Source organism: Yoonia sp. 72 (genome assembly GCF_034652275.1).
Taxonomy (GTDB): Bacteria; Pseudomonadota; Alphaproteobacteria; order Rhodobacterales; family Rhodobacteraceae; genus Yoonia.
In genome coordinates, this window is the sequence record NZ_JAXIWG010000003.1 from 499,627 (window position 1) to 545,538 (window position 45,912).

Below are 45,912 nucleotides of genomic sequence, written 5' to 3' on the forward strand. Positions count from 1 at the left end.
GGCAGCACGCTGATTGTCGGGCCTCTGGCGCTGGACACGGTTGCCCGCAGCGTCAGCTTGCATGGCGCGCCTCTGATCCTTGGCCGCCGCGAGACCGGCGTTCTGGAACAGCTGATGCGCGCGGCCGGTCGGGTCGTGTCGCGCCAGATGCTTGAAGAGGCGATCTATGGCTTCGACGACGAGGTCGGCCCCAATGCGCTGGAAGCCGCGGTTTCACGCCTGCGCCGCGCGCTGGAGGCAGCGGATTGTCCCGTGCCGGTGGTCACGATCCGGGGTCTGGGCTGGATGCTGCCGCGCGAGGGGGCAGTATGACCGCGATGCGCCGCCCGCTGGCGCAGACCCTGACGCGACGGCTTGCGCTGATTGCGGCGGGTGTTGTCGCACTGAACGTCGTGGTCGTGGGCATCTACTATGGCACCGACCGCCCTACGCTCGAGGCCGAGGCGGTGGCGGATATGACCGAACGGCTGGGGGCATCGCTGGAGGGGACGATCCTGCCGGGCGATGCGCCGGTGCGTGCGGTCTTTGCCGATCATCCTGACGCCTATGCCTTTGCACTGGTCGACCGGACGGGCGCGGTGATTGACGCGATGAACGCCGACCTGATCCCGCCCTGTGCCGCGGACCTTTATGCCGATGACTGGATCACACGCATCGACCTACCCGACATGCGGCGCGTGATCGCGGGGCATGAATTCACGGACCGGACCGATGGCCTGCGCATGATCTTCGTGATGAATGCCGATCCGGCGGGGCTGTTGCATCGCGCCTATTTCAGCGAATTGCGCCAGCATGTCTGGGTGCCGGTCCTGCCGATGGCGATAGTGCTGATCTTGGCCAGCGTCCTGCTGATCCGGCGCGAACTGGCACCTGTGGCGCGTGCGGCGGCTTGGGCGCGCGCGATCCGGCCCGGCGCACTGACACCACCCCCCGAGGGTGACCTGCCCGCCGAGGTGGCCGACCTGATCGAGGCGACCGAACGCGCCTTGAGCCGCCTTGCCACTGCGCTCGCCGCCGAAACGCGCCACGCCGCCGAAGCCGCCCATGCGCTGCGCACCCCTGTCGCCGTGCTGGTCGCGCGGCTGGACGCCTTGCCGCAGGGCGAGACGACCGAACGGCTGCGCGCTGATCTGGCGGCCTTGTCGCGCACGGTGCAGCAGGTGCTTGCGGCCTCGCGGACAGATGTCCTTTCGGTGCCGGATGAAGTGGCGCTCGATTTGCGGGGCGCGGCGGAGGCCGTCACCGCGGCCCTAGCACCTTTCGCCTATGGCAAGGGGGTGGAACTGGCGCTGTCCTTGCCCGACGCCCCCGTACTGGCCCGCGCCAACCGCGAAGGGGTGGAACTGGCCCTGTCGAACCTGATCGAGAATGCGGTGCTGCACGGCGGCCCCGGCCTTGTCGAGATCGCCGTCGGACCCGGTACTGTCATCACGGTGCGCGATCACGGGCCGGGCCTGCCTGCCGCTGCGGGGTCACAGCTGTTCAAGGCCTTCTGGCGGGGTCCTGCGGCTGTTCCGGGCGGCACGGGGCTGGGGCTGGCGATTGTCGAGCGTCTGCAAACGGCGCAATCCGGCACGGTCACTGCACAGAATGCCGAAGGCGGCGGATGTCAGATCGTGCTGACCTATCAACCCGCGTAATTTTTTTCGCCATCCGTGCGCATTTTGTATCCCGTCAGGCAGGCGTCAGACACGCTGGCTAGAACACTCCCATCAGATCGACAGACGATCCCCTTGAAGGAGTGAACCATGACCGAGATGCAGACAACCACCGAAGCCCCGACCACACAGACCGAGGGCGCACCCCACAAGCTCGACCTGCGCAGCCTGCGCAAATGGCTGTCGGGCGAGATCGACATCCGCGTGCCGCGCGGCTGGCTGGTCGCAGGCGCGGCAGCTTTTGCCGTGCTGCTGATCGTCGCCTTTGACTCACACCCAACCGACACATTGAAAGGAAAAACATGAAACTCTTCACAATCGCCGCCCTTTGCGCCGCCCTGACCGCCCCCGCTGCCTTTGCCAGCACCCCCACGACACCTATCGCCGATGTGCAGCGCGGCACGATGGTCACGGTCGCGGGCACGGTCGAGCGGATCACGGACGAGGACGAATTCCGCCTGACCGACGCCAGCGGCAGCATCCAGATCTATGTCGGCCCCAACTGGGTGCCTGCCGAAGTCGGCGAAAGCGTGGTCATCAACGGCTTTGTGGACGATGATCTTGTCTTCCCGCGCGAGATCTACGCCCGCAGCCTGACCCGCGCGGATGGCACGGTCATCACATTTGACCTGCGCTACGACTAACGCAGTATCGGCGGCAGGCCGCGACCGGCCTGCCGTTCTGCCCTAGCCCATCCGTTCAGAGGCGTAGGACCCCGGCGAGGCCGGAAACACCACTGTCTTGTTGCCATTCAGCATAACGCGGCGGTGGATATGCGCGTGGATCGCGCGGGCCAGAACTTGGCTTTCGACATCGCGGCCAAGGCTGACGTAATCGGCTGGCGACTGCGCATGGGTGACGCGCGCGATGTCCTGTTCGATGATCGGGCCTTCATCCAGATCGGCGGTGACGTAATGCGATGTCGCCCCGATCAGTTTCACACCGCGTTCATAGGCCTGTTTGTAGGGGTTCGCCCCCTTGAAGCTGGGCAGGAACGAATGGTGGATATTGATGATCTTGCCCGACATCTGCTGGCACATCCGGTCCGACAGCACTTGCATGTAACGGGCCAGCACGATCAGGTCCGCGCCCGTCGCATCGACCACATCCATAATGCGGGCCTCGGCCTCGGGCTTGTTTTCCTTGGTGACGGGGATGCAGTGGAACGGGATGTCGTGGTTCACCACGACCTTCTGGTAATCCATATGGTTCGAGATCACGGCCACGATGTCGATGGGCAGCGCCCCGATCCGCCAACGGTACAGCAGGTCGTTCAGGCAGTGCCCGAACCGGGACACCATGATGATGACCTTCATGCGCACCGCTTCGTCGTGAAAGGCGTAGTCCATGCCGAAACGCGTGCCGATGGCGCCAAAGCTTTCGGCTATCGCGTCCAGCGTCGCACCCGTTTCGCTGGTGAAACTGACCCGCATGAAGAACTTGCCGGTCTCGGTGTCGTCGAACTGGGAACTGTCGGTAATATTGCAGCCGTGGTCAGCCAGAAATCCGGCGATGGCGGCGACGATCCCGCGGGCGCTGTCGCAGGTGACGGTCAGGGCGAATTTGGTCATGGGATACTTTCCGGGATTTGACATAGTGTTGGCGGCTGTGGCCCCCAGCATTTCATACCCTTGCCGCGCTGCACAAGAGGATGAGGATGCGCGAAAGCCCGTGGTCGTCGCTGTTGAAGATCATCCTTTCGCGCGCTGCGCCATAGCGATCACGACGATAAACGCGGCTTTGGCGACGCGCGGCATCAGCACACGCGGCAAAATGCGATCAACCGTTGCCGCGTGAGGCCGAATATGGCATCAAACGAGAAAGCAACTAAACGAAAGAGTTTAGATTTTGACCGACTACACAGCCCGCCGCACGATGATGGTCGACACGCAGGTGCGCCCGTCCGATGTTACCCGCTTCCCGATCATCGACGCGATGCTCAGCATCCCGCGCGAGGAATTCGTACCCGACCATCTGCGAGAGGCGGCCTATGTGGGCGAGAACCTCGACATCGGCAACGGCCGGATCATGCTGGAGCCGCGCACGCTTGCGAAGATGCTGGAACTGGCCGATGTGCAGCCCGGTCATGTGGCGCTCGATATCGGCTGCGGGCTTGGCTATTCCACCGCGATCCTTGCCAGCTTGTGCGATTTCGTCGTGGCCGTTGAAGATAATGAGACGCGTGCCGAAGAAGCCCAAAGCCTTCTGTCGGGGCATGGCATCGACAACGCTGCTGTCATGGCCGGACCGCTGACGGCGGGGTCGGCGAAATCGGGGCCCTATGATCTGATCATGGTGCAAGGCGCTGTCGAACATCTGCCCGAGGACCTGCTGGCCCAACTGCGCGAAGGCGGGCGGATCGTCTGTGTGTTCGCCGAAGGCGCGCTGGGCGTCGTGCGGGTTGGCCACAAGATGGACGGCACGGTCAACTGGCGATTCGGTTTCAACGCCGGCGCGCCGGTGCTGGACGGTTTCCGGCGGCCCGCAGCCTTTGCACTTTGACTGAAACGACCTGGCCCTGATCGGGTCGGACACCAGGTGACACGATAGGGACCAAGATGATCAAACGCAGTGCAATTGCCGGTTTGGCGATGATGATGACCTTGGTCGCAGCACCCGCTGTCCGCGCCGAGACACTGGCCGATGCGCTGGTGGCGGCCTATACCACCTCGGGCCTGCTGGACCAGAACCGCGCCCTGTTGCGTGCCGCCGATGAAAACGTCGCGCAATCGGTCGCCGCCACCCTGCCTGTCATCAACTGGGCGATTTCCACCAGCCGCACCTATAACGCGGCAACGCCGTCCCCTGCACCAAACCGCACGTCATCGACGACCGCCCGTATCGCCGGATCGCTGACGCTGTATGACGGGGGCGCGAACCGCCTTGCGATCGAATCGCAAAAGGAAATCGTGCTGGCCACGCGCCAGTCGCTGCGCGGGGTCGAGCAGAATGTCCTGCTGCGGGCGGTGCAGGCCTATATGAACGTGCGTCGCGAACGCGAATTCGTGCAGCTGCGCCAAAATAACCTGCGGCTGATCACGCAGGAATTGCAGGCCGCGCGCGACCGTTTCGAAGTCGGCGAAGTGACACGCACCGATGTCTCGCTGGCCGAGGCGCGCCTTGCCGGATCACAAAGCCTGCTTGCCGCCGCACAGGGCAACCTTGCCCAGTCGATCGAGGAATACCGCGCCGCCGTGGGTGAGTTGCCCAGTGCATCCGGCACCGCAACACCCGCACCTGTGCCGCCATCTGTGGAAGAGGCGAAGGCCTTTGCCGTGCGCAACCATCCTGATGTCCTCGAGGCGCAGCATTCGGTTGCGGCTGCCGAGCTTAGCATCCAGCGCGCCGAGGCGGCCCAAGGGCCTAGCCTGTCGGCAGATACCTTTATCGCTGTCGACGAGGACTGGAACGAGAGCGCGCAGATCGGTCTGACCTTCGGCGGCCCCATCTACAGCGGCGGTGCCTTGTCCAGTCAGATCCGGCAGTTGCAGGCGAACCGTGATGCCAGCCGTGCGGGTCTGCATCTGGCGCGGATCGGCGTCGAACAGCAGGTCGGCAACGCCTATGCGGCGTTGCAGGTCGCGCGCGCCTCTGCGCAGGCGTCCAACCAGCAGATCAGCGCGGCGCGGATTGCCTTCGACGGCGTACGCGAAGAAGCATCTCTTGGGTCGCGGACCACGCTTGACGTGCTGAACGCCGAACAGGAATTGCTGGATGCCTCGGCCAACGGGATAGCTGCACAGGTGGACGAGGTCATCGCCTCTTATGCCGTGCTGGCGGCAATGGGCCTGCTGACCGCGGACCATCTGCAACTGGCCGTGCAGCAGTATGACGTCACTGCCTATTACAACCTTGTCAAAGGTGCGCCGACCGCCAGTTCCCCGCAGGGCGAGGCGCTTGACCGGGTGCTCGAGGCGCTTAGCCGCGACTAACCTGCCTGTTGTTTTGTGAATGCCCTTCCGCTAGGCTTTGTCGGTCGGGTGGCAGACAGGGAATTACGATGTCGAACATGGCGCGGTCAGACGAAATCGACGAGCTGGTGTCCTCGGTCCGCAATCTTGTGGCCTACAAGGACGCGCCGACGGCGCCAAAAATGCCGACCCATGACCGTCTGATCCTGACACCCGCCTTGCGTATCGACATGCCGGAACCCGTGCCTCAAGCCCCTGAAGTCAAACGGGAAGCAGCAGAAGAACAGGTTCTGGTCCTCCAAGATGCTGTCGCGTCCGAGAAGCAATCGTTGGGTGACACTGTCGCCGAACTTGAGGCTGCAGTCACAGCGCAGGCAGAAGACTGGGAAGCCGACGGCGGCGAAAGTTTCGATAAAGAAGCTTGGGCTGCAAGCGCGTTTGAACCACCGCAGGATGATTCGACGACCCCTGCCACACCCGAACCCGAAGAGGTGCCTGTCGCAACTCTGCCACAGCCAGAGCCGGAAGACAGCAGCGCAGATATCTCCGATCTGGAAGCGCGGATTGCGAACGATATCGTCGAACAGCATTTTGCCGATCAGATCGACGAGGGTGCCCTGCGCGCCGCCGTCGTGCGTATCCTGCGCGAGGAATTGGCAGGCGACATGGGCGAACGGATCACGCGCAACGTGCGCAAACTGGTCCGCCGCGAGATCAACCGCGTGCTGGTGTCGCGCGATCTGGACTGACCACAGGTCCGGCCAGCGCCAAAAGCGCGTCGATATCCATATGCTGTTCCAGATGATCGGCCAGCGCATCCAGCGTGGCCTCGACCTGCGCGTCGTAGCCATAGGACGCCACAGGCTTGCCCAACTGCGCAAAGAACGCGGACCGGAACGCATCGGCACTGAACAGCCCGTGCAGATAGCAGCCCATGACCCGCCCGTTTGCTGATGTCGCCCCTTCGCCGCGCCCGTCCAGCGACAGCCATGCGCGCGCGCAATCAGGGCCGGTCGTGTCGCCCATGTGGATTTCATAGCCGCTGACGGTGTCACCCGTCGCGCGATAGACCGCCTGCGACAGCGCCAGCCGCTTTTGCGGCTGCATCACCGTCGCCACGTCCAGATGCCCAAGACCCGCCACGCTGCGCGCGGGGCCTTCGATGCCGTCGGGGTCGGCGATGGTCTGCCCCAGCATCTGATAGCCGCCGCAGATGCCCAGCACATGGCCCCCGCGCCGGATATGGGCGGCAAGGTCGATATCCCAGCCCTGCGCGCGGAAATGCGCAAGATCCGCGATGGTCGATTTCGACCCCGGCAGGATCACCAGATCGGCATCGGCGGGCAGGGGGCGGCCCGCCTCGACGATATCGACGCTGACGCCGGGGGTGCCCGACAGCGGATCAAGATCGTCGAAATTCGCGATCCGGTTCAGGCGCGGCACGACGATGCGGATATCGCCACCCGTGCGGCTGCGAATATCCATCACATCCTCGGCAGGCAGTTTCCACGCATCAGCAAACCACGGGATGATCCCCAGCGGGGTCCAGCCGGTGCGGGCGGTGATGATGTCCATGCCATCGACAAAGAGGGTGGGATCACCTCGGAATTTGTTGATCGCATATCCTTTGATAAAGGCCAGATCGTCATCGGGCAGCACGGCATGGGTGCCGACCATCTGCGCGATCACACCGCCGCGGTCTATATCGCCAATCAGCACGACTGGCACGCCCGCCGCAGCGGCAAAGCCCATATTGGCGATGTCGCCTGCACGCAGGTTGACCTCGGCGGGGCTGCCCGCGCCTTCGACGATAATCAGGTCGCGGCCTTGTGCCAGCCTGTGAAAACTGTCCAGCACGGCGGGGAGCAGGGTCGCCTTGTGCTTGCCATAGTCGCGCGCCTTGAGCGTCGCGACACGCTGCCCCTGCACGATCACTTGCGCGCCGATATCGGTTTCGGGCTTCAGCAGCACAGGGTTCATGTCGATCATCGGGACCAGCCCGCAAGCCAGCGCCTGCAACGCCTGCGCGCGCCCGATCTCGCCGCCATCGGCGGTGACGGCGGCATTGTTGGACATGTTCTGCGGCTTGAACGGGGCCACCGACAGGCCACGCCGCACGCAGGCGCGCGCGATGCCCGCCACCAACATGGATTTGCCCACATTGGACCCTGCACCCTGAATCATGATCGCCTTGGTCATTGTTCGCCCCCTGTCGGTGCTTGATACGCATCAGGCAACCCGCCGCAAACGAAAAACGCGGCCCCAAGGGACCGCGCTTTTCAAGCCGTCACGGATGCGGCGCCACTCAGGCGGCGCGCGCTTCCTGCTCGGCTGCGTTGCGACGTTCACTTTCCTCGCGCGACAGGGCGACCGACGTGCGGATGCCTTTGCCCACGAATTCCATCAGGCCATTGACCACACGTTCGTTGGGGTCGATACCGGCACAGGACAACACCTCACGGCCATCGCGCGAACGGGCCCAGCGGGCGATCTGTTCGGGACCATTGCCGTATTTCTTGTCATCAGCGATCGCGTCATCAAGCGCAGCAAGCACGACGGCAGCAAAAAGCTTGCGGGCACGGTTGCCCTGCTCGTTGTTGAAGGCTGTTCCGTCGACGAAATCTCTCATTTTGCTTCCTTTTTTTAGTCTTGCGGTTCCGCGTGCTCGCCCTTATGCACCGTTGCAGGCGATTCGGGGGTTCTGTTTTGGCATATCAGCCATGCGCCCAACGCATAGCTTAGAGTGGCCAATCCTCGAGATAGAGTGATCTTGCCAGCTAGCCCTTGCGCATATATAGGCGGGGTCGTCCGCCAAACAAGCTTTGGCCCCCATTCTGTCATGAAGTGACCCATGCCCAAAATCAACGGTAACGAAATCCGCCCCGGCAATGTGCTGGAACATGAAGGTTCCTTGTGGGGCGCTGTCAAAGTCGACCACGTCAAGCCCGGCAAAGGCGGCGCATTCGCGCAGGTCGAGCTGAAGAACCTGCGCGACGGTCGCAAGCTGAACGAACGTTTCCGGTCCGCCGACAAGGTCGAACGCGTGCGTCTGGACCAGAAGGACCAGCAGTTCCTGTATGAAACCGACGGCATGCTGACCTTTATGGACAGCGAGACCTATGAGCAGATCGCCTTGCCCGTCGATATTCTGGGCGACCGCCGTCCGTTCCTGCAGGACGGCATGGTCGTGCATATCGAATATTACGGCGAAGAGGCGTTGAACGTCACCCTGCCGCAGCGCGTGGTCTGCAAGGTCGTCGAAACAGAACCCGTGGTCAAAGGCCAGACAGCGGCGAACAGCTTCAAGCCCGCGATCCTTGATAACGGTGTGCGGGTCATGATCCCGCCTTTCGTCGGCACGGACGAGGATATCGTCGTGAACACCGAATTGTTCGAATACGTCGAACGCGCCTAGTTGGCCAAATTCACAGTCGCGCCGCCTGCCTGCATTGGGCCGGTGGCGCGGTCGAACCGCAGATAGGCGATGGCCTGATCACCGCTGATCGTGTGCAGCACGCCCGCTTCTTTGCCATCTGCCGTGATCGTGTCGCCGGGCTGGGCCGTTCCGTTTACTTGGACCCGTGCCAGCCCTTTGCGCAATTCGGTCTTGTGCTTCATCCGCGCAACAATTTCCTGCCCGACATAGCAGCCCTTCTTGAAATCGACGCCATGCAGTGCCTCGAACGCTGTTTCCAGCACATAGGTTTCCGGCGTCAGTTCGATCCCCGTCTCGGGGATCAGATGCGCGACGCGGATCGCGTCCCAATCGGTCTGGTCGCTGATATCCGCATCGCCGTAATGCCGCCAGCCCAATGCTGAATGGCGCGGATCGGCTAGCGCGCCCGCTGGCGCAGGCCCTGTCCCGCGTGAGACAATCAGGTCGGTTTGCGTGATCTGCACGGCGGCACGCAGGCGGTACATGGTCAGGCGTTGCAGCAAGGTCGCGGCATGGCTTTGTGCCACATCGACCAGCAGGCGGTCGTCCTGTCCCACCACGAAGAAATCGGCGATGTATTTGCCTTGGGGTGTCAGCAAGGCCGCATAGACAATGCCGCCTGCCGCGCGGGTGACGTCATTGGTGACCAGCCCTTGCAGGAAATCCACGCGGTCGGCACCCGTGATCGACAGGACTATGCGGTCAGACATCGGTGTTTTCCTCTTGTTGCGAAAATTGCAGACGGTTCAGGTCGGCGTAGATGCCGCCGCGCGCGATCAGTTCGTCATGAGTGCCCTGATCGACGACGCGGCCCTGATCCATCACGACGATCTTGTCCGCATTCACGATGGTGGACAAGCGGTGCGCGATCACAAGTGTGGTGCGCCCTGCCGAAAGGCGCTCCAGCGCCGCCTGCACGATGCTTTCGGATTTGGTGTCGAGCGCGCTGGTCGCTTCGTCGAGCAGCAGGATCGGCGTGTTGCGGATCAGCGCGCGCGCGATGGCCACGCGCTGGCGCTGTCCGCCCGACAGGTTCGATCCGCGCGGCCCTGCAGGGCTGTCCAGCCCGTCGGACAGCATCGGCAGAAAATCGGTGACATGCGCGGCATCAAGGGCCGCCTGCAACTGATCTTTGCTAATGTCGGTGCGCCCCAGCAGGATATTGTCGCGCAGGGTTTCATCAAACAGTGCCGCATCCTGCGACACAACCGAGAAAAGGCCGCGCAAGTCCCCCAGATCAAGGCTGTTGATCGGCGTGCCGTTGATCGCGACCACCCCCGTGGCGGGTTCGACCAGACGGGTCAGCACGTTGAAAATAGTGCTTTTGCCTGCGCCCGAGGCACCGACCAGCGCCGTGGTCTTGCCTGCTTGCGCGGTAAAGCTCGCCCCGCGCAGCACGGGCAGCTCGCCATAGTGCAGATGCACATCATCGAGCGTGATTTCGGGCAGATCATCAGGCACCGCACGGGGCTGGGCAGGCGACAGGATCGTGGGCTGCATCGTCAGCACCTGCTGCAACCGTTCCACGCTGGCCGCCGCCATCTGCCACTGGCCCGCCATCGCGCCCAACCGGCGCAAAGGATCAAAGGCCAGCGACATTGCAGTGAAAAAAGCCATGAACTGGCCTGCGGTTTTGTCGCCCGAGATGATCTCGGACCCGCCATAGATCAGCACGCCCAGAAAGCCGATGCCGGTCATGATGTCGATCAGCGCAGGCACCGTGGCCTGCCCGACCGAGGTGCGCACATTCGCGTCGATCCCTTCGCGGATCAGACTGTTGTAACGGTCGCCCTGATATGTCTCGAGCCGGTTCAGCTTGATCGGGTTGATCCCGTGGAACACCTCGTCCAGCCGCGTGGAAATGCGGCCTGCGATTTCGCGCGCGGTCCGCGACCGGCGGCGGATATAAGCCTGCACCAGCAGGGACGGCATCACCAGCAGCGGCACACCCACGACGGCGATCAGCGTCCAGCGCCAGTCGATCCAGAGTGCGACCGAAAACAAGCCGATAAGCGACACCAGATCGCGCCCGAGCGCTGTCAGGATACTGGCCCAGACGCTGTTGATCGCCCCCACATCGCCCTGCACCCGTTCGATCAGCTGTCCGGGCGGATGGGTCTGGAAGAACCCCGTATCCAGCGTCATCATATGTGCGAGCAGATGGCGACGCATGTCGGCTGCCGCGTTCTGCTGGATCAGCGTCATCAGGATCGTGCGGCCTGCCGCCGTGACGGCGCGGATCAGGAAAATTCCCATCACCGCAAAACCCACCCAATAAAGCGCGTCGCGGTCGCCTGCCGTGAACACATCGTCGAACATCGGCTGTACCATGCGGCTGAGCAGTGCCAGCATCGACCCTTCGATCGCCATCAGAAGCAGCGCCAGTGCCAGAAGCCCCTTGTGATGGCGCAGATAATCGCGCCACAGCCACCAGAACAGGCTGGTTGCGGACTGGTCTTTGCCGGTCGTGGGGATGGGTGGGGGCATCGGCGGCCTTCCGGGCTGGTTTGCCGCCTTGGTCTAATCGCAAATGGGGGCGCAGGGCAAGTTGGGCATGGTTGACGCGGCGGAGCGCGGCGTTAGTGTCCCGCTAGTAACCTTTTCTGAAAGCTCAAGAATGTCACTCTCCAATGGTCGGGCCTATCTGGCTATCCCCGGTCCTTCCGTCATGCCCGATGCCGTGCTGCGCGCGATGCACCGTGCATCGCCCAATATCTACGAAGGCGAATTGCATGATCTGACGCGTAGCCTGATCCCCGATCTGCAGGCAGTGGCCATGACCACGTCCAAGGTCGCGATCTATATCGGCAACGGCCATGCGGCTTGGGAGGCCGCACTCGCCAACACCATGTCGCGCGGGGATAGCGTGCTGGTGCTGGCGACAGGCCCGTTCTGCATCGGCTGGGGCGAGATGGCGGCAGAGATGGGCGTGCATGTCGAAACGCTTGATTTCGGCGTCAATGCCCCTGTCGACCCGTCCCGCGTGTCCGACTATCTGGCGGCCGATACCGCGCACCGGATCAAGGCGGTGCTGGCGGTGCAGGTCGATACATCGACCAGCGTCAAGAATGACATCGCCGCCCTGCGTGCGGCCATCGATGCGGCGGGGCATCCTGCCTTGTTGTTCGCCGATTGCATTGCCTCGCTTGGTTGCGACCGGTTCGAGATGGATGCCTGGGGTGTCGATGTCATGGTCGCAGGCTGCCAGAAAGGGCTGATGACACCTGCGGGGATCAGTTTCGTCTGGTTCAACGCCAAGGCCGATGCGGCACGCGGCGATTGCGTCACACGCTATTGGGACTGGCGCCTGCGGTCCGCGCCGGAGCTGTATTACCAGTATTTCAACGGCACGGCGCCGACGCATCACCTTTACGGGTTGCGAGCAGCCCTTGACATCATGCTGGCCGAAGGGCTGGACAATGTGTTCGCGCGCCATGCCACGCTGGCGCGCACGGTCTGGGCCGCGTTCGATTGCTGGTCAGCCGAAGGGCCGTTGCACCTGAACGTCGCGGACCCTGCGCACAGGTCACATGCTGTCACCTCGGCGGGGATCGGGTCGCCCTTGGGCGACAAGCTGCGCCATTGGTGCGAACACACCTGCGGGCTGACGCTGGGGATCGGGCTGGGGCGTGCGCCTGCGGATGGCTATTTCCGGATCGGCCACATGGGGCATGTGAACGCGCATATGATCATGGGTGCGCTGGGCACGATCGATGCCGGGCTGAAGGCCTTGCAGATCCCGCATGGCCGCGGCGCATTGGAGGCCGCGTCAAGCGTCATCGCCACCGCCTAATCGGCGGGGGCGTTGGCGGCAAGCCAGTCCTGCATCCACGCGATTTCGGTCTCTTGTGCGGCGATGATCTCGAGCGCGAGTTCGCGCACCTCGGGATCGGTGCCGTATTGCAGGACAACCTCTGCCATGGCGACTGCACCTTTGTGATGCGGGATCATGCCTCGGATGAAATCGACATCAGCGTCACCGGTGAAGGGAATCGCCATTGCGGCATGCATCGTGTCGTTTACAGCCGCATAGGCGGCCGCGGCCTCGCCCTGACCTGCCGCGTGATCCATGCTGGCATGGTCCATCGCGCCGTGTCCTGCATGATCGGACTGGGTCCATGCGAGCGTACCGATGGCCGCAACCGCGACAAGAGCGATCCAAAAACGTTTCATAATATCATCCTTTGATCCATGTTCCCGGACAGCGATGCGTGCTTCCAGTGACTGGAAGGCAAGTGCCGATTTGGGTATGGATCAAAGATAGACCGGGCCTGCTAGTCTGATGTCACGACGCCACCGACGGTCTGGTTGCGCAGCAGGTCCACATAATCGCCCGTCACCGCCGGGGCTTGGCGTGTTGCGCCTGTGTCGACGAACAGCAGGTTCAGGTCGAAGATACCGGCTGATCCGACAAAAGCCTCTGGCAGGCGGCCGGAAAAGTTGCCCATCATATGCACCAGAAAATACTGCCGTGCTTCTTCGGCGGTCAGGCCAAGGTCCTCGGACGAGATCGTGAAACGGTCCGCCATGACCCGGGTCGTCGATATCTTGGCGTCAACGCCCGCCACATCGCCCGTATCTTCAAGCGCACTGATCGCGTCGATTTCTTCGACGATCTTGCTGGCATAAAAATCCAGTCTGCGTCTGTCACGGTCTGTCAGCGTCGAAAGATCGGCCAGATGCAAATCGCTGTGTGACGCGCCGGCGATGATGCGCGGCGTCTGCACCGATGCCTCGGCGGCAGACGCAAGAAGGACCGATCCCATGATCACCGTAACGCAAAACGTAACCTTGAACATGATACCGGTCCTCCTCTTACATTGTCTTTGTTGCCCTTACTGGCTCACGACCTCGACGGTCAGGCCGAGCGACACCCAGCCCTGCATGCCGGCGCGGTAGTAGCGCAGCTTTTCTGCAGGATAGCCGACTTTGAGCAGATTATCGAGCGCTTGGTGTGACTGGCCGCACCATGGCCCGTTGCAGAACAGGACGAGGTCGCGCGCTTCGCTCAGGTCCCAGGTTCCGTCGCTGGCCTGCACACCGCCAAGTGCCGCCAGCACCGGCACGAGGAAGGGATTGTTCTCTGGATTGTCGAACATGGTGAAGGACAGGTTGATTGCCCCCGGGATCGTGCCTTGCTCGAACCATTCGCTCAGGCGCGCGTCGATGATGTAGCCCGTGCCGTTGGCGACGTGTTCGCGCATGAAGTCGAGCACTTCGAGTTCGCCGACCGTGGTCACACCTTCGCCACCCGACATCGGCTGGATACAGAACGGCGGGCACTGGCGCGATGTCATTGTGAAGAAATCGGGCATCCGGGCGTCGGGGTTCTGGTTACGTTCGATCACAAGGAAATCGCGGCCGGTGTCGAACTCGAAATAAGGCAGGTCGGGCGTGATGTTCACGCCTTGCGCAGATGCCGCACCGGTCGTCAGCATCGCAGCGCCGGCGATGGCGACCACGCGTGTCATCAGGGTTTGCAGGCGCAAAACAAGGTTGCGTGTCGGGCGGGTCTTTTCTGGGATCATTGACATGTCATCATACCTATCTGTTGCCACATGTTGGTCATCAGCTTCAAAAGTTCATTATTTTATTGATTGGTTCAAAAGCTGCGGGCCAACCAAGGCAATTTCATGGCAGGCTTGGTGCAAATTTTGGGGAATAGGCCGAATAACGGCGCCAGCCGTCGATTTCTGCGCGATTGCGCGGTATCTGCCCTAGGCGCGGCTTGCCTGTTGCAGGGCGACTGGCAGGCTGCGCGCGAAAGCCGCGATCTGGTCGGGGGTGCCACAGCTGACGCGGATGCAGCGATCCTGTGGGGCGACAAAAGGCATCCGCACGAAAATGCCGTCCGCCACCAGTGCCGACAGAACTGCGCGGGCAAAAGCGCCGTCGCGACCGCAGTCAATGGTGACGAAATTCGTGGCCGATGGCAGGGCGGTCAGCCCATGCGCGGCGGCGATGCGCCCGATCTCGGCGCGCGATTTGGCGATGGCGTCGCGGACGTGGTCCATCCATGCGCTGTCCTGCAAGGCGGCCAGCGCGCCTGCCTGCGAAATCCGGCACATGCCGAAGTGGTTGCGCACCTTGTTGAAACCCGCGATCACCTCTGCCGCGCCGATGGCATAGCCGACCCGTGCCCCCGCCATGCCATGCCCTTTGGAAAAGGTGCGCAGGCGGATGACATTGGGCGTCTCCACCGCGATATCGGGGGCGGTGCCGTCGGGGGCAAGGTCGATATAGGCCTCGTCCAGCAGCAGCAGGCAACCGGCGGGCAGGTTTGCCGCCATTTGTGCGATGACGGGCCCTTCATGCCAGCTGCCCATGGGATTGTCGGGGTTCGCGATATAGACGAGTTTCGCACCTGTTTCATGCGCCTTGGCGACCAAGGCTGCGGGGTCTTCGTGGTCGCCCGCGTACGGCACCTTGTGCAGCAGCCCGCCGAAACCCGCGACATGGTAGTTGAAGGTCGGATAGGCGCCATCCGACGTCACAGCACCGTCGCCCGCGCCGATGTAAAGCCGCACAAGCAGGCCCAGCAGCCCGTCAATGCCTTCACCCACCATGATATTGTCGATGCCGGTGCCATGATGCGCGGCAAGGGCTGCGCGCAGATCGTGGCTTTCGGGGTCGCCGTACATCCAGACTTCGCCCGCTGCCTCTTGCATGGCGGCAATCGCGCGGGGAGACGGGCCAAAGGCGCTTTCGTTGGCACCCAGCCGTGCGGTAAAGGCCTGCCCGCGCGCGCGCTCCTGCGCCTCTGGTCCGACAAAGGGGACCGTGGCGGGGAGTGAGGCAGCAAGCGGGGTCAGGCGGGGATGGGTCATGCTCAAACTCTTATGCGCTCCGCGCGGGGAGTATTTTTGGAAAAAAGAAGTTGGGGGGCCAGGATGATGGCCCCCGCCAGTGTTTAGCCCAGTTCCTGTAGCCGCGCGATGGCGGCCTTGATTTGGGTGTCTTCGTTTTCGCGCAAGGCCAGATTGGCGCGGGCTTCGGCCACCACGTCATCGGGGGCGGAGGCCACGAAGGCGGGGTTGTTCAGCCGCCCGCGCAAGCCGCCCAGTTCCTTGGCGAGTTTCTGGGATGTCTTTTCCAGCCGCGCGATTTCGGCGGCGACGTCAATCAGGCCTGCGAGCGGGAGGCCGAAGGTGCCGCCTTCCATCGGGATGGTAACGCAGCCTTTGGGGAAAGCATCCACATGGGTCAGGCTGTCGATCCGTGCAAGGCGCTGGATCAGGGCTGCGTTATTGTCCCATGCCGATTGGCCTTTGGCGTCGAGCCCTGTCACCAACAGCGGCACCTGTGCGCCTGCGGGCACATGCACCTGGGCGCGGGCGGAGCGGGTGTTGTCGATGAGCGCGATCACCCAGTTCATTTCGCGGTCGGCATCCGCATCGACCAGTTCGCTGCCGTAGGTCGGCCAGTCGGCGTGGCAGAGCATCTTGGCGCGATTGTCCGCCAGCCCCCAAAGCTCTTCGGTGATGAAGGGCATGATCGGGTGCAGCAGGATCAGGCATTGATCCAGCACCCAGCGCAGGGTCTGTTCCGTCTCGGTCTTGGCTGTTGCGTCCTCGCCCTGCAGGATCGGTTTGGAGAATTCCAGATACCAGTCGCAGACCTTGCCCCAAGTGAAGGCGTAAAGCGCATCCGCCGCATCGTTGAACCGATAGGCGTGCAGCGCGGCATCCACGGTTTCGCGCACGCGGCCCGTTTCGCCGATGATCCATTTGTTCAGCGTCAGGGTCGCCTCGGGCCGTGCTGGATCGCCCGGATAGGGGATGGCGTAATGCTCGGCAAAGCTGAAGGCGTTCCAGAGTTTCGTGCCGAAATTGCGGTAGCCCTTGATCCGGTCCTCGGAGATTTTCAGCACGCCGCCGATGGCCGCCATCTGCGCGTTGGAGAAGCGCAGCGCATCCGCGCCATATTGGTCGATCATGTCGAGCGGGTCGATGACATTGCCCTTGGTTTTCGACATCTTCTCGCCCTTGGCGTCGCGGACAAGCTGGTGCAGGTAGATCGTGTGGAACGGGTCTTGTTCCAGCACGGCCTGTGACATCATCATCATCCGCGCGACCCAGAAGAACAGGATATCCTGTCCTGTGATGAGGACGTCACCGGGGAAGTATTTCATCGCAGGGTCGTCGTTCGGCCAGCCGAGGGTGCCGAAAGGCCAGAGACCCGAGGAGAACCATGTGTCGAGGACGTCGGGGTCGCGGTAGAGATAAACTGCATCAATCTTTGTCGGCTTTTTGAAACCGTGAGCTTGGCCTAACTCGTCGTCCGGCATGACTTCTAGTAACGGGCCTGTGCCTAGAGCTTGGGCCTCCTCCAAGCTGTGGGCTTCATGAGCTATGTACAGCGGGAAGTTTGAGTTTAAGGTGTAATACTCCTGAGCGATTTTGCGTGCCTCAGCAAATGATGGCGCGCAAAATGCGATTGGGTTGTTCCAATCTTCACTTTCGCCAGCGGGCTTACCTTCGGAAGCTTGAGTTGATTGAATAGCTGGCCCATACCACACCGGAATCTGGTGCCCCCACCACAATTGGCGGGAAATGCACCAAGGCTCGATATTCTCCAGCCAGTGGTAATAGACCTTTTCGCCGCTTTCGGGGATGATCTTGGTGCGGCCTTGCTTGACCGCCTCCAGCGCGGGGCCGACGATCTTGGCGGTGTCCACGAACCATTGGTCGGTCAGCATCGGCTCGATCACCACGCGCGAGCGGTCGCCGAAAGGCTGCATGATCTTTTTGGCTTCGACCAAGGGGATTATGGTGGGCGCGTCCCGGACTTGATCCGGGACCTCGTCGTCTGCAGCGGGTTGAGGCCCCGGCTCGGGGGCCGGGGCGGACACCATCACAGCCAACCCCTCTGCCGTCACATCAGCCACCACGCGCGCGCGGGCCTCGAACCGGTCCAGCCCGCGATAGGCGTCAGGGACAAGGTTCATCGCGGCGATCATCGCCTCATCGAACGCTTCTTCGCCATTGGCGATCGCCTGCGCAATCGCCGCTTCTTCGGCATAGGGTCGCCCGTCGGCGCGCATCTGGCCGCGTGTGTCCATCAGCGCATACATTGGGATATTGTTGCGCTTGGCGACTTCGTAGTCGTTGAAATCATGCGCGCCGGTGATCTTGACCGCACCTGACCCGAAGGTCGGATCAGGATAGGGATCGGTGATGATCGGGATCAGGCGGCGGTGTTCTTTTGGCCCGACGGGGATTTCGCACAGCTTGCCCACGATGGGCGCATAGCGCGGGTCATCCTTGTGGACGGCAACAGCACCATCGCCGAGCATCGTTTCAGGCCGCGTCGTGGCGATGGAAATGTAATCGCGCATCTCGCGCAGGGTGACGTTGCCGTCCTCGTCCTTCTCGACATATTCATAGGTCTCGCCGCCCGCCAGCGGGTATTTGAAATGCCACATATGGCCGTCGACCTCGATATTCTCGACCTCGAGGTCGGAAATCGCGGTCTCGAAATGCGGGTCCCAGTTGACCAGCCGCTTGCCGCGATAGATCAGGCCCTTGTTGTACATATCCACGAACACGCGGATCACGGCGTCGTGGAAATTGCCCGCAGGTTCTGTGGCGGGCGCAGATTCCGCCCCCGACATGGTGAAGGCCGAGCGTGACCAGTCCATGCTGTCGCCCAAGCGCCGCGCCTGTTGTTCGATCACGCCGCCCTTGTCGCCTTTCCAGTCCCAGACCTTTTTCAGGAAGGCCTCGCGCCCCATCTCGACCCGCTTGGGCTGGCCCGTGGCGGCAAGCTCCTTTTCGACCATCAGCTGTGTCGCGATCCCCGCATGGTCAAGCCCCGGCTGCCACAAAGTGTCGAACCCCTGCATCCGTTTCCAGCGTGTCAGGATATCCATCAGCGTGTGGTTGAAGGCGTGGCCGACATGCAGATGCCCCGTCACATTGGGTGGCGGCAGCATGATGCAGAACGTCTCATCCCGGCTGGCATTGGCCCCGGCTTTGAAGGCGCCAGCCTCTTCCCACATCTTGTAAAGGCGGGCTTCGGCCTCGGCGGCGTTGAAGGTCTTTTCCATCGGCATGACATGCGGTCCTTTTTCGGCTTGTCGCCAGATACCAAGCGTGCGGCATGAGGGAAAGGGTTTGTTCGGGCTGGACTTGGGGCTTTGGCCCGCTAGGGTCTGGGCAAGAGAGCCAAAGGGATGAGCATGGAAAAATTCGGCAAGAGCCAGTCGGTCACACGCATCGAGGATCTGCGCTTTCTGACGGGGGCGGGGCGCTATGTCGATGATGTGGCGCCTGACGGTGCCTTGCATGCGTTTTTCCTGCGCGCTCCTGTGGCGCATGGGGCGATTACGGCGCTGGATGTTGCCGATGCCCGCGCCATGCCGGGGGTGGCTTTGGTCGTGACGGCGGATGATCTGGTGGCGGCGGGGGTGCGGATGGGGCTTGCGGGCAAGGTCCTGCGCAACAGTGACGGCACGCGGGCTGCGGCCCCGATGCGCCCCATTTTGGCGCAAGGCCGCGTGCGCCATGTGGGCGAACCTGTTGCGATGATCGTGGCCGAGACCCTGCAAGCTGCACGGGACGCGGCAGAGGCGATCCTGCTCGAGACCTGCGATCTGCCGGTGCATGTGGCGCTGGAGATCGGCGGCGAGGCGATCCATGCGGAAGCGCCTGACAACCTCGCTTTCGACTGGGCGCTGGGCGATGCCGCGGCGACCGAAGCCGCGATTGCCGCTGCCGCCCATGTTGTCACGGCGCAGGTGTTCGACAACCGCGTGATCGTCAACGCGATGGAACCGCGCGGCTGTTTTGCCGAGGTCGCGGATGGCCGCCTGCATGTCGCGGTGAACGGGCAGGGCGTCTGGGCCACCAAACGCGATCTGATCCATCATTTCGGGCTGAACGACACGGATGTGCGCGTCACCACACCCGATGTCGGCGGCGGTTTCGGGATGAAGGGGATGCGCTATCCCGAACCTTTCTGCGTCGCCCATGCCGCGCGTGTGCTGGGCCGCCCCGTGCGCTGGATGTCGGAACGCACCGAGGCGATGCTGACCGACAACGCAGGCCGTGACCTGACCACGACCGCGACACTTGCCTTTGATGCTCAGTATCGGATCACGGCGTATCGGCTTGATACGATTGCCAATATGGGGGCCTATAATTCGCAATTCGCGCAAGCGATCCAGACCGAGCTTTTCGCCAAGGTGCTGATGGGCACCTATGACGTGCAGACGGCCTTCATGCGCACGCGCGGGATTTACACCAATACGACGCCTGTCGATGCCTATCGCGGGGCCGGACGGCCAGAGGCGATCTTTGTGCTGGAACGGACGATGGATGCCGCGGCGCGCGCGCTTGGCGTCGATCCTTGGGACCTGCGGGCGCGCAATTTCATCAGGCCGGACCAGTTTCCATATACCACTGTCACGGGCATGACCTATGACGTGGGCGATTTCATGCGGGTGCTGGAGACGGCAGGCCGCAACGCCGACCGCGACGGGTTCGCCGCGCGCAAGGCGGCGTCAGCCGTGCAAGGCAAACTGCGCGGGCAGGGCCTGTGTTATTACATCGAAAGCATCCTTGGCGATCCCGATGAAACCACCGCCGTCGAATTCACCGATGGTGGCGCGCTGATCTATGTCGGCACGCAGTCGAACGGGCAGGGGCATGAAACCGTCTATGCGCAGTTTCTGGCCGATCAGACCGGTATTCCCGCCGACCGGATCACCGTGGTGCAAGGCGACAGCGACCGCATTCCGACGGGTGGCGGCACGGGCGGGTCGCGGTCGGTGACGGTGCAGAACACGGCGACACTGGCGGCGGTGGATGTGATCCGTGATGCCTTTACCGCGTTTCTGGCGGAGCAAGAGGGGGTCGCGGCAACCGCGATCCGCTTTGACGATGAACGCTTTCGCATCAACGGATCGAACTTGACCCCCACCATGCTGGAGGTTGCCGATCTGGCCCGTGCTGCGGGGCGCAGCGATCTGTTGCGCCATTCCGCGACGATCAAGCTCGACAACCGCAGCTTTCCCAATGGCGCGCATGTGGCCGAGGTGGAAATCGACCCCGCCACCGGTGTCGTGACCGTCGACCGCTATACGGTCGTTGACGATTTCGGCAATCTCATCAACCCGATGCTGGCCGAAGGGCAGGTGCATGGTGGCGTGGCCCAAGGGATCGGGCAGGCGCTGACCGAACGTGCGGTGTTCGACGAAGACGGGCAACTCTTGTCCGCCAGTTTCATGGACTACGCCATGCCGCGCGCCGATGATCTGCCGATGATCGGCTTTGCCACGGAATGCACCCCTTCGCTTTACAACCCGATGGGCATGAAGGGCTGTGGCGAGGCGGGGACGGTCGGCGCGCTGGCCGCGATCAGCAACGCGGTGATCGACGCGCTACAGGATGTCGGCGTCACCGAAATCGATATGCCTTTCACCCCGCATCGCGTCTGGCAGGCGATCATGGCTGCCCAAGGTGCCGATGCAACTGCGTGACTGGGTCTTTGGCCTTTTCGGGCGCAAACCGCGCACCGAAGAGGCCGCGATCCGCAATCGGGGTCCGGCGATTCATGTCATCATCATGGATGGGACGATGTCCTCGCTTGAACCGGGGGCGGAAACGAATGCGGGCCTGACCTTCAAACTGCTGCGCGAGGTCAGCCAAGGCGCCAATATGACCGTCTATTACGAGGCGGGGATCCAATGGCGCGACTGGGCGAATACCTGGGATGTTATCACCGGACGCGGGATCAACCGCACGATCCGGCGCGCTTACGGCGTGATCGCTTCACGCTATAGGCCCGGCGACCGGATCGTCCTGATCGGCTATTCGCGCGGCGCCTTCGCCGTGCGCTCGCTTGCGGGGGTCATCGGCATGGTCGGGCTGGTGCGTGCCGATTGCGCCACCGAACGCAATGTGACGCTCGCCTACCGGCATTACCGCACCGGCGGACGCAGCAAATACGCCGCCGCGTTTCGCCGCCTGCATTGCCACCCAGAAGTAGAGATCGAGGCGGTCGCGATCTGGGATACCGTCAAGGCGCTGGGCCTGCGCTTGCCTGTTGTCTGGCGCTGGGGCGAGGATTTGAACAAGTTCCACAATGCCGAACTGGGCCCGCATGTGCTGCACGGCTTTCACGCATTGGCGCGCGATGAACGCCGCCGCGCTTATACGCCGGTGCTGTGGGCCTGCCCTCCGGGCTGGCAAGGCCATGTCGAACAGGTCTGGTTTCGCGGCAACCACGCCGATGTCGGCGGGCAGGTGCGGGCCTATCCGGCGGCGCGGCCTTTGGCGAATATCCCGCTGGTCTGGATGCTCGAACGGCTCGAGGCCTGCGAGGTGCCTTTGCCCGCAGGCTGGCGCGACAGGTTTCCGCAGGATGTGAATGCGCCCTCTATCGGGAACTGGCACGGCTGGGCGCGGTTGTTCATCGCGCGCAGGCGGCGGGTGATCGGGCGCGATCCGTCCGAACGGCTGCACGACAGCATCGCGCAACGCATGCAGCGGCGGTCATTCCTGCGACGGTCGCATGATCAGGCAGGTGGTTGATCCGGTGGCATAAAGCTTGCCATCGGCGGCACCCCTGATCTCGCCATGGGCGACACCTGTGCTGCGACCGGCGTGATCGCTGAAGCCGGTGGCGAGGATTTCCATCCCCAGCGGGATCGCGCGGGTCAGATTCACCTTATATTCCAGCGTTGTATAGACCGCCCCCTTGGGCAGCAGCGTCATCACCGCACAGGCCATGCAACTGTCGAGCAATGTGCCATACCAGCCGCCATGCACCCCGCCCATCGGGTTGGCATGCTGGAATTCGGGCGTGCCGCGAAAGGTGACACGGCCTGCCGCGACCTCGTGCAGATGGTAATTCATCAGGCCTGAAATGGGCGGGCGGCTGATCTCGCCGCGCTGCATGGCCTGCATGAAATCAAGGCCCGACATGGACAGGGTGGTGTTCAAATCGGGCAGATCGGCTGGGGTTTTTGCAATGAACATCGGCGCGCCTTTGATTTTCGGCGCAAGCTGCCGTGTCAGGCGACGTTTTGCAACCGCGCCTTGGGCGTCACACCGAGAGCATGGCACACATCGCGCGTCAGTTCCGGCCGGTTCAGCGTGTAGAAATGCAGATGCTCGACCCCGCCCCGCACCAGATCGTCGCACAGCTCGGTCGCCAGCGCCGTTGCCAGCAGGTCGGTCGTGCCGTCGCGGGTGGCATTGGTGAAGGCGTCGCGGATCACCTGCGGAATATGCGTGCCGCATTGCGCCGAGAATTTCTGCGTTCCGTTCCAGTTTTCGATCGGCAGAATGCCCGGAATGATCGGCGCGGTGATTCCCGCCTTGGCGCAGGCATCGCGGAACCGGAAAAAGGTGTCGGCCTCGAAAAAGAACTGCGTGATCGCGGATGTGGCACCGGCATCGATCTTGCCCTTGAGAAAGGCGATATCGGCGGCCTGATCGGCGGCTTCAGGGTGCTTTTCAGGATAGGCACCCACGCGGATCGTGAACTGGCCCGTTTCAGCCAAAGCCTCGATCAACTCGACAGAGCTTGCGAAACCATCGGCATGGGCGGTGAATTTGGCCTGCCCCTTGGGCGCATCGCCGCGCAGGGCCACGATTTCGCGCACGCCCGCTGCGGCGTAATTATGTGCGATTTCCAGCGTTTCGGCGCGGGTGGCATCGACGCAGGTGAGGTGCGCTGCGACGTTCAATCCACTGGTGCGGTGGATGGTGCTGACCGCTTCATGCGTCAGCTGGCGTGTCGTGCCGCCCGCGCCATAGGTCACCGACACGAAAGTCGGGTCCAGCGGGGCCAGCGTATTGACGCAATCCCACAGCCGGAACGACCCTTCGAGCGATTTGGGCGGAAAGAATTCGAAGGAAACGGTGGGCGTGGACATGACAATACCTCTTGCTTGCCTTGCTATTCTGTCATGAATATGGAGTTGAGACAAATTCATAACCTTCACTAAGTTCATGAAGGACATTCACATGCACATCGAATTCCGCCACCTGCGCACGATCAAGGCGATCCATGACACCGGCGGGCTGGCGCGCGCGGCAGACCAGTTGAACATGACGCAATCGGCCCTGTCGCACCAGATCAAGGGGATCGAGGATCAGGCGGGCGTGGAATTGTTCGTGCGCCGGTCCAAGCCCCTGCGCCTGTCGGCGGCGGGGATGAAGATGCTCGCCGCGGCCGAGGCGATCCTGCCGCAGGTCGCTGCCCTGGAGGCTGAGTTTACGGGGCTGGTGTCGGGCAAGGCGGGGCGGCTGCACATTGCGATCGAATGTCACGCCTGTTTCGAATGGTTGTTTCCGGTGCTCGAACAGTTCCGCAAGGCCTGGCCCGAGGTTGATGTCGATATCCGCCCCGGTCTGGCCTTTGACGCATTGCCTGCGCTGCGGCGCGAGGACGTCGATCTGGTCGTCTCCTCCGACCCCGAGGATCTGCCGGAAACCGATTTCACCCCGCTTTTTGACTATGAACCGGTCTTCGTGGCGGCCGCCCAGCATCCGCTGGCCGCCAAGGACGTGATTGAGGCCGAGGATTTCCGTGGCCAGACGCTGATCACCTATCCGGTGGACCGCGCGCGGCTGGATATCTTTTCGCAACTTCTGACCCCCGCCAAGGTGGAACCGGCGGCGGTGCGGCAGGTGGAACTGACCGCCGTGATCCTGCTGCTTGTCGCGTCCAATCGCGGTGTCGCGGTGCTGCCCGATTGGGTGGTGCGGCAGGTACGGTACCATTCCGATTACATCACCCGTCCACTGACGCGCGCGGGGATCACCCGCAGGCTTTATGCCGCGACCCGTAGCGACGACACCAGCCGCCCCTATATGGCGCATCTGATCCGGCTGGCGCGGCAGGAAGCGGTGAAACTGCAACGCGGCTGATGCCTTGCCCTTATGCGCATTGCCGCCTATAGGCAGCCCTTGATCCCGAACCAAAGGCAAGACAGATGGCTGGCAGCGCAAATCTCAACGTGATGATGAAAACCGCCCGTAAGGCGGGGCGCGCCTTGCTCAAGGACTTTGGCGAGGTCGAGCAGTTGCAGGTCAGCACCAAGGGCCCGGGCGATTTCGTCACCCGCGCTGACCGCGCCGCAGAACAGATGATCCGCGAGGATCTGTTGCATGCCCGTCCGTCTTACGGCTTTCTGGGCGAAGAAGGCCGCGAGATCGAGGGCGAGGACCCGACCCGCCGGTGGATCGTTGACCCGCTCGATGGCACCACCAATTTCCTGCATGGCCTGCCGCATTGGGCGGTCAGCATCGCGCTGGAACACAAGGGCCAGATCGTCGCGGGCGTGATCTATGATCCTGTGAAGGACGAGATGTTCTATGCCGAAAAAGGCGGCGGCGCATGGCTGAACGAAAGCCGGTTGCGCGTGTCGGGCCGGCACAAGCTGATCGAGAGCATTTTTGCAACCGGCCTTCCCTTTGCAGGTCGGGCCGATCTGCCCGAAACCCTGCAGGACCTTGCGCGCTTGTTGCCTGCCTGCGCCGGTGTGCGCCGGTTCGGGGCGGCAGCGCTCGACCTCGCCTATGTGGCGGCGGGGCGGTATGACGGGTTCTGGGAACGCGGGCTGAAATCCTGGGACATGGCCGCCGGTCTGGTGATCGTGCGCGAAGCAGGCGGGATCGTGGAACCGCTTCTGGCTGATGGCGATATCATCGGATCAGGCGAAGTGATCTGTGCGAACGAGGCGATATTCGCGACATTCGCCAAGGTCATCCGCAAGGGGTAGCACCGGCCTGCGGCTTTGCCGCAGACAGGGGCGCCGCCCCTCGCCCCGGATCAAGTCCGGGGCTCACCCCGGAGTATTTGGGGAAAAAAGAAGATGCTAGCGGCGCACGACCGGTACGCTGCTGCGGCGGTATTGCGCCTCGGGATGGGGGGGATGGCCTTCGGTGCGCCGCCAGTAACTCTGCGCGCCGCGCCGCAGCCAGAGCGGGATAGTCAGCGCCAGCCCCAGCGCGAAACCGCCCGCATGCGCCCAATAGGCGACGCCGCCCGCGGATGTATCGACCGCCAGCCCGCCAAAGACCTGCAAGCCAAACCACAGGCCCAGCATGATCCATGCGGGGATCGGCAGGATGCGGAAGAAAACCACGAAAAAGATGAAGATATCGACGCGCGCCTTGGGGAACAGCAGCAGATAGCCGCCCATCACGCCCGCGATGGCGCCTGATGCACCGACCATCGGGACCTGCGAATAAGGATCACCCACGAATTGCGCAAGGCTCGCCCCGATGCCGCAGACAAGATAGAAGGCGAGGAAGGGCAGGTGGCCCATTTCCTCTTCCAGATTGTCGCCGAAGATCCAGAGAAACAGCATGTTGCCTGCAAGATGCATGAATCCCCCATGCAGAAAGATGGAGGTGACAAGCGCGCTGGCGTTCTGCCCTTCGGACAGCAGGACGGGGATCAGCGCATAGTCGAAATAGAACTGCCCGATCTGCAGATCGGTCTGCAACATCACCAGCCCCCAAAGATAGACCAGCACATTAACCCCGATCAGGGTCAGCGTGACGTAAGGCGTGGCCTCGGACGGGTTGTGGTCGCGGATGGGTAGCATCATGCCGCGACCTTTCCTGCCTTTGCGCTTGCGGTCAAGGGCGCGCGGGGCCGCCCACCTCTGCCAGCAATGCGGCATTACCGCCCGCCGCTGTCGTGTCGATGCAGACATGCCGTTCATGGCAGGCATGCGCGCGGTCGGGCTGTCCGGTGATCAAGGCGATGATCTTGCCCTCGCGTGCCGCAAGCGCTGTTTCCAGCGCGCGGGCGGTGTCGGCATCGCCCCACCAGATGACGCCTGACAAGGGTGCCAGCGTGGTCAAAGCATCAGGCGGCAGATCGCCGTCCGCGCTGATCCCGACACCGCCCAAGGTCGCGATGGCCGCCACCTGTGCGGCTGCCGCCTCTGGTCCCGGACCCATGCAGAGGATCGCACCGCGCGGGTGCAGCCCGTGGCGGTTGGATTCACCAGTCGGGCCGGGCAGGTCGGTCGGCGCGGGGCTGGCAGGCATGAGGGCTGCGGCCAGCCGCTTTTGCAGGGCGGCTGGATCGGCGGCGACGTCCCATGTGCCGGTCGCCTGCGCTGCTTGCGGCGCCGCGAAACGGGGCAGGTAATGCGGTCCGCCCGCCTTGGGTCCGGTGCCGGAGAGACCTTCGCCACCGAAAGGCTGGCTGCCTACGACGGCGCCGATCTGGTCGCGGTTGACATAGATATTGCCCGCCTCGATCCGCTCGACCACGGTCTGCACGCGGTCGTCGATCCGTGTGTGCAGCCCGAAAGTCAGCCCGTAGCCCATGGCGTTGATATCGTCGATCACGCGGTCAAGGTCGCGCGCCTCGAAGGTCGCGACATGCAGGACGGGGCCGAAGATTTCGCGTGTCATCTGGGCGATGCCGGCCACGCGGATCACCGTGGGGGCGATGAAATGCCCGTCTTGCGGGGCGCTGATCTGGTGCAGGATGCGCCCGTCGCTGCGGGCCTGCGCGATATGGTCGGCGATGGTCTTGTGCGCGGCGGCGTCGATGACCGGTCCCAGATCGGTGGACAAGTGCCACGGGTCGCCGACGGTCAGCTCGTCCATCGCACCTTTGAGCATGGTCAGCAGTTTGTCGGCGATATCGGTCTGCACATAAAGACAGCGCAGGGCAGAGCAGCGTTGTCCGGCAGACCGGAAAGCGCCGTTGACGATATCGCGCACGGCATGTTCGGGCAGCGCGGTGCTGTCCACGATCATCGCGTTCAGCCCGCCGGTTTCGGCGATCAGCGGCGTGCCGGGGGCGCAATGGGCGGCCATGCTGGCGCGGATTTTGAGCGCCGTGCCGGTCGAGCCGGTGAAGGCCACGCCGCTGATGCGCGCATCGGCGGTCAGGGCCGCGCCCACATCGCCGCCGCCGGGCAGGAATTGCAGTGCTGTGACCGGCACGCCTGCATCATGCAGGATTTGCACCGCGCGGAAAGCCACAAGTGGCGTCTGTTCGGCGGGTTTGGCGATGACCGCATTGCCTGCGGCCAAGGCGGCCGAGACCTGCCCCAGAAAGATCGCGAGCGGGAAGTTCCACGGGCTGATGCAGGTCCAGATGCCGCGCGCCTGCATGTCAGCGGTGGCTTGGGTGGCGTAGTAGCGCAGGAAATCCACCGCCTCGCGCAATTCGGCCACGGCATCGGGCAGGGTCTTGCCCGCCTCGCGCGCAAGAAGGGCGAAGAGCGTGTCGGCATCGGACTCAAGCGCATCGGCGGCTTTGCGCAGGACCTGCGCGCGGGTGGCGTGGTCGGCGGTCCAGATCGCGGCACCCGCCAGTGCATCGGCCACGTCGTCGGGGGTGGCGGGGGTCACTTGCCCCACGATATCGGCGGGCAGCGCGGGGTTGATGACGGGAGAAGAACTTTCTTGCCTCCGGCGGGGATATTTGGGCTCGGAAGATGTCAGGGGGCCTGCGATGAAGCCCGCGTCATGCAAGGGCGCGCGGGCCTTGTCGATGGTGTCGAGCGTGGGTTGGTGCGTCAGGTCCCAGCCTTTGGAATTAACCCGCGCGGGCGCGAAAAGCGCGGGGCCTGTGGGCAGGTCGGGGCGCAGGCCAGCGGCGTCGAACGGGCAGGCGGCGACCACGCTTGCGGGGACGGATTCGTCCACGATCTGGTTGACGAAGCTGGAATTGGCCCCGTTTTCCAGCAGGCGGCGGACGAGATAGGCGAGCAGATCCTCATGCGCGCCAACGGGGGCGTAGATCCGGCAGCGTGTGTTCTCGGCGTTCAGCACGATGGTATGCAGGGTCTCGCCCATCCCGTGCAGGCGCTGGAATTCGAATGTGTCCTTGCCGCGCCCCATCTGGGCGGCCAAGTCCAGCACGGCGGCGACGGTATGGGCGTTGTGGGTGGCGAATTGCGGATAAATCCGGTCGGTCAGGCCCAGCAGTTTGCGCGCATTGGCGATATAGCTGATGTCGGTGTGTTGTTTGGCGGTGAAAACGGGGAACCCGTCGATGCCCTGCACCTGCGCGCGTTTGATCTCGGCGTCCCAATAGGCGCCTTTCACGAGCCGCACCATGATCTTGCGGTCAAGATCGCTGGCCATCCGGTAAAGCTGGTCGATCACCAAGGGCGCGCGCTGTCCGTAGGCCTGCACAACCACGCCGAACCCGTCCCATTTCGCCAGCGCGGGATCGGCGAGCACGGCGGCGATCACGTCGAGCGACAGCGCCAGCCTGTCGGCCTCTTCCGCGTCGATGTTGAAACCCATGCCGGCGGATTTCGCAAGCAGCGCAAGGGCGCGCACGCGCGGCACCAGTTCGTCCATCACACGCGCCTGTTGCGCGACTTCATAGCGGGGATGCAGGGCCGAGAGTTTGACGGAAATGCCGGGGTTTTCCGCAACCGAGCCATGCACGCAATGATCGGCAATGGCCGAAATCGCGCGGGAATAGGCAAGGTGGTAATGTTTGGCGTCGGCTTCGGTCCGTGCGGCCTCGCCCAGCATGTCATAGCTGTAGGTGAAACCCTTGGCCTGCATGCCGGTGGCGCGTTTCATCGCCTTTTGAATCGTCTCCCCCAGCACGAACTGGCGGCCCATTTCGCGCATCGCGCGCGCCACGGCGGTGCGGATCACCGGTTCGCCCAGCCGTTTGACCGCAGACCGCAGGTGCCGCGTGATCCCCGGTTTTTCATCGTCAAGCACGCGGCCTGTCAGCATCAGCGCCCAGGTCGAGGCGTTCACCAGCGACGACGCCGAATGTCCCAGATGCTTGCCCCAGTCGGAGGGCGCGATCTTGTCCTCGATCAGGTCGTCCATCGTGTCGGCGTCAGGCACGCGCAGCAGCGCCTCGGCCAGACACATCAGCGCGATGCCTTCGTCGGTCGACAGGCCGTATTCCGCAAGGAAAACCTCCATCAGGCCCGGATCGGCGCTGGTCCGGATCTGGGTGACAAGGGCAGCCGCGCGGTCGCAGATGCGGGCGCGGTCGGTGTCGGACAAGGCCGCCGTTTCGACCAAGGCTGCGACAGCGGCGGATTCGTCGCTGTAGATCGCGGCGTCGATGGCGTCGCGCAGATTGAGAGGGGTATCACGGGGCATGGCGGAATCCTTATCCAGATGGCCTATCATAGCCGATTGCGAAAAGGCGATTGGCCTGCTAATGCGCGATCCGCAGGACAGAGTGATGAAAAGGCGCGACCATCATGACCGAAAAGAATGGCGAACTGGATAAATTCGACCGAAAGATCCTTGACGTGCTTGCCGTGGAAGGGCGCATCAGCATCACCGACCTTGCGCGCAGGATCGGGCTGTCGAAATCGCCCACGCAGGCACGCTTGCGCAGGCTCGAGGAAACCGGCGTGATCCGCGGTTATCGCGCGCTTTACGATCCGATCCGGCTGGACCGTGACCATGTGGCTTTTGTCGAAGTCCGTCTGTCCGATACCCGCGAAAAGGCGCTGGCCGCCTTCAATGCCGCCGTGCTGCGTATCCCCGAGGTCGAGCAATGCCACCTGATCGCGGGCGCCTTTGATTATCTGCTCAAGGTGCGCACGGCGGGGATGACCGGCTATCGCGCGGTGCTGGCCGAGAAGATTTCGACATTGCCGCATGTGTCCAACACCTCGACCTATGTGGCGATGCAGACGGTCAAGGAAGAAGGCGTGTCGCCCGTCGCCCCCGGCCCCGAGGCATAGCGCCGCTTGACGCGGTGGCGGATCGGTACAGGTCATCCACATGCGCTTGATCTTATGCCTTATGTGCTTCGCGACATCCGTGGTGGCAGAGACCTGTCCCGCCGCCCCTGACCATGGTGCCGAACAGGCGCGCATCATCGCGGAACTGGGCAAGGCTCGTACACAGGCAGAGGCGGCACCACTGACCCAAGGTCTGTGGCGGCTTTGGACCGATGCGCCCGATGCTGCGGCCAAAACCCTGCTCGTTGACGGGATGGACCTTTTGACGGACGGTGCACCCGGCATCGCTGTGACCAAATTCGACGCTCTGATCGCCTATTGCCCCGACTACGCCGAGGGTTACAACCAGCGCGCCTTCGCGCACTATCTGCAAGGGGATTTCGCAGGCGCGCTGGACGATCTGGACGCTGCTCTGGCGATCAATCCACTGCATGTCGCGGCCCTGTCGGGCAAGGCATTGACGCTGATGGGTCTGGGCCGTGATGCACAGGCGCAGGAGGTGCTGCGCGCCGCCGTCGCGCTGAACCCCTGGCTACAGGAACGCGCGCTTTTGGTGACACCGCCGGGGGTGGAGTTGTGATCCGGCTTGCCGCCGCCTGCGGCCTTGCTTAGGAAAGCACCACGCGCCCCGCTTGCCCGCGTGGTGGAATGGTAGACATCGGAGACTTAAAATCTCTTGGCCGCAAGGCCGTGCCGGTTCGAGTCCGGCCGCGGGCACCAGCAAACTGATCTATATCACGAGCGGATTGCAGCCCAGCCTGCGCAATAGATGTTCCGCGCAGGGCTGGATCGGTTAGGGTCGATCTGTACCCGCTGGACAGCTCCTGAACATCAGGCAAGCGTTTGGCGGAGCGAAAGGACTATTCCATGAAAATCTTGCCATTTGGTATCGCTTCGGCGATCGCGTTGACCGCTGCCATGCCATCATTCGCCCAATCGACAGAAGCCCGCGCTGGCGCCGAAATCTCGGCCCGCGTGACCCCAAGCGAATTCGCGCCATCCGTTGGCGTGCTGGAGCTGAACCAGACCGTCGTGATCGAAGGCTGTCTGGAAGACGTCACATGGTGCCAGATCAGTTTCGACGGCCAGACAGCCTGGGCCTCGGCAGAATATCTCTATGTCGAGGAAGACGCGACACCCGTCGCTCTGATCAATCGCCCGGGTACACTGACGCTTTCCACCGTCACCGTGCCGGATGACGATGCAACCCAGACCGACCAGAACACGGCCGCCGCTGTCGGCGCGACGCTCGGGTCGTTGATTGCCTTCGCCGCCGGTGGCCCTGTTGGGGGTGTGATCGTCGGCGGGATGCTGGGGACCGCGGTTGCGGTTTCCGCTGTCGAGCCGTCCGAGGAAACGCTGGTCTTCGTCTCGGCCAATCCGGTCGAGACGATCTATCTGAACGGTGAAGTCGCTGTCGGTGCGGGCGTTCCTGCCGAGGTCGTCATGTATGACGTCCCGACGCAGCCGGAATTCCGCTATCTGAACGTGAACAACCAGCTTGTGCTGGTTGATGCCGAAACCGGCACCATCGTCCGCGTTATCCGTTGAACGAAAGGGCCCCGCGCATCACGCGGGGCTTTTCGTGCCTGCCTGAACGAAAAAAGCGGCCGCCATTGGCGACCGCTTTTTCTATTCACCTGGTAGCAGATCAGGTCTTGCTTGCCCAATCGTCGACCTGACGTTCGGCCTCGTCTTTGGCCAAACCGTACTTTTCCTGCACCTTGCCGACCAGCTGATCACGCTGTCCGTCGATCTGTTGCAGGTCGTCGTCGGTCAGATCGCCCCATTTTTCCTTGGCGCTGCCGCTCATCTGCTTCCATTTGCCTTTGACGATATCCCAGTTCATGTGGATCTCCTTTGTCGTTTGAATAAGTACGATTGGAAAACGCCAATGCCGCGATTAGGTTCCGCCGCGGCGCAAAATCGTCAGCCTGCCCCGAAGATCAGCAGCACAAGCGGGATGGTCAGCACCGATGCCAATGTCTGGGCTGTGACCAGTCCGGCCATATAGGTCGCGTCACCGCCGAATTGCCGTGTCAGCACATAGGATGTGGGCGCGGTCGGAATGGCGAAGAAAATGACCAGCACCAGTGCCTCGATCCCGTTCAGCCCGAAGATCCACGCCATGCCCATCGCCAGCACCGGCATTGCAAAGAGCCGCAGCGCGCTGTTGATCCCGATTGCGGCCATGTCGGACCGCAGCGCGCCCGGGCGCAGTGCCGCCCCCACGCAGAGCAGTCCCAAGGGCAGGCTGCCTTGTCCCAGTAGCGCAAAGAACGCGCCTGTCCCGAATGGCAACCCGATCCCGCTCAGCGCCAGCGTGATCCCCAGCGCGCAGGCAAGGATCAGCGGGTTGCGCGCCATCATCCGCAGGATCGCCTGCGGACGGCGCGCCTCGGTCCGCTCGGCCAATGCCATGATCGACAGCACATTGACCAGCGGCACGATCACCGCCAGCACAATGGCCGCGCGCTCGATCCCGGGCGCGCCGACAAGGGCGGCCGTGATGGCAAGGCCCAGATAGGTGTTGATCCGCACGACGCCCTGCAAGGTCGGCCCAAAACGCGCGGCCGGGCTCGGGTGGAACCACCTCCAGCCATAAAGCCCCAGTGCGGCAAGCCCGATCGCGGCAAAAGCCGCGCCGCCCAGCCGCCAGATTGCAGGATCACCCAAAGGGGCCGCGCCAAGGCTGCCCACCAGCAGCGCCGGAAACAGGATGTAGTAATTGACGCGCTCTGCCGCAGGCCAGAACCCCGGTTCGGGAAAGCCCGTGCGCGCCATCGCAAAGCCAAGGCAGATCAGCGCGAACAGCGGCCAGATTGTCAGGATGATCATGTTGCCCGTTCCGCTGCTGGTCTTGCGGCCAGCCGTAGCATTCCTGTCGGGCCGTTTGCCAGATCAAAGCGCGGTGATCCTGTGCGATCTAGCCGATGCGCTGCCCGTGCGCATGCACCACCTGCGCATGATGGGTCAGCGAATGTGGCACTTCTTGGCCGTGCCGCGCCATCAATGCGGCATCGCCGAGGATATCGCGCGCGGCCCCATCGGCCACGATGCGCCCGCCGTCGATCAGGATCACGCGGTGGCAAAGCTCCAGCACCATCTCCAGATCATGGCTGGCGATCAGCATCGCCTGATCCATGCCGCGCAGCAGACCGATCAGCCGCCTGCGGTTGCGCAGGTCAAGTGCGGCAGAGGGTTCGTCCAGCAGCAACAGGCGGGGGGACATCACCAGCACGCCAGCAAGGCACGCCAGCCGCTTTTCGCCGCCCGACAGATGATGCACGGGCCGGTCCGCCAGCGCCGCGATCCCTACGCGGTCAAGTGCTGCGGCGACGGCTGCGCCCAGCATATCTCCCGACAAGCCCAGATTGCGCGCGCCAAAGGCCACATCCTCGGCCACGCTGGGGCTGAACAACTGGTCCTCGGCCTGCTGGAACACAAAACCGATGCCGGGGTGGAAACCGCCGGGTGTGACCGGGTCGCCGTCCATCTGCACCTCGCCTGCGGATGCGCGGATCACGCCGGTCAGACACAGCATCAGCGTGGTTTTGCCCGCGCCGTTCGGGCCGATCAGCCCGACCCGTTCACCCTGCGCGATTTGCAGCGACACGTCCTGCAAGACGCGGTCGCCAGTGGCGCGGGTCAGGCTGAGGTTGCGGGTCTGGAGCAAGGGCTGGGTCATGCCAGATGGTCCACCGCCAGCAGGCTGGCTGCAAGCGCAATCAGGACCACCAGCGCCCATTTGTCGGCGCGCGGCACGGGCGGTGCGTCGGGCAGGGCGGCCCCGCTTGCCCCGTGCCCACGCAGGATCATCGCGTGATAGACCCGTTCCGACCGCGCATGGCTGCGCAGCAGAAGGCTTGCCAAAATCCAGCCGGTCGACCGGAACCGCCCCAGCCATCCGTGCCCGCCGCGCAGGCGCATGGCGGTCTGCATGCGGGCCAGATCGTGACGCAGATCCTCGATATGGCGCAGGGTCAGCAACGCCATATCCACCAAAAGCGCGGGCAGCCCAAGACCCCGCAGCGCGCCGATCAGATGCGACAGTGGCAACGCACCGACAAAGACAACGATCAGCGTAAAGATCGCTAGGAACCGCAGCGCGATGCCAGTGGCGGCGGCCAGCCCTTCGGCGCGCAGGGCAAGGGGGCCAAGTGCCGTGATGACCGTCTCTCCGCTGGTAAAGGGCAAAACCACGACCAAGCCCGCGATGACAACGCCCGGCAGGCGCAAGGCCCGCAGCAACTGACGGGCGGGCGTGCCGGACAGCCACACAAGGCACATGGTGGTCGCAACCATCAGCGCCAAGGCGATGGACCCGTGCAGCGCGGAAAAGCTGAAGGCAAGCGCCAGCAAGGCGATGATCCGCAGGCGCGGGTCGGTGATCGGATCAGCGCGCACCGATCATCTCGGGGTTGGTGCGGCGCAGAAAGCCGAGGATCGCGGCGACGACCATCCCCTCGGCCAGCGCCAGCGGCAGATGCGCCAGCGCCAGCGCCGTGATCGCCGCGCGTTCGGCGCCTGCATCCAGATGCGCGGGCAGCCCCGCCAGCAGGGTCGCGGCGAACAGCGCAACCGCCAACAGAACTGCGCCTGCGCCGGTCGCAAAGCCCAGAATCGCGGCCGCCGCGCGCTGCGTCATGTGCCCCAAGCCGCGCGTCAGGCCAAAGGCCACCAGCGCAGGTAGCCCGAGGATGACCGCGTTGACACCGAGCGTGGTCAGCCCGCCATGCCCGAACATGACCGCCTGAAACGCAAGCCCGATCAGGATCGCGGGCATTGCATACCAGCCCAGCATCGCTCCCATCAGCCCCGGCAGCATCAGATGCACACTGCTGGGGGGCACGGGGATATGGATCAGCGAGGCTGCGAAAAAGGCAGCCGTCATCATCGAGGCGCGCGGCAGTCCTTCGCGCGGGTCAGGTTGGGCCGCGATCCGGTTCAGCGAAAGGGCGGTCAGCCCTGCCGCGACCGCCCAGCCGCCCAAGGTCAGCCCAAGGGGCAGGATACCGTCGGGGATATGCATCAGGCCGGTTCCGCAGTGCGCGCACGCCGGAAATAGAGGGCCGTGCCGATGCAGCCCCAGATGACGCTGGCGGCCATCAGCAGCCGTTGTGCCCATGACAGGTCAGTGCTGGCGGCTGTGACGGTGATGGCCGCACCATCCGTGCCGACGGCGACATAGCCTATCGCGCCATGACCCGCCTGTCGCACCTGTACCGCCCATTGCCCCGCCCGTTCGTCGGGTACAAAGACGAACCCTCCGTCCGCATCCGTGACCCCCGTCAGCCAAGGATGCGCGGGATCGTCGGGAGCAAAGACGGAGACCTGTGCGCCCGCCATCGGCTCACCCGTGTCATAGCGGGCGTGGATGGCCACGGCCTCGGTGGCGCCCACATCGACGAAGGCGCCATGCGCTGCCGCAGGCCCCGTCAGCAGCAGCGCCGCGACCAGTGCTTTAACGGTAACTGACAGCACAATGCCCCTCTCCGACATGGCCGATGTGCAGGCCTGTCAGGGTGATTTCATGGGTGCCGCCCGCGGCGAAAGCGTCGAACCCAAGCGCATGGGTATTCATGTGATCGGTCGCTCCCAAGTCGTGGCGACCGAACACATGATCCAGATGGAAGGTCAGTTCAAGGTCGGCATCGCTGCCTGCGGCAACGAACCCCTTGCGCGCGTCACCCACATATTCACCGCAAACATAATCATGCGTGGCATCGCTGGTCAGGGTGAAATCCACGCTTTGGCCGTCGCGGGTCGCTGTGCCGATCAGCACCATCGACTGGCCCGCCCAGTCACCCGATTGCGCCGGCACGACAGACCAGACAACTGCGTTGTAATGGCCTTGGGGTGCGGGTGCTGTCCCGAGCAGCACGCGGCCTTGCGCATCGGTATCGGTCAGGTCGATTGTCACCTGTTGGATGCTATCGAAAACAACGGTCTGGGTCGCGGCGGGTTTGCCACCTGCAGCAGCATCAAAGGGCGGGTCGGTCTGGAGAGCCGACAACCCCGCAAGCGTGACGAACACATGATCGAAACGCAGTTCCCAGCCGTCACGCGTCAGTTCGGGCGCAACAAAACCCTCGCGTGCCAGCGCCTCGCCATTGGCAAAGAGGTGCAGTGTGCCTTCGGCGGCGGCCGCCGTGCCGATGGTCAGGGCGGTGGCGAGAGTACAGAAACGTGCGCAGGGCAGTGACATGGATGGTCCTTGACGGTATGAAAAATAAGAAGCTTTTTCATACGAATGCCCTGTCGGGGTGTCAATGGCTCAGGCGTCGCTGTCCTGCAGGTCGGGCGCATTGTTCAGCATGGCAAGGCTTGCCTCAAGGTCCTGCTGCGGGATGTCGCGGGCGATCACAACAATCCGGCTGGTCCGGTCGCCCTCAGGCCAGTGACCCAGTGCGACGGGGGGCTCAAAAATATGCTGGACGCCGTGGAACACGAAGGGCGTGGGCAAGTCGCGGATATGCACAATCCCCTTCATCCGCAGGATATCGGGGCCACGCAGCGCGATGAGTGTATCAAGCCACAGATCGAACACCTCGGGCGCGATAGGCTGATCCAGCGTGATCGACGCGGTGGTAATCCTGTCGTCGGTTGCATGATGCGACGGGCTGGCAAGATCAATCCTCGCCGGTTTTGGCAGACGCAGACCCGACAGACCCGCCAGCGGGTCAGGGGCAGCCAGCCAGTCGAGCGCCTGAACCTGCGTGACCGCGTGGCGCATGGCGGACAGCCCGAACAGCACACCGGACGGCACCACGCCCTTGTCGGCGGTGATCCGCTGTGCGCCGGGGTTCAGCCGGTCCAGTCGGGCCTGCAATGCCGCGACTGTGGCGGTATCGGCAAGATCGCATTTGGTCAGCACGATCCGGTCGGCCATGGCGACCTGCGCCTGCGCCTCGGCTTGGCGGTCAAGCGTCGACAGGCCCAGCACCGCATCCACGACGGTCACGGTGCCATCCAGCCTGTAATCAGCCGCCAGCACGGGATCGACCAGCAAGGTGTGATGGATCGGGCTGGGGTCGGCCAGCCCGGTGGTTTCGATGATGACGCGGTCAAAGCGCAACTCGCCCACCGCGCGGCGCACCAGCAACCGCGCGAGCGTTTTCGACAGATCACCCCTTATTGTGCAGCAGATGCAGCCTGCGGGCATCAGCACCACATCCTCGGCGGCGGACTCGATCAGGTCGTGGTCCAGCCCCGCCTCTCCGAATTCGTTGACGACCACGGCGACGCGGCCTGCGGCCGGATCGTGCAGCAGGCGGTTCAGCAGGGTAGTTTTTCCGGCCCCAAGGAAACCGGTCAGCAGGGTCACGGGAATTTTCATCGTCATCTGGCGGTCCGGGTTGTGGTTGCGGTGATCCTGTGTTTGTTATGTTATAACAATCGTGGACGCAAGATCACATGCCCCAGCCCGCCATAGACACAGCCAGCCCCGCCCGTGCCGCCGCGATCCGGCAGAAGGCCGTGCTACTCTGGCATCTGCAACGGGTAAAGCGACTGGTCCGTGCCCGCGTCGGCGGGCAGTGTCTGGTGCATCTGACGGAAATCACCTGCGCCGACCATGACTGCCCCGGTCCCGCGACGCAGATCAGCGTGACAGGGTTTGACCTTGTGCGCCGGGTGGTTGTGATCCACCGACCTGTCGCCGCGATCACAGAGTCCGACGTTGCGCCGCTCTCAGGCTTGTGAAAACGCGGCCTTCTGCGCGGAATACGGTGTGTGGCGGCGCAGATAGGTTTGGGTCACCGCCAGCAGGTTGCTGTCGGGTGCGCCATCGCAAAGAAACTGCGCCAATGTCCGCGCGCGCCCTTCCTGATCGTGGCGCAGGGCGTCGATCATCTGCATGATCTGGCGTTCCGAAGGCGTCAGCCAGTCGCGGCAGCAGGGGCAGCTTTCGGAATTGAACGCGATCGGTGTGGTCCGGCTCGACCGCAAGGTCTGCACCACGCCCACCAGATCATAGCACAGGGCCCCGGCGGCATCGGGGCCGACATGCGCCGTGGCACAGCGCAGTGCGACCAGCCAACCCTGGCTTTCGGGCACGGCAAAAGTCTGGAAATGCCAACGCAACAGCACCAACGTCAGCCGCGCGAAGGGGTCGAGGTTCATGTCCTGCACCGCGATTTCGCCGGGACGCGGGTCTCTTGTGGGTCCGTGATCCGTTTGCGGCTCGTAGACCGGGCGGAATGGGCGGCGCGGATCAGCGCCGTGCATGTGAGGCGCTTTCCTGGGTGGTTGACTGGGCCTGCCGGTCAAGGATCAGTTCGACCAGGTGTGGTTCGATCGTGGACCCGTCCGTGACGCAATCATCTTGGGCGGCGATCAGATCGATCAGAAAATCATGTGTGCTGTCTGGCATCGGCTCGTCCTGTGCAAAAGGGGCATGCCTTGCCGGTCACCGCGCAACCGCTGTTCCGACTGGGTGAATTATTCCTGACAGAAATAATCAGGTTAGTAAAGTGATTTTGCGTGACTGGCCTGCCGCTCTGGCTATGTATGAATGGATTTCATAATTGTCTTGCCCAACATGAATTTGTTTTCACGACCGCATGCGCCTATCTGACCTGCAGGCACGTCAGGTGCCTTTTGTTGTTTGATCGGACTGTCATGACCTCTCTCCTGCCAAAATCCCCCGCCTTCGACCGGATCGCTGCCGCCGCTGCCGACCGTATCCTGATCCTTGACGGGGCGATGGGCACGCAAATTCAGGCGCTGGGCTTTGGCGAGGGGGATTTCACCGCCCATGGCGCGGGCTGTGCCTGTCATCCGCAATTGTTCGGGGACAAGCCGCTGCCGCAGCAGGGCAACAACGACCTTCTGATCCTGACCCAGCCGCAAGCGATCGAGGATATCCATTATGCTTATGCGATGGCAGGGGCCGATATCGTCGAGACGAACACCTTCTCCTCCACGAGCATCGCGCAGGCCGATTATGGCTTGGAGCATCTGGTTTATGACCTGAACTTTCACGGTGCGCGTTTGGTGCGGCAAGCGCTGGACCGCGCCACAGCCGAGGACGGGCGCGAAAGGTTCGTCGCGGGCGCGCTGGGGCCGACGAACCGCACGGCATCCATGTCGCCCGATGTGAACAATCCGGGCTACCGCGCGGTGACGTTTGACCAGTTGCGCGAAGCCTATGCCGAACAATTGCGCGGGCTGATCGACGGCGGGGCCGATCTGATCCTGATCGAGACGATTTTCGACACGCTTAACGCCAAGGCCGCGATTTTCGCCTGCGAGGAAATCTTTGCCGCCAACGGCCTGCGCCTGCCAGTGATGATCTCCGGCACGATCACCGACCGCTCTGGCCGCACCCTGTCAGGCCAGACACCGACCGCGTTCTGGCATGCGGTGCGCCATGCGGACCCTTTGACCATCGGGCTGAACTGTGCGCTGGGCGCTGCCGAAATGCGCGCGCATCTGGCGGAATTGTCAGGCGTGGCCGATACGCTGGTCTGCGCCTATCCCAATGCGGGCCTGCCCAATGAATTCGGGGAATATGACGAAAGCCCCGATTTCATGGCCAGCCAGATCGCCGACTTCGCCAAGGAAGGCTTGGTCAATATCGTCGGCGGTTGCTGCGGATCGACGCCTGACCATATTCGCGCCATTGCCGCTGCGGTGGCGGGTTACAAGCCGCGCGCGATCCCCGCGCATACGCCGCTGATGCGGCTTTCGGGGTTGGAGCCGTTCACGCTGACCCCCGACATTCCCTTTGTAAACGTGGGCGAGCGGACGAACGTCACCGGCTCTGCCAAATTCCGCAAGCTGATCACCAACCGCGATTATGCCGCCGCCGTCGATGTGGCCCGCGATCAGGTGGAAAACGGCGCGCAGATCATCGACGTGAACATGGATGAAGGCTTGATCGACAGCAAACAGGCGATGATCGAATTCCTGAACCTGATCGCCGCCGAACCCGATATCGCCCGCGTGCCGGTGATGATCGACAGTTCCAAATGGGAGGTGATCGAGGCGGGCCTGCAATGCGTGCAGGGCAAATCCATCGTTAATTCGATCAGCATGAAAGAAGGCGAAGAGGCGTTTCTGCATCAGGCGCGGCTCTGCCGTGCGTACGGTGCGGCGGTGGTCGTCATGGCCTTTGACGAGGCGGGGCAGGCCGATACCGAGGATCGCAAGGTCGAAATCTGCACCCGCGCCTATAAGCTCTTGACCGAAGAGGTGGGTTTCCCGCCCGAGGATATCATCTTTGACCCCAACGTCTTTGCCGTGGCGACAGGGATCGAGGAGCATGACAATTACGGCGTCGATTTCATCAACGCGACCCGCCGGATCATTGCCGACCTGCCGCATGTGCATGTCTCGGGCGGCGTGTCGAACCTGAGCTTCAGCTTCCGTGGCAACGAACCTGTGCGCGAGGCGATGCATGCGGTGTTTCTCTATCACGCCATTCAGGCGGGGATGGATATGGGCATCGTCAACGCAGGGCAGTTGGCGGTTTACGACAGCATCGACCCCGATCTGCGCGAGGCTTGCGAAGATGTGGTGCTGAACCGCACGCCGGATGCGACCGAAAACATGCTGGTGATCGCCGAAAGGTTCAAATCCACCGGCGCGCGCGAGGCGAAAGAGCGTGATCTGGCGTGGCGCGACTGGTCGGTCGAAAAACGGCTGGAACATGCGCTGGTCAACGGGATCACCGAATTCATCGACGCCGATACCGAAGAGGCGCGCCTGCAGGCCGACCGCCCGCTGCATGTGATCGAAGGCCCGCTGATGGCGGGGATGAATGTGGTGGGCGATCTGTTCGGCGCGGGCAAGATGTTCCTGCCGCAGGTCGTCAAATCCGCCCGCGTGATGAAACAGGCGGTCGCGGTGCTGCTGCCCTATATGGAAGAGGAAAAGCGCCTGAATGGTGGGACGGGGCGCGAATCTGCGGGCAAGGTGCTGATGGCCACGGTCAAAGGCGATGTGCATGACATCGGCAAGAATATCGTGGGCGTCGTGCTGGCCTGCAATAACTACGACATCATCGATCTGGGCGTGATGGTGCCCGCCGCCAAGATCATCGAAACAGCGATTGCTGAAAAGGTCGATATCATCGGTCTGTCTGGCCTCATCACGCCGTCGCTGGATGAAATGGTCCATATGGCGGCCGAAATGGAACGGGCGGGTCTTGATATTCCGCTGCTGATCGGCGGCGCGACCACCAGCCGCGTGCATACGGCGGTGAAAATCCACCCCAATTATGCGGCAGGCCAGACGGTCTATGTGACGGACGCCAGCCGTGCGGTGGGTGTCGTCTCGGCGCTTTTGTCGCCGGATCAGAAGGCGGGTTATGTAAAGACGATCCGCGCCGAATATGAAAAAGTCGCGGATCAACACGCGCGGTCGGAACTCGCCAAGAAACGCTTGGCCCTGGCCGATGCCCGCGCCAATGCGCTGCAGATCGACTGGAAGGATTACAGCGTGACGGCACCATCTTTCCTTGGGACCAAGGTCTATGAGGATTGGGATCTGGCCGAGCTTGCGCGCTATATCGACTGGACGCCATTTTTCCAGACATGGGAATTGAAAGGGGTCTATCCCAAGATCCTGCAGGACGAAAAACAGGGCGAGGCCGCGCGCGCGCTCTTTGCCGATGCGCAAGAGATGCTGGCGCAGATCATCGCGGAAAAATGGTTCCGACCGCGCGCGGTGGTGGGCTTCTGGCCTGCCAATGCGATGGGCGATGATATCCGCCTGTTCACCGATGACAGCCGCAAGACCGAACTGGCGATGCTGCACACCCTGCGCCAGCAGGTCAGCAAGCGCGACGGGCGGCCCAACGTGGCGCTGTCGGATTTCGTGGCACCTACCGGCACCCCCGATTACGTTGGCGGTTTCGTGGTCACGGCAGGGATCGAGGAAATCGCCCTGTCCGAACGGTTCGAGCGGGCCAACGACGATTTCAACGCGATTTTGGTCAAGGCGCTCGCCGACCGTTTCGCCGAAGCCTTTGCCGAACGGATGCATGAATTGGTGCGCCGCGAATTGTGGGGTTATGCGCCGGATGAAACGCTTGCGCCCTCGGAACTGATCGGCGAGCCTTATCGCGGTATCCGCCCTGCACCGGGCTATCCCGCCCAGCCTGACCATACCGAGAAAACCACCCTGTTCCGGCTGCTGGATGCCGAGGCCACGACAGGCGTGAAACTGACCGAAAGCATGGCAATGTGGCCGGGGTCATCGGTGTCGGGGCTCTATATCGGGCATCCGGACGCCTATTATTTCGGGGTCGCCAAGGTCGAGCGGGATCAGGTGCTGGACTATGCCGCGCGCAAGGATATGCCTGTCGAGGACGTGGAACGCTGGCTGGGGCCAATCCTGAATTATGTGCCGACGCCGCGATCCGCGCTGGCGGCAGAATAGCGCGCGCGTTCCTTTGGTGAGAGGCCAAGACGGGGCGCTGCCCCGAACCCCGGAGTATTTGGGGAAAAAAGAAGATCAGACGGCGACTTCGATCCGGCCGAGCGGGTTGGAGCAGCAGGCAAGGATGTAGCCGTCTGCGATATCCTCGTCCGAGATGCCGCCGTTGTGGACCATATGGACCTCGCCTGCGGTTTTGCGGATCTTGCAGGTCCCGCAGAGGCCGAACGTGCAGCCGGACGGGATGTTCAGCCCGTTGGCGCGCGCCACGGCCAGCACGGTATCGGTCTGCGCACAGGCCGCGACCACGCCAGACGCGGCAAAGCTGATCTGCGCGCTTGTGTCGGCATCGGGGGTGATATCGTTGATCTCGGGCGCGTCGGCGGCTTTTTCGACGGGGGCCTGAAAGTTTTCCTGATGATAGCGGTCCATGTCGTAGCCAAGCGCGTTCAACATGTCGCGCACCGCCTGCATGAAAGGCTCAGGCCCGCAGCAGAACACTTCACGCTCCAGATAGTCGGGGGCCATCAGCCCCAGCATGATCTGGTTCAGCCGTCCGTGATACCCGTGCCAGACGCGGAACGGGTCGGGTTCCTTGACCGTGTAGCGCAGTTGCAGCCCCGGCACGCGGTTGGCGAACTGGTCCAGCCTTTCGCGAAAGATGATGTCGGACGGGCGGCGCGCGGCATGCACAAAGACGATATCGGGCATGTCGCCCGTGTCCCAGGCCCAGGTGGTCATCGACATCATCGGCGTGATGCCGGAGCCTGCCGAGATGAACAGGTATTTGTCCGCCGGATGGCGGTGAAAGCTGAAGATACCCGCAGGGCCGTAAGCCTTGATCTTCATCCCCGGGCGCAGGTGGTCGAGCATCCAGCGCGTGCCGATGCTGTCCCTTTGCGCCTTGACCGTGAGCGAGATCGATAGGGGCCGCGAGGGGCTGGAGGATATTGTATAGGTCCGCTGCACCGCGCCACCCGGGACTGGCAGATCAAGCGTCAGGAACTGCCCCGGTTCATAGTCGAACCATGCCCCCGAGGGCGCCCGAAAGGCGAAGGTCGCGACATCGGGCGTCTCTGGGATGACCATGACGCATTCGAGCCATTCATCATCGCGCCACGCGGCGGTGGTGCTGATCCGTGTGGGCGCGGGCATCTTATTCCGCCGCCAGTGCAGGCTGCGGGGACAGCCGCCCAGTCATCAGGCCCGCATACCAGTCCACGAACTGGATCACACCTTCTTCCTGAATGGGGGAATAGGGGCCGGGTTCATAGGCGGGGGACAGGATGCCTTTCTGGTTTTCCTCGACAACCTGGCGATCCTCGTCATTGGTGTTCAGCCAGACCTCGGTCAGGGTTTTCAGATCGTAATCCTCGCCCTCGACCGCATCTTTGTGAACAAGCCATGTCGTCGTGACCTCGGTTTGCGTGGCCGAGATCGGCAGGACGCGGAAGGTGATCGCATGATCGCCCAGAAAGTGGTTCCAAGTGTTGGGATAGTGATAGAACAAGAGCGTGCCCGCGTCGTTGAACGGCATCGTGCCCATCCGTTTCGCGACGGCGGCCTTGGTGGACATCGTATAGCTTTCGGCATTGTTCAACAAAGGCACCCGCGCCAGCCGCCAGGCCATGTCATCCGCATGGGTAAAGCGTGACGGCAGGCCCGCAGCCTCGCAGCGTTTCCAATGGGTCAGGATTTCGGGGCTGGCCTCGTCGGGGCCGGACATGGCGGCGAATTTGGGATTGTCCGAGAAGGTCCGGCAGAGCGACGGATGCGACCCCGAACAATGGTAACATTCGCGGTTGTTTTCCAGCACCAGCTTCCAGTTGCCGTTTTCGACGATGGTCGAACTATACGCGACCTTGGCATCCTTGAGGCCGGAGGGGGCAAGGAAAGATGTCAGGTGCTTGGCCAGATCCGCGATCGGCGGTGGCACTTGGGCAAGGCAGACAAAGACCATCCCGCCCAGATCGACGCAATGGACCTTTTTTAGCCCGTGTGCTGCGGGATCGAACCCGTCGCCCATGTCGCGCGCATAAAGCAGCTTGCCGTCCAGACCATAGGTCCACTGGTGATAAGGACAGACCAGATTGGGCGTCGATCCTGTTGTCGTCGCGCACAGCCGCTGGCCGCGATGACGGCACACATTATGAAAGGCGCGGATCATGCCATCAGTGCTGCGCACGATGACGACCGGATAGGCGCCGATCTGCAGCGTGGCAAAGGCACCCGGCTTTGGCAGCACAGGCGAGGGCAGGGCGAACAGCCATTCGCGATAGAAGATATGGTCGAGATCGAGGACATAGACACCATCGTCGCAATACAGGTCGCGTTCGAGCGCATGCGCGGGGCGGCGGGCGGTCAGGCGGTCCAGCATCAGGGCTTGATCAAGCATCATACCTCGCTTTGTGCCGACAGTGGCACGTGAACAGGATGCGCGCCCGAGCAGGCGCTGCGCAGATTGGACTTTAGCTGCGATGCAGCACAGCAACCGCCGGAATACGACATGCGGCCTGCGAACTGCGCCGCAGGGCAGGGTGGCCGCGTGCGATTCCGTGCAGGTGGCGCGATTCCGATCCTTGGAGGTATCGAGTCGCCCGCTCAGGGGCGCATTTGCTGTTTGCAGGCCAGAAATGCGGGGCTGATTCTGGCCTTTGCTGCGGTGTTTTCGCGGTTCTTGCTGCGGCAAAGCCCATGTTTCGCGGGCTATCGCGCTTGTTTTGTTGGCGGTTGTCATAAATGTTCCAACAAAATGCGCCTTGCTGCGCTTTTTGTCGAAAAAACCCCTTGCGGCCTGATCGCACTAACCGTAGAACCCCCCTCACCGGCGGCGCAGAGATGCACTGGCGGGGC

45 protein-coding genes and 1 tRNA gene (1 of these 46 only partly in view) are annotated in these 45,912 nt (G+C 63.1%); 20 read left to right on the forward strand and 26 right to left on the reverse strand.

The genetic code is table 11. From position 1 onward, the window contains the following. From VCK47_RS14860 to VCK47_RS14875, 4 genes are all read left to right on the forward strand, one after another. On the forward strand, positions 1-312 hold the 3' end of the coding sequence (locus VCK47_RS14860; protein ID WP_322890104.1) for a response regulator transcription factor. Its footprint begins 366 nt before the window's first position; 312 of the gene's 678 nt are visible here — the last part of the coding sequence; its start codon lies beyond the left edge, outside the window; the stop codon is at positions 310-312. Then, positions 309-1,640, forward strand: a complete 1,332-nt coding sequence (locus tag VCK47_RS14865) for a HAMP domain-containing sensor histidine kinase (protein ID WP_322890103.1) — start codon at positions 309-311, stop codon at positions 1,638-1,640. The genes VCK47_RS14860 and VCK47_RS14865 overlap by 4 nt, the downstream gene beginning before the upstream one ends. 108 nt (positions 1,641-1,748) lie before the next feature. Next, positions 1,749-1,964: a hypothetical protein gene (locus VCK47_RS14870; RefSeq protein WP_322890102.1), complete on the forward strand. Its 216-nt coding sequence runs from the start codon at positions 1,749-1,751 to the stop codon at positions 1,962-1,964. Further along, entirely contained in the window at positions 1,961-2,302 is a 342-nt protein-coding gene (locus tag VCK47_RS14875) for a hypothetical protein (RefSeq protein ID WP_322890101.1), read from the forward strand. The genes VCK47_RS14870 and VCK47_RS14875 overlap by 4 nt, the downstream gene beginning before the upstream one ends. Positions 2,303-2,344: 42 nt before the next feature. On the opposite strand, the gene purU is transcribed toward VCK47_RS14875, so the two are convergent. Further along, a complete protein-coding gene (gene purU, locus VCK47_RS14880; RefSeq protein ID WP_322890100.1) occupies positions 2,345-3,229 on the reverse strand; it encodes a formyltetrahydrofolate deformylase in 885 nt (294 codons plus the stop codon). A 304-nt stretch (positions 3,230-3,533) separates the two neighbouring features. Here purU and VCK47_RS14885 point away from each other — a divergent pair, with 304 nt between their 5' ends. The 3 genes from VCK47_RS14885 to VCK47_RS14895 all read left to right on the forward strand — a co-directional run bounded on the left by VCK47_RS14885 (position 3,534) and on the right by VCK47_RS14895 (position 6,318). Continuing rightward, complete coding sequence (locus VCK47_RS14885; RefSeq protein WP_322890683.1) at positions 3,534-4,160, forward strand: protein-L-isoaspartate O-methyltransferase; 627 nt, start codon at positions 3,534-3,536, stop codon at positions 4,158-4,160. A gap of 56 nt (positions 4,161-4,216) precedes the next feature. Beyond that, the gene (locus tag VCK47_RS14890) at positions 4,217-5,590 is read left to right on the forward strand and encodes a TolC family outer membrane protein (protein ID WP_322890099.1); all 1,374 of its coding nucleotides are present in this window, start codon (positions 4,217-4,219) and stop codon (positions 5,588-5,590) included. Positions 5,591-5,658: 68 nt separating this feature from the next. Beyond that, entirely contained in the window at positions 5,659-6,318 is a 660-nt protein-coding gene (locus tag VCK47_RS14895) for a hypothetical protein (RefSeq protein ID WP_322890098.1), read from the forward strand. Here VCK47_RS14895 and VCK47_RS14900 read toward each other — a convergent pair. Both VCK47_RS14900 and VCK47_RS14905 read right to left on the reverse strand, forming a co-directional pair. Then, positions 6,284-7,768: a cobyric acid synthase gene (locus VCK47_RS14900; RefSeq protein ID WP_322890097.1), complete on the reverse strand. Its 1,485-nt coding sequence runs from the start codon at positions 7,766-7,768 to the stop codon at positions 6,284-6,286. The two genes, VCK47_RS14895 and VCK47_RS14900, sit on opposite strands and share 35 nt — an antisense overlap. 106 nt (positions 7,769-7,874) lie before the next feature. Continuing rightward, positions 7,875-8,198 (reverse strand): DUF6280 family protein, encoded by a 324-nt coding sequence (locus VCK47_RS14905; RefSeq protein WP_019954464.1) that lies wholly within the window; start codon positions 8,196-8,198, stop codon positions 7,875-7,877. Positions 8,199-8,420: 222 nt separating this feature from the next. On the opposite strand from VCK47_RS14905, the gene efp reads away from it, so the two are divergent. After that, on the forward strand, positions 8,421-8,984 hold the full coding sequence (efp, locus tag VCK47_RS14910; RefSeq protein ID WP_019954463.1) for an elongation factor P: 564 nt from the start codon (positions 8,421-8,423) through the stop codon (positions 8,982-8,984). Here the strand turns inward: efp and VCK47_RS14915 are convergent. Both VCK47_RS14915 and VCK47_RS14920 read right to left on the reverse strand, forming a co-directional pair. Then, positions 8,981-9,715: a folate-binding protein gene (locus tag VCK47_RS14915; protein ID WP_322890096.1), complete on the reverse strand. Its 735-nt coding sequence runs from the start codon at positions 9,713-9,715 to the stop codon at positions 8,981-8,983. The genes efp and VCK47_RS14915 overlap by 4 nt on opposite strands. Beyond that, positions 9,708-11,492 carry an ABC transporter ATP-binding protein gene (locus VCK47_RS14920; protein ID WP_322890095.1) on the reverse strand — a complete coding sequence of 595 codons (1,785 nt, stop codon included), beginning with the start codon at positions 11,490-11,492 and terminating at the stop codon, positions 9,708-9,710. The genes VCK47_RS14915 and VCK47_RS14920 overlap by 8 nt, the downstream gene beginning before the upstream one ends. A gap of 130 nt (positions 11,493-11,622) precedes the next feature. Here VCK47_RS14920 and VCK47_RS14925 point away from each other — a divergent pair, with 130 nt between their 5' ends. Next, positions 11,623-12,798 (forward strand): pyridoxal-phosphate-dependent aminotransferase family protein, encoded by a 1,176-nt coding sequence (locus VCK47_RS14925; protein WP_322890094.1) that lies wholly within the window; start codon positions 11,623-11,625, stop codon positions 12,796-12,798. Here VCK47_RS14925 and VCK47_RS14930 read toward each other — a convergent pair. The 5 genes from VCK47_RS14930 to VCK47_RS14950 form a co-directional block, all read right to left on the reverse strand. Further along, positions 12,795-13,178, reverse strand: a complete 384-nt coding sequence (locus tag VCK47_RS14930; protein WP_322890093.1) for a DUF305 domain-containing protein — start codon at positions 13,176-13,178, stop codon at positions 12,795-12,797. The two genes, VCK47_RS14925 and VCK47_RS14930, sit on opposite strands and share 4 nt — an antisense overlap. Before the next feature lie 101 nt (positions 13,179-13,279). Beyond that, positions 13,280-13,804 carry a hypothetical protein gene (locus VCK47_RS14935; protein ID WP_322890092.1) on the reverse strand — a complete coding sequence of 175 codons (525 nt, stop codon included), beginning with the start codon at positions 13,802-13,804 and terminating at the stop codon, positions 13,280-13,282. Between the two features lie 36 nt (positions 13,805-13,840). Next, on the reverse strand, positions 13,841-14,539 hold the full coding sequence (locus tag VCK47_RS14940) for a rhodanese-like domain-containing protein (RefSeq protein ID WP_322890091.1): 699 nt from the start codon (positions 14,537-14,539) through the stop codon (positions 13,841-13,843). Between the two features lie 183 nt (positions 14,540-14,722). Further along, entirely contained in the window at positions 14,723-15,832 is a 1,110-nt protein-coding gene (locus VCK47_RS14945) for a pyridoxal phosphate-dependent aminotransferase (RefSeq protein WP_322890090.1), read from the reverse strand. 83 nt (positions 15,833-15,915) lie between these two features. Then, entirely contained in the window at positions 15,916-19,059 is a 3,144-nt protein-coding gene (locus tag VCK47_RS14950; RefSeq protein WP_322890089.1) for a valine--tRNA ligase, read from the reverse strand. 126 nt (positions 19,060-19,185) lie between these two features. On the opposite strand from VCK47_RS14950, the gene VCK47_RS14955 reads away from it, so the two are divergent. Both VCK47_RS14955 and VCK47_RS14960 read left to right on the forward strand, forming a co-directional pair. Continuing rightward, a complete protein-coding gene (locus VCK47_RS14955) occupies positions 19,186-21,486 on the forward strand; it encodes a xanthine dehydrogenase family protein molybdopterin-binding subunit (RefSeq protein WP_322890088.1) in 2,301 nt (766 codons plus the stop codon). Then, the gene (locus VCK47_RS14960) at positions 21,473-22,540 is read left to right on the forward strand and encodes a DUF2235 domain-containing protein (RefSeq protein ID WP_322890087.1); all 1,068 of its coding nucleotides are present in this window, start codon (positions 21,473-21,475) and stop codon (positions 22,538-22,540) included. Before VCK47_RS14955 ends, VCK47_RS14960 begins: the two co-directional genes overlap by 14 nt. Here the strand turns inward: VCK47_RS14960 and VCK47_RS14965 are convergent. Further along, positions 22,502-22,987, reverse strand: coding sequence for a PaaI family thioesterase (locus tag VCK47_RS14965; protein ID WP_322890086.1), 486 nt, complete (start codon positions 22,985-22,987; stop codon positions 22,502-22,504). The genes VCK47_RS14960 and VCK47_RS14965 overlap by 39 nt on opposite strands. Positions 22,988-23,022: 35 nt before the next feature. Then, on the reverse strand, positions 23,023-23,889 hold the full coding sequence (metF, locus tag VCK47_RS14970; protein WP_322890085.1) for a methylenetetrahydrofolate reductase [NAD(P)H]: 867 nt from the start codon (positions 23,887-23,889) through the stop codon (positions 23,023-23,025). 91 nt (positions 23,890-23,980) lie between these two features. Here metF and VCK47_RS14975 point away from each other — a divergent pair, with 91 nt between their 5' ends. Both VCK47_RS14975 and VCK47_RS14980 read left to right on the forward strand, forming a co-directional pair. Beyond that, positions 23,981-24,886 carry a LysR family transcriptional regulator gene (locus tag VCK47_RS14975; RefSeq protein ID WP_026352292.1) on the forward strand — a complete coding sequence of 302 codons (906 nt, stop codon included), beginning with the start codon at positions 23,981-23,983 and terminating at the stop codon, positions 24,884-24,886. A 65-nt stretch (positions 24,887-24,951) separates the two neighbouring features. After that, positions 24,952-25,740: an inositol monophosphatase family protein gene (locus VCK47_RS14980; protein WP_322890084.1), complete on the forward strand. Its 789-nt coding sequence runs from the start codon at positions 24,952-24,954 to the stop codon at positions 25,738-25,740. 96 nt (positions 25,741-25,836) lie between these two features. On the opposite strand, the gene VCK47_RS14985 is transcribed toward VCK47_RS14980, so the two are convergent. Both VCK47_RS14985 and putA read right to left on the reverse strand, forming a co-directional pair. Then, on the reverse strand, positions 25,837-26,571 hold the full coding sequence (locus VCK47_RS14985) for a rhomboid family intramembrane serine protease (RefSeq protein WP_322890682.1): 735 nt from the start codon (positions 26,569-26,571) through the stop codon (positions 25,837-25,839). A gap of 34 nt (positions 26,572-26,605) precedes the next feature. Continuing rightward, on the reverse strand, positions 26,606-30,079 hold the full coding sequence (gene putA, locus VCK47_RS14990; protein ID WP_322890083.1) for a bifunctional proline dehydrogenase/L-glutamate gamma-semialdehyde dehydrogenase PutA: 3,474 nt from the start codon (positions 30,077-30,079) through the stop codon (positions 26,606-26,608). Positions 30,080-30,183: 104 nt separating this feature from the next. Between putA and VCK47_RS14995 the strand changes: the two genes are divergently transcribed. The 4 genes from VCK47_RS14995 (at position 30,184) to VCK47_RS15010 (ending at position 32,226) form a co-directional block, all read left to right on the forward strand. Then, complete coding sequence (locus VCK47_RS14995; RefSeq protein ID WP_322890082.1) at positions 30,184-30,675, forward strand: Lrp/AsnC family transcriptional regulator; 492 nt, start codon at positions 30,184-30,186, stop codon at positions 30,673-30,675. Positions 30,676-30,715: 40 nt separating this feature from the next. After that, positions 30,716-31,255, forward strand: coding sequence for a tetratricopeptide repeat protein (locus tag VCK47_RS15000; protein ID WP_322890081.1), 540 nt, complete (start codon positions 30,716-30,718; stop codon positions 31,253-31,255). A gap of 54 nt (positions 31,256-31,309) precedes the next feature. Beyond that, positions 31,310-31,395: transfer RNA gene (locus VCK47_RS15005), tRNA-Leu, on the forward strand. A 147-nt stretch (positions 31,396-31,542) separates the two neighbouring features. After that, on the forward strand, positions 31,543-32,226 hold the full coding sequence (locus VCK47_RS15010) for a DUF1236 domain-containing protein (RefSeq protein ID WP_322890080.1): 684 nt from the start codon (positions 31,543-31,545) through the stop codon (positions 32,224-32,226). Between the two features lie 100 nt (positions 32,227-32,326). Here the strand turns inward: VCK47_RS15010 and VCK47_RS15015 are convergent, their stop codons facing one another. The 8 genes from VCK47_RS15015 to VCK47_RS15050 form a co-directional block, all read right to left on the reverse strand. Then, complete coding sequence (locus VCK47_RS15015) at positions 32,327-32,524, reverse strand: CsbD family protein (RefSeq protein WP_322890079.1); 198 nt, start codon at positions 32,522-32,524, stop codon at positions 32,327-32,329. Positions 32,525-32,604: 80 nt separating this feature from the next. Continuing rightward, positions 32,605-33,513, reverse strand: a complete 909-nt coding sequence (locus VCK47_RS15020) for an AEC family transporter (RefSeq protein WP_322890078.1) — start codon at positions 33,511-33,513, stop codon at positions 32,605-32,607. 88 nt (positions 33,514-33,601) lie between these two features. Continuing rightward, positions 33,602-34,363, reverse strand: coding sequence for an ABC transporter ATP-binding protein (locus VCK47_RS15025; protein WP_322890077.1), 762 nt, complete (start codon positions 34,361-34,363; stop codon positions 33,602-33,604). After that, positions 34,360-35,082: a cobalt ECF transporter T component CbiQ gene (gene cbiQ, locus VCK47_RS15030; protein WP_322890076.1), complete on the reverse strand. Its 723-nt coding sequence runs from the start codon at positions 35,080-35,082 to the stop codon at positions 34,360-34,362. The genes VCK47_RS15025 and cbiQ overlap by 4 nt, the downstream gene beginning before the upstream one ends. Continuing rightward, positions 35,072-35,707: a cobalt transporter CbiM gene (gene cbiM / locus VCK47_RS15035; RefSeq protein ID WP_322890075.1), complete on the reverse strand. Its 636-nt coding sequence runs from the start codon at positions 35,705-35,707 to the stop codon at positions 35,072-35,074. Before cbiM ends, cbiQ begins: the two co-directional genes overlap by 11 nt. Next, on the reverse strand, positions 35,707-36,159 hold the full coding sequence (locus VCK47_RS15040) for a carboxypeptidase regulatory-like domain-containing protein (protein ID WP_322890074.1): 453 nt from the start codon (positions 36,157-36,159) through the stop codon (positions 35,707-35,709). The genes cbiM and VCK47_RS15040 overlap by 1 nt, the downstream gene beginning before the upstream one ends. Further along, positions 36,140-36,883: a hypothetical protein gene (locus tag VCK47_RS15045; protein WP_322890073.1), complete on the reverse strand. Its 744-nt coding sequence runs from the start codon at positions 36,881-36,883 to the stop codon at positions 36,140-36,142. Before VCK47_RS15045 ends, VCK47_RS15040 begins: the two co-directional genes overlap by 20 nt. Positions 36,884-36,952: 69 nt before the next feature. After that, positions 36,953-38,020 (reverse strand): GTP-binding protein, encoded by a 1,068-nt coding sequence (locus VCK47_RS15050; RefSeq protein ID WP_322890072.1) that lies wholly within the window; start codon positions 38,018-38,020, stop codon positions 36,953-36,955. Between the two features lie 71 nt (positions 38,021-38,091). Between VCK47_RS15050 and VCK47_RS15055 the strand changes: the two genes are divergently transcribed. Beyond that, on the forward strand, positions 38,092-38,379 hold the full coding sequence (locus VCK47_RS15055; RefSeq protein WP_322890071.1) for a hypothetical protein: 288 nt from the start codon (positions 38,092-38,094) through the stop codon (positions 38,377-38,379). Here VCK47_RS15055 and VCK47_RS15060 read toward each other — a convergent pair. Further along, on the reverse strand, positions 38,368-38,799 hold the full coding sequence (locus VCK47_RS15060; RefSeq protein WP_322892296.1) for a hypothetical protein: 432 nt from the start codon (positions 38,797-38,799) through the stop codon (positions 38,368-38,370). The two genes, VCK47_RS15055 and VCK47_RS15060, sit on opposite strands and share 12 nt — an antisense overlap. A gap of 91 nt (positions 38,800-38,890) precedes the next feature. Then, positions 38,891-39,049, reverse strand: a complete 159-nt coding sequence (locus VCK47_RS15065; RefSeq protein ID WP_322890069.1) for a hypothetical protein — start codon at positions 39,047-39,049, stop codon at positions 38,891-38,893. Positions 39,050-39,297: 248 nt separating this feature from the next. On the opposite strand from VCK47_RS15065, the gene metH reads away from it, so the two are divergent. Then, positions 39,298-43,062, forward strand: coding sequence for a methionine synthase (gene metH / locus VCK47_RS15070; protein ID WP_322890068.1), 3,765 nt, complete (start codon positions 39,298-39,300; stop codon positions 43,060-43,062). Between the two features lie 75 nt (positions 43,063-43,137). On the opposite strand, the gene VCK47_RS15075 is transcribed toward metH, so the two are convergent. Both VCK47_RS15075 and VCK47_RS15080 read right to left on the reverse strand, forming a co-directional pair. Then, positions 43,138-44,214 (reverse strand): hybrid-cluster NAD(P)-dependent oxidoreductase, encoded by a 1,077-nt coding sequence (locus VCK47_RS15075; RefSeq protein WP_322890067.1) that lies wholly within the window; start codon positions 44,212-44,214, stop codon positions 43,138-43,140. 1 nt (position 44,215) lies between these two features. Next, positions 44,216-45,454, reverse strand: coding sequence for an aromatic ring-hydroxylating dioxygenase subunit alpha (locus tag VCK47_RS15080; RefSeq protein ID WP_322890066.1), 1,239 nt, complete (start codon positions 45,452-45,454; stop codon positions 44,216-44,218). 150 nt (positions 45,455-45,604) lie between these two features. Here VCK47_RS15080 and VCK47_RS15085 point away from each other — a divergent pair. Next, positions 45,605-45,912, forward strand: a 308-nt coding sequence (locus tag VCK47_RS15085) for a hypothetical protein (RefSeq protein ID WP_322892297.1), incomplete at its 3' end; no start/stop codon positions are given.

Bases quoted from the DNA above. Each gene is read 5' to 3' on its own strand.
- VCK47_RS14865 (WP_322890103.1), top strand. From the start codon at position 309: ATGACCGCGATGCGCCGCCCGCTGGCGCAGACCCTGACGCGACGGCTT.
- VCK47_RS14870 (WP_322890102.1), top strand. From the start codon at position 1,749: ATGACCGAGATGCAGACAACCACCGAAGCCCCGACCACACAGACCGAG.
- VCK47_RS14875 (WP_322890101.1), top strand. From the start codon at position 1,961: ATGAAACTCTTCACAATCGCCGCCCTTTGCGCCGCCCTGACCGCCCCC.
- purU (WP_322890100.1), bottom strand. From the start codon at position 3,229: ATGACCAAATTCGCCCTGACCGTCACCTGCGACAGCGCCCGCGGGATC.
- VCK47_RS14885 (WP_322890683.1), top strand. From the start codon at position 3,534: ATGATGGTCGACACGCAGGTGCGCCCGTCCGATGTTACCCGCTTCCCG.
- VCK47_RS14890 (WP_322890099.1), top strand. From the start codon at position 4,217: ATGATCAAACGCAGTGCAATTGCCGGTTTGGCGATGATGATGACCTTG.
- VCK47_RS14895 (WP_322890098.1), top strand. From the start codon at position 5,659: ATGTCGAACATGGCGCGGTCAGACGAAATCGACGAGCTGGTGTCCTCG.
- VCK47_RS14900 (WP_322890097.1), bottom strand. From the start codon at position 7,768: ATGACCAAGGCGATCATGATTCAGGGTGCAGGGTCCAATGTGGGCAAA.
- VCK47_RS14905 (WP_019954464.1), bottom strand. From the start codon at position 8,198: ATGAGAGATTTCGTCGACGGAACAGCCTTCAACAACGAGCAGGGCAAC.
- efp (WP_019954463.1), top strand. From the start codon at position 8,421: ATGCCCAAAATCAACGGTAACGAAATCCGCCCCGGCAATGTGCTGGAA.
- VCK47_RS14915 (WP_322890096.1), bottom strand. From the start codon at position 9,715: ATGTCTGACCGCATAGTCCTGTCGATCACGGGTGCCGACCGCGTGGAT.
- VCK47_RS14920 (WP_322890095.1), bottom strand. From the start codon at position 11,492: ATGCCCCCACCCATCCCCACGACCGGCAAAGACCAGTCCGCAACCAGC.
- VCK47_RS14925 (WP_322890094.1), top strand. From the start codon at position 11,623: ATGTCACTCTCCAATGGTCGGGCCTATCTGGCTATCCCCGGTCCTTCC.
- VCK47_RS14930 (WP_322890093.1), bottom strand. From the start codon at position 13,178: ATGAAACGTTTTTGGATCGCTCTTGTCGCGGTTGCGGCCATCGGTACG.
- VCK47_RS14935 (WP_322890092.1), bottom strand. From the start codon at position 13,804: ATGTTCAAGGTTACGTTTTGCGTTACGGTGATCATGGGATCGGTCCTT.
- VCK47_RS14940 (WP_322890091.1), bottom strand. From the start codon at position 14,539: ATGTCAATGATCCCAGAAAAGACCCGCCCGACACGCAACCTTGTTTTG.
- VCK47_RS14945 (WP_322890090.1), bottom strand. From the start codon at position 15,832: ATGACCCATCCCCGCCTGACCCCGCTTGCTGCCTCACTCCCCGCCACG.
- VCK47_RS14950 (WP_322890089.1), bottom strand. From the start codon at position 19,059: ATGCCGATGGAAAAGACCTTCAACGCCGCCGAGGCCGAAGCCCGCCTT.
- VCK47_RS14955 (WP_322890088.1), top strand. From the start codon at position 19,186: ATGGAAAAATTCGGCAAGAGCCAGTCGGTCACACGCATCGAGGATCTG.
- VCK47_RS14960 (WP_322890087.1), top strand. From the start codon at position 21,473: ATGCAACTGCGTGACTGGGTCTTTGGCCTTTTCGGGCGCAAACCGCGC.
- VCK47_RS14965 (WP_322890086.1), bottom strand. From the start codon at position 22,987: ATGTTCATTGCAAAAACCCCAGCCGATCTGCCCGATTTGAACACCACC.
- metF (WP_322890085.1), bottom strand. From the start codon at position 23,889: ATGTCCACGCCCACCGTTTCCTTCGAATTCTTTCCGCCCAAATCGCTC.
- VCK47_RS14975 (WP_026352292.1), top strand. From the start codon at position 23,981: ATGCACATCGAATTCCGCCACCTGCGCACGATCAAGGCGATCCATGAC.
- VCK47_RS14980 (WP_322890084.1), top strand. From the start codon at position 24,952: ATGGCTGGCAGCGCAAATCTCAACGTGATGATGAAAACCGCCCGTAAG.
- VCK47_RS14985 (WP_322890682.1), bottom strand. From the start codon at position 26,571: ATGCTACCCATCCGCGACCACAACCCGTCCGAGGCCACGCCTTACGTC.
- putA (WP_322890083.1), bottom strand. From the start codon at position 30,079: ATGCCCCGTGATACCCCTCTCAATCTGCGCGACGCCATCGACGCCGCG.
- VCK47_RS14995 (WP_322890082.1), top strand. From the start codon at position 30,184: ATGACCGAAAAGAATGGCGAACTGGATAAATTCGACCGAAAGATCCTT.
- VCK47_RS15000 (WP_322890081.1), top strand. From the start codon at position 30,716: ATGCGCTTGATCTTATGCCTTATGTGCTTCGCGACATCCGTGGTGGCA.
- VCK47_RS15010 (WP_322890080.1), top strand. From the start codon at position 31,543: ATGAAAATCTTGCCATTTGGTATCGCTTCGGCGATCGCGTTGACCGCT.
- VCK47_RS15015 (WP_322890079.1), bottom strand. From the start codon at position 32,524: ATGAACTGGGATATCGTCAAAGGCAAATGGAAGCAGATGAGCGGCAGC.
- VCK47_RS15020 (WP_322890078.1), bottom strand. From the start codon at position 33,513: ATGATCATCCTGACAATCTGGCCGCTGTTCGCGCTGATCTGCCTTGGC.
- VCK47_RS15025 (WP_322890077.1), bottom strand. From the start codon at position 34,363: ATGACCCAGCCCTTGCTCCAGACCCGCAACCTCAGCCTGACCCGCGCC.
- cbiM (WP_322890075.1), bottom strand. From the start codon at position 35,707: ATGCATATCCCCGACGGTATCCTGCCCCTTGGGCTGACCTTGGGCGGC.
- VCK47_RS15045 (WP_322890073.1), bottom strand. From the start codon at position 36,883: ATGTCACTGCCCTGCGCACGTTTCTGTACTCTCGCCACCGCCCTGACC.
- VCK47_RS15050 (WP_322890072.1), bottom strand. From the start codon at position 38,020: ATGACGATGAAAATTCCCGTGACCCTGCTGACCGGTTTCCTTGGGGCC.
- VCK47_RS15055 (WP_322890071.1), top strand. From the start codon at position 38,092: ATGCCCCAGCCCGCCATAGACACAGCCAGCCCCGCCCGTGCCGCCGCG.
- VCK47_RS15060 (WP_322892296.1), bottom strand. From the start codon at position 38,799: ATGAACCTCGACCCCTTCGCGCGGCTGACGTTGGTGCTGTTGCGTTGG.
- VCK47_RS15065 (WP_322890069.1), bottom strand. From the start codon at position 39,049: ATGCCAGACAGCACACATGATTTTCTGATCGATCTGATCGCCGCCCAA.
- metH (WP_322890068.1), top strand. From the start codon at position 39,298: ATGACCTCTCTCCTGCCAAAATCCCCCGCCTTCGACCGGATCGCTGCC.
- VCK47_RS15075 (WP_322890067.1), bottom strand. From the start codon at position 44,214: ATGCCCGCGCCCACACGGATCAGCACCACCGCCGCGTGGCGCGATGAT.
- VCK47_RS15080 (WP_322890066.1), bottom strand. From the start codon at position 45,454: ATGCTTGATCAAGCCCTGATGCTGGACCGCCTGACCGCCCGCCGCCCC.